Below are 57,671 nucleotides of genomic sequence, written 5' to 3' on the forward strand. Positions count from 1 at the left end.
CCCCAAGACGGTCGCCGGGATCGCGCTGGCCGTGGCGTTCGCGACGGTGCTGGCCGACGGGCTCGCCCCCGGCCTGCTCTCGCCGGTGGACCCGGCCAGCCCGCTGATCCTGCCGCGCGTCACGTCGGTCATCGTGATCTTCCTGGTCCGCCTCGAGAGCCCGCGGGTCGCGTTCCCGCTCATCGGTGCGCTCGCGATCGTCGGCAGCGAGCCGTGGGCGCCGAGCTGGACCATCACCCCGGTCGGCCTGCTCAGCACGATCGGCCCCGCGGCGGTCGTGCTGTACCTGGACGCGCGCAAGCAACTGCTGCAGGAGCTGCGCGACCGCGCCGAGCGGGCCGAACGCGAGCAGCACCTGATGGCCGAGCAGGCAAGAGCCGAGGAACGCCGCCGCCTCGCCGCGGAGATGCACGACGTGCTCACCCACGGGCTCAGCCTGATGGTCCTGCACGCCGGCGCGCTCGGGATCAGCTCGACCGAGCCCGAGGTCCGCAAGGCCGCCGAGGAGATCCGCGCCCGCGGCGCGATGGCGCTCGACGAACTGCGCGACCTGGTCGGCGTGCTGAACACGAGCACGGCGGACCTGTCCGAGCGGATGGCGGGCCCGAGCCCGCGGCACGGCTCGGCCGGCGGCTCGAAGGAGCCGCCACCGCCGCCGGACCCGGCCACGCTCGTCGCCGAATCGGTCGCGGCCGGGATCCCGGTGGAGCTGGACGTCGAGGGCGAACGCTCCCAGATGTCGCCGACGATCGCGCGCACGGTCCACCGGATCGTCCAGGAAGCACTGACCAACGCGCGCAAGCACGCGGCGGGCGCGGAGATCCGCGTCGCGCTGCGGTACCGGCCCGACGGCGTCGGCGTCCACGTCGTCAACACCCCGCCGCGGCGCAAACCGGACGCGGTGCTGGCCGGCAGCGGGTCCGGGCTCGGCCTGTCGAGCCTGCACCACCGCGTCGAGCTGGTCGGCGGCACCCTGCAGGCGGGGCCGACGCCGGACGGCGGGTTCCGGATCGCCGCGGACCTGCCCGCGTACGTGCCGACGACCGAGACCCGGCAGAAGGCACCACGCTGATCCGGAACCCCGGGCCAGGACTGGAGATTCTCCTACTACTCCCGCGCTTAGGGTCGGGCCCACGCCATCCTTCCCGACCGAGAACGTGGGGCCCCATGAAAGGCATCATCCTGGCCGGCGGCAGCGGCTCCCGGCTGCACCCGGTCACGCTCGGCGTCTCCAAGCAGCTCGTCCCGGTCTACAACAAGCCGATGATCTACTACCCGCTCTCGGTGCTGATGCTCGCCGGCATCACCGAGATCCTGCTCATCTCGACCCCGCACGACCTGCCCGCGTTCAAGCGGCTCCTCGGCGACGGGTCCGAGCTCGGCCTGCGGCTGGACTACGCCGAACAGGCCCACCCGAACGGCCTGGCGGAGGCCTTCATCATCGGCGAGGAGCACGTCGGCGACGACAACTCGGCGCTCATCCTCGGCGACAACATCTTCCACGGGCAGGGGTTCTCGGACGTCCTGCGCGCCGCGACCCACGACCTCAAGGGCTGCGTCCTGTTCGGCTACGAGGTCTCCGACCCGCACCGCCACGGCATCGGCGAGGTCGACGCCGACGGCAACCTGATCTCCATCGAGGAGAAGCCGGCCCACCCGAAGTCGAACCGGGCGCTGACCGGCCTGTACTTCTACGACAACGACGTCGTCGAGATCGCCAAGGGGCTCAAGCCGTCGGCGCGCGGCGAGCTGGAGATCTCCGACCTCAACAACGTCTACCTCGACCGCGGCCGCGCCACCTGCGTCGACCTCGGCCGAGGCTTCGCCTGGCTGGACACCGGCACGCACAAGTCGCTGCTCGACGCCGGCCAGTACGTGCAGACGATGGAGGCGCGCCAGGGCGTGCAGATCGCCTGCCTCGAAGAGATCGCGCTGCGCATGGGCTTCATCGACGCCGACCGGTGCTACGCGCTGGGCGAGCGGATCGGCAGCTCCGGCTACGGCAAGTACGTCATGGACTTCGCGCGCCGCGCGCGGCCGCTCGCGACCGTCTGAACCGGAGGAACGTTCCCATGCGCATGCTGGTCACCGGCGGTGCCGGCTTCATCGGCTCGGCCTACGTCCGCCACGTGCTTTCCGGCCGGTACCCCGGCTTCGAGCCCGAAGAGCTCGTCGTGCTCGACAAGTTCACCTACGCCGGCAACCGCGCGAACCTGGCGCCGGTCGCCCGCGACGAACGCCTGCGCGTGGTCACCGGAGACATCTGTGACCCGGACGTCGTCAAGCGGGAGCTGCCGGGCAAGGACCTCGTCGTCCACTTCGCGGCCGAGTCCCATGTGGACCGTTCGATCGCCGGTGCGGCGGAGTTCGTGCGCACCAACGTGCTCGGCACCCAGACCCTGCTGCAGGGCGCGCTCGACGGCGGCGTGGGCAAGTTTGTGCACGTGTCCACCGACGAGGTCTACGGCTCCATCGACGAGGGCTCCTGGCCCGAAGACCACCCGGTCGCGCCCAATTCGCCGTACTCGGCCTCCAAGGCGGCTTCGGACCTGCTGGTCCGCGCGTTCTTCATCACCCACGGGCTCAACGCGTCGATCACGCGGTGCTCCAACAACTACGGGCCCTACCAGTACCCCGAGAAGGTCATCCCGCTCTTCGTCACCAACCTGGCCGACGGCCTCCAGGTGCCGCTCTACGGCGACGGCCTCAACGTCCGCGACTGGCTCCACGTCGACGACCACTGCCGCGGCATCCAGCTCGTCGCCGAGCGCGGCCGCGCGGGCGAGGTCTACAACATCGGCGGCGGCACCGAGCTCACCAACCTCGAGCTCACCGAGCGGCTGCTCGAGATCACCGGCCGCGACCGCACCGCGATCCGGCCGGTCGAAGACCGCAAGGGCCACGACCGCCGCTACTCGGTGGACATCACGAAGATCTCCACCGAGCTCGGCTACGTCCCGCAGGTCGACATCGACTCCGGCCTGCGCGACACCGTCGACTGGTACAAGAACAACCGCGACTGGTGGGAGCCGCTGCGGGGGTGAGGGCTACTGGGTGCGCAGCTTCGGCCACAGGGCGTCCCACGCCGTGTTCCGCCCGGTGAAGACGGTCATCAGCTGCGGCACGACGTCCTGCCGGTGGGCGAACGCCCCGGCCACGGCCGGACTCGGGTCGCCGACGAACAGAACGCTGTCGTAGCGCTCGTCCGGGTGCCCGAAGTAGTAGTACCCGCGGTGCGCGCTGTACACCTCGGACAGGCCGCGGTCGCGGCCGAAGAGCTGGAGGTCGGCGGCGAACGCGTAGCTGTCGGTCAGGATCGCCGTCCGCGCGCGCTGCTCGGGCGGCAGCGACCGGTAGACCTCGACGACGGCGTCGGACAGCCGGCCGAGCTGACCGTCGGACTGCACGAAGACCTTCGCGGTCAAGGGAAGCAGCGGCACGTCCGGGATGCGCTCGGCCCACGACCGCGGGTAGATCGGCAGCGCGACGAGCGCCTGCAGGACCGACGCGGCGACCAGCAACCAGCCGAACGCCTTGGCGAGCGTGGGCCACTTGACGTCCTGCAGGCCCACCGCACCGGCCGCGAACAGCAGCGCGAAGAGGCTGTAGACGTAGTAGGACCGGCCGGAGGTCAGCAGGTAGGCCACGATGAGCAGCAGGAACGCGACGCCGAGGAAGCGGTACGGCCGCACGTCGCGGGCGAAGAGCAGCCGGCCGAAGCCGAACAGCGCGAGCGGCACGCCGATCACCAGGCCGGGCCCGGAAAGCAGTTCGAGCAGGAACGCGCCGACGCCGGGGAACTCGGCCGCGACGACCTCGGACATCTTCGTGTACGGCCAGCCGTTGGCGGCCTGCCACAGCAGCGTCGGCACGGTGGTCAGCACCGCGATCACCGCCCCCAGCCACAGCAGCGGGCGGCGCAGGAGGTCGCGCGGGCCGAAGACCAGCGCGCCGGCGGCGATCGCCGCCCACAGCGCCGGGACCAGGAACTTCGTCTGCAGCGAAACGGCCGTGACGAGCCCGGCGGCGAGCAGCAGCCGGTCGTCGCGGACCCGGGTCCAGCGCACGACCAGCCACACGATGAGCGACCAGAAGAACGGGTCGATCGAGTAGGTGGCGAGGTAGTGCGCGATCAGGGTGGCACCCGACATCGCGTACGCCGCCGCGGCCACGGCTTGCGCGACCCGGCGGCCGCCCAGTTCCCGCGTGATCAGCCCGGTCAGCACGATGCCGCCGACCGCCGCGAGCGTCGCGGGCAGCCGCAAGGCCACCAGCGAACCGGGGAACAGGTGGTCCAGCCCCGCGGCGAGGAACGGCAGCAGCGGCGGCTGGTCGAAGTACCCCCACGCCGGGTGGTCACGGCCGGCCACGACGAAGTAGGCCTCGTCGAACGAGAACCCGTAGTTGCGGCTGGCGACGAAGAGCAGGACGCCCGTGACTCCCGCGATCAGGAGAACCGGGGTCCGCGCGAACGCCGGGCGCGTCCCGCGGCCCGGCCGGGTGTCGGTGGTCTCACTGGTAAGGGTCATACCTTCAGTAGACCGAGCCCGGCCCCGGGCGCGAAGCGGCCAGGAGTCCCCATTCGGAGCAACGAAAGTCGATCTCCGCGGAGGAATCCGCAACCTTCTAGGTCACTCTGAAGTGAGGTTTGCGGTACGGAAAGTGAGGGTAGGGGAACCCCTAGACTTCACCGCGAAACCACCGCTGAGCTGGGTTTTCCCGCGATACTCGTGGCATGGTGCAGGGTCGGCACGTCGTGTTTTTCAGCTTTCCCGGCTTCGGGCACATCACCCCGATGCTCGGACCGGTCGAAGCGCTCGCCGGGCGGGGCCACCGGGTCACGTTCGTCGTCGCCGAGCGGTTCGCCGGACTCCTGCGCGACAGTCCCGCCGACGTCGTGCCCTACCACTCCGACTTCCCCGCCGCGGTCGCGAAGGTCGACAGCGCCGACGACGCCGTCACGATGATCATCGACCTCATGCGCGAGGGGTTCGCCCCGCTCGAGCCGGCCCTGGAGAAGCTCGCCGGCGACCGGCCGGACCTCATCGTCCACGACACGATCAGCGGCAACGCGGCCCGCGTGCTCGGCCGTGCCTGGGACGTCCCGCTGGTGGAGAGCTGCCCGGTCTTCGTCGAGAACGACGACGACGAGCTGCCGGGCGCACCCAAGCCGCCCGCCGACCACCCGGCCGCCACCGGCTTCGACCAGCAGGACCCGCGCCTGGCCCGGTTCGGCGAAGAGTTCGGCGGCGGTGTCTCGGCGTTGCTCACGCGGCACGGGCTGGACCCGGAGCTGGCGATGACGAGCCTGGCGCCCGCCGGTGACGAGCCGCGCCTGGTGTACATCCCCAAGGCGTTCCACTACGGGAGTGAGACGTTCGGCGAGCGGTACCACTTCGTCGGCCCGACCGTGGACTGCCGGGCGCTCGAAGGCCACTGGACACCGCCCGGCGACGACCTGCCGGTGGTGCTGATCTCGCTCGGCACGTCGATGAGCAAGGACCTCGGGTTCTTCACCGGGTGCATCGACGCCTTCCGCGGCAAGCCGTGGCACGTCGTGCTGACCCTGGGCCGCGGCGCCGACCTGGCCGCGCTCGGCGAGCTGCCGCCCAACGTCGAGGCGCACAACTGGATGCCGCACCCGTCGGTGCTGCGGCACGCGTCGGCGCTGGTCTGCCAGGCCGGGATCGGCAGCCTGATGGAGGCGCTGCGCTACGAGGTCCCGATCGTGGCCGTCTCCCACAGCGGCGAGACCCTGGCCAACGCCCACCGCGTCGCGGAGCTGGGCCTGGGCCGCCACGTCCCGGCGACCGAGGCGACGGGCCAGGCGATCCTCGAAGCGGTGCGGTCGATGGCGGCGGACGACTCGCTGGCCGCCCGGCTCGCGGTGATGGCCAAGGAGATCGAGCAGGCCGGCGGCGCCGAGGCCGCGGCCGACACCCTGGAAGCCTTGCTGTCGTGAGTGGCCGGGGCGGTTCCCACCGCCCCGACCACTCACGACAGGCGCAGCTCAGGCGGAGCGGCGGAAGCCTCGCGTGGCGACGATCGCGCCCGTCAGGCCGATCAGCCCGGCCGCGCCGATCGCCGCCAGTCCCCCGACGCCGACCGGGTTGCCCAGCGCCAGGTTGCGGGACGCGTCCACCGAGTAGGTCAGCGGGTTGACCGTCGCCACCGCGCGCAGCCACGCGGGCAGCGACGACAGCGGGACGTACGCCGAGGACGCGAACATCAGCGGGAACATCACCATGGACGTGACGCCCTGCATGACCTCGACGTTGGTGATCCAGACGCCGATCGCCATGAACATCCACGACAGCGACCAGCCCACCGCGATGCACATCAGCCAGGCCAGCAGCACGCCGCCGAACCCGCCGCCCGGCGAGAAGCCGAACAGCGTCGCGGCCAGCACGAGCATGATCGCCAGCTGCAGCGCGTGCCGGACGACGTCGGCGAGGCTGCGGGCCACCAGCACCGACGCCGACGCGATCGGCAGGGTGCGGAACCGGGCCACGACGCCGTTGCGCATGTCGTCGAGCAGGCCGACGCCCGACTGCAGTGCCACCGACAGCGAGCCCATCACCAGCACCGCGGGCATCAGGTAGTCGATGTAGGACACGCCGGCGGGGAACGAGCTGGTGCTCGCCAGGCTCGCGAACACCTGGCTGAACAGGATCAGCACGATGAGCGGCTGCAGCAGGCCCAGCAGCACGAGCGCCCGCGACGACACGACCGCGCGCAGCGAGCGGCCGGTCAGGATGAGGATCTGCATCGGCACGCTGGTGCCGCGCCAGGGGCCACCGCCGCCGGGCGGACGGGACACAGTGGACTGGTCCGAAGAGGACAGTGCGGTCGGTGCGCTCATGGGTCAGGGCCTCTCGGTGCCGGTGGGGCCGTCGGGGCCGGAGCCGCCGGACAGCGCGAGGTAGACGTCGTCGAGCCGCGGGTCGACCAGGGCGAGCTCGACCGGCTCGACCGCGGCCTCGTCGAGCACCCGGACCACGCGGGCGAGGTCGGTGGACTTCTCGACCGGCACCGTCAGCACGAGCCCGGCCAGGTCGTCCACTCCGGACACCCGCGGCAGCAGCCCGGCGCGGCGCACCGCCTCCGCGGCCCGGTCGGCGTCGCCCTGGCCGGCCAGCGTCACGGTGACCGTGCGCTTGCCGACCTGCGCCTTGAGCGACGCGGCGGTGCCGGCGGCGATCACCTTCCCGTGCGCCAGCACGACGATCTTGTCGGCGAGCCGGTCGGCTTCGTCGAGCATCTGGGTGGTGAGCAGCACGGTCGAGCCGTCGCGCACGAGCTGCTCGACGATCTCCCACATGGCGATCCGGGCGGCCGGGTCGAGGCCCGTCGTCGGCTCGTCGAGGAAGATCACGTCGGGGTAGCCGACGAGGCTGGCGGCCAGGTCGAGGCGCCGCCGCATGCCGCCGGAGTACGTCTTGGCCGGGCGGGCGGCCGCGTCGCGCAGGCCGAACGCGGTCAGCAGCTCGTCCGCGCGCTCCTTCGCCGCCTTGCTCGACGCGCCGAGCAGGCGCGCGATGAGGATCAGGTTGCGGAAGCCGGAAAGCTGCTCGTCCACCGACGCGAACTGGCCGGTGAGCCCAATGCGGCTGCGCAGCTCGACGGCGTCGCGCTGGACGTCCAGCCCGGCGACGCGCGCCCGCCCGGAGGTCGGCGTCACGAGCGTGGTGAGCACGTTGACCAAAGTGGTCTTGCCGGCACCGTTGTGGCCCAGCAGCCCGCACACGGTGCCGCGCGGCACCTGGAGGCTGACGTCGTCCAGCGCGCGGACCTTGCCGAAGTTCTTGGTGATCCCCTCGGCCTCGACCATCACGTCGGCGGTCGCGGGGCGGGTGGCGGCCGGCGGCACCACGGGCAGCGTGCCGGTCACGATCCGGCCCCGCCGGGGAGCGGGCGCACGAAGAGGGTCACGGCCGGGTCCTTCCACTTCGCCGAATCGGGCACAGCTACAGGTAGCACACGGGGATTCCCCTTTTCCCGCACCGAAGCGCGACCCGAGGGGTTCGCCTAGACATGGTTGACTGGCCGCCGCGCGTGACTAGCTTTCGAAGCATGTCTCCCCAGGCGGGAAGGCACATCGCCTTCCTCAACTACCCGGCCCACGGGCACGTCAACCCGACGCTGCCCGTGGCGGCCGAGCTCGTGCGCCGCGGTCACCGGGTCAGCTACGTGGTCGCCGACCAGTTCGCCGAAACCGTGCGCGGCACCGGCGCCACCGTGCTGCCCTACGCCTCGCACGTGCCGAAGTCCTGGGACACCGTGGCGATCCCGGAGGAGATCACCGGCGACGTCGTCGCGGAGGCGGGGCTCGCCCAGGCGCTGGAGGGCTTCGCGCCGCTGACGGCCGCGCTCGGCGCTTTCGACAACGACCGGCCCGATCTCTTCCTGTACGACGCTTTCGGCTATCCGACGGGACGTCTGCTGGCGCGCAAGTGGGACCGCCCGGCCGTCCTGCTCTGCTCGACGTTCGTCGCGAACGAACACTTTTCGCCCTACGCCTCGATGGCGGGCAAGGTCCCCGCGCCCGACCCGGACCACCCCGCGCTGGCCAAGGCCGCGTCGGTGGTCGGCGACGCGCTCGCCGAGCACCTGCCCGGCACGTCCGCCGCGGAGTTCGCGGAAGCGCGGGAGGACACCAAGCTCGTGTTCCTGCCCCGGGAGTTCCAGCCGGGCGGCGACACCTTCGACGACGGCTTCGCGTTCGTGGGGCCGTGCCTCGGAAACCGGGCCGGTGGCTGGACGCCGCCGGACGACCGGCCGGTGCTGCTGATCGCCATGGGCAGCTTCGGCTACCACCGGCAGCGCGAGTTCTTCGCGTCGTGCCTGGCAGCGTTCGCCGGCTCGCCGTGGCACGTCGTCATGACCATCGGGCGGCTCGTGCGGCCGTCGGAGCTCGGCCCGGTTGCGTCGAACTTCGAGCTGCACCCGTGGGTCCCGCAGCTCGACGTCCTGCGCCGGGCGAGCGGGTTCGTCTCGCACGCGGGGATGGGCAGCACCATGGAAGCGCTCGCCATGGGCGTGCCGTCGGTGGTCGTGCCCCGCACGCTGGAGCAGGAAATCGTCGCCGGCCGGCTGACCGAGCTCGGACTCGGCGTCCGGGTGGACCCGGCGGCGGTGACCGCGGAGTCGCTGCGCGCCGCCGTCACCGGCCTGGCCGCCGACTCCGCCGCCCGCGAGCGCGTGACCCGGATGCGCGAGCACATCACCGACGCCGGGGGCGCCGCGGCGGCCGCGGACCGCGTCGAGGCCCGACTGACCGCCTGACCTGGGAGTGAATCCGACGTGGACACCACCGAGCCGACCGCTGCCCCCGAAATCGCGCCGGACGGCGGCGAGGCGCTCCTCGCCTGGCTGGAAAAGATGCGGACGGACACGCCGGTGTGGCAGGACGAGGCCGGCGCGTGGCACGTGTTCCGCGCCGCCGACGTCCGCCGCGTCAGCACCGACGCGCAGCTGTTCTCTTCGGACACGACGCGCCTGACGTCGCCGGGCGACCAGGCGCCGCCGGGCACCCTGCTGGTCATCGACCCGCCCGAGCACCGCAAGCTGCGGCGGCTGGTCAGCCAGGCGTTCACGCCGAAGGTCGTCGCCGACCTCGCCCCGCGGATCACCGAGGTCACCCGGGAGCTGCTGGCCGGAGTCGAACCGGACGCCGAGGCGTTCGACCTGGTCGACGTGCTGGCCTACCCGCTGCCGGTGATCGTCATCGCCGAGCTGCTCGGCGTCCCGGCCGGGGACCGCGCGCTGTTCCGGCGCTGGGCCGAGGCGCTGATGGCCCTGCAGGTCGACGACCCCAGCACCGGGGAGAAACTGGCCGTCGCGATCGAGGAGATGGAGGCGTACCTCAACGCCCAGATCCTCGACCGGCGCGCCCGGCCCCGCGACGACCTGCTGACCCGGCTCGTCGAGGCCACGATCGACGGTGAGCGGCTGACCGACGAGGAGGTCGGGAACTTCACCGCGCTGCTGCTGCTCGCCGGGCACGTCACCACCACCATGCTGCTCGGCAACGTGCTGCTCTGCCTCGAGGACGCCCCCGGCGTGTACGAGCGGGTGCGGGCCGACCGGTCCCTGGTGGAGCCGCTGCTGGAGGAGGTGCTGCGGCTGCGGCCGCCGTTCCCCCGGGTGGTCCGGGTGACCACCGCCGACGTCGAGGTGGCCGGGACCGTGATCCCGGCCGACTCGATCGTCTGGGCGTGGGTGGTGTCGGCGAACTACGACGAGCGCGAGTTCGGGGACCCGGACCGGTTCGACCTCGACCGCACGCCGAACGCGCACGCCGCCTTCGGGCACGGCATCCACTTCTGCCTGGGCGCGCCGCTGGCGCGCCTCGAGGGGCGAATCGCGCTGGACCTGCTGTTCGAGCGGTTCGAGCACCTGCGGGTCGCTCCGGGTGCGGACGTCCCGTTCCACGCCGGCGGTGTCTTCGGGGTCCAGCAGCTGCCCGTGACGACCACCGCTCGATGACCCCCGCCTGAGCTGAGGGTGAACGCCCGCCGACGCGGTGGGGGCGCCCTACCGAAGGTCGGGCCGGGGGTGCCGTACCTGCGGTCGGGCGGACCACAGTGTTAGCCCCCAACCCCCCGGCCGGCATTGACGGGTCATACCCCGTTGGCTAGCGTACGAGACGTCATTTGGTTTGTTTCCAACGAAACGAGCCGAAGCGGGACCGGACGGATGGACTCGAGGACTGTTCTGGGGAAGAGCTCGAGGGTTTTCCGCTGGGGTGGTGTGAAGGATCATCCGGCCGGGCACCGCGGGCCCTTTTGTGGGTGAGCAAAAGGGTTGCCGACGTTCAACGCTGCGTCAAACACGTAGAACTAATCTGGGGGTTAGATCTCGATGAACACGCGTGTCGATTCCGTGGTCGATCGGCCGATGCCGGTGCAGCAAGGCCTGCCCGCCGTCGCCGAAAGACCGAACCAGAACCTCCCCTCCTTCGACATGTCCGACGTCTGCATCGCGAACCTGGGTCCCGATCTCCGGGTGACCGAAGCCAATGGCGACTTTCTCCGTCAGCTAGGCCGCACCGCGTCCGATGTTTTTGGACAGAGCTTTGTGGACTTCGTGCACCCGAGCGCCAAACAGTTCACGCTCCAGCAGCTGGCGCGGCTGAACGAAGGCCGGCGCGACCGCTTCAGCGCGCGCCTGGTGGGCGTGCGGCCGGCCCAGCCGGTGCTCTCGGGCGGCCTGACCGGCATCGCCGTCCGCAGCCAGTCCGGCCAGGTCACCACGATCGTCGTGCTGATCAAGCCGGACCGCGCCGCGGAGACCCCGCGGCCGGCGATCGAGAAGAACAAGCTCCTCAGCGAGCTCGACGCCAAGGTGCTCGAAGGCGTCGCCGCCGGCATCTCCACCGTGCAGCTCGCTTCGAAGCTGTACCTGAGCAGGCAGGGGATCGAATACCACGTCGGCGCGATGCTGCGGCAGTTCAAGTCGCCGAACCGCTCGGCGCTGGTCTCCAAGGCGTACTCGCAGGGCATCCTCTGCATCGGCCAGTGGCCGCCGAAGGTGACCCCGCAGTACATCCGCTGACCGCACTCCCCCGAGGGCCGGCTGGGCTCGTCGAGCGGGGCCGGCACCGGTGCGAACCGGACATCGGCCCCAACCCGGACGAGCCCCGCCGGCCCTTTCCCGTGCACCGGGAATCCCGGCCGGGAAGACTGGGGAAACCCGTCGAATACGCGGTCGCGGCGGGTGCACCCGAAGGCACTCTGCGCTATCCTGCGAGGGCCAGGGATCGATTTTCACGATGCCGCAACCGGCACCGTTCGGCATCAAGAAAGGATGAGGGACGTGGGCATTTTCGGTAAAAAGGAAGACGATTCCAAGAAGAAGCCGGCGGACTCGAAGGCGGACAACGCCAAGGCCGACGACGAAAAGAACCGCAAGCGCCGCAGCCGCCTTTTGGGCGGCGCCTACGGCGGCGGCAGCGGCGGCTGAGCGGCAACACCGCCGAACGAACGGATCGGGTGGCCCGGGAGAGGATCCCGGGCCACCCGATTCGCGTTTTCCGGCTTTTGACGGCAGCCTCACAACCGGTTGGTAAGTTTCCGCCTGCGCGGACGATCAGCTACTCTGCGCCGAACCGTACGCCACCCGGAGTAGTCGGCCAGGGGTTCGGTGGCCCGGCTTGTCAGCGGGAGCCGGGCAGCACCGGTCCGGCCCAGGCGGGGACGTCGAGGATCTCCACCACGGCACCCGCGACGCTCACCCCCGGCGCGATGCCCACCATCAGGACGTGGTCGCCGGGGGCCAGCTGGCCGGTGCCCAGCATGTTCGCCAGCGACGCCACCTGGTCGCTGGCGCCGAGGTGACCCAGGCCGCGGCCGAAGTCCCAGTTCGACTTCTCCAGCGGGATGCCCAGCATCGCCAGCAGGCCCTCTTCGACGTACTTGCGCGAGCCGTGGTTGTAGGCGATGCGGCTGACGCCGTCGAGCCCGATGCCGGCCTCGGCCAGCACGCGGTCGATCAGCTCGGAGCGCGTCTTGAGCAGGTTGAGGCCGCTGTGCAGCATCGTGTCGCGGTTCTCGAAGCCGAAGAAGTCGATGCGCTCGGCGAAGTCCATGAACCGGCCGATCGTGGCGCCCGGCGGGAACATCGGCTCGTCGCCGCGGTGCATGCCCTCCAGCTCGGGCACGGTGATCGAGCTGGCCGACTTGAGCCGCGCGAACGACGGCGTGCTGCTCAGCACCACCGCGGTCGCGCCGTCGCCGATGACGAAGTCCGGGCGCAGGCAGCGCCAGCGGTTGACCAGCGGGGACGTCGAGTTGTCCGACGCGACCGTCATCGCGGTCCCGCCGCCCCGCGCCATCAGGTACGTCGAGGCCAGTTCCAGGGCGCCGAACATGCCGTTGCAGCCCTGGCGCAGCTGCGCGGCGAGCAGGTCCCCGCCCACGAGGTGGCGCTGGACCCAGAACTGCGGGAACCAGCCGTCCGGGCCCGAGTGGTAGTTGTCGGCGTAGAGCAGCACGTCCAGCGACTCCGGGTCGACGCCCGCGCGGGCCACCGCCTGCTGCCCGGCCCAGAGCGCCATGTCCGGGGCCGGGGTCTCCCCCGCGCAGGCCGCGCCGGTCAGCCCGGTCGTCTCGGCGTCCTCGGCGGTCAGCCACCCCTGCTCGACCGCGAACCCGATGCCGGTCGTCTCCGGCACGTAGGTCCCGATCCCGCTGAGGTAGACGTCCTCGAGCTTCACTGCGCCTCCACTTTCGCTCCGAGCCACGCCTCGACGGCGTCGGCCGCACGGCGTTCGCCGCCGGCCCGCGCGACCTGCTCGCTCATCCACCGGACCCGCTCGGCCACGACGGGATCGGACGCGGTCTCCGTGACGGCGTCCAGCAGTTCCTCTTCGGTGACCCCGGTCCGGGACACGACGCGGCCCAGCCGCAGCTCTTCGATCCGCTCGGCGGTCACGACCTGGTCGGTCTGCGACGGTGTCACCACCATCGGGACGCCGTAGTGCAGCCCTTCCATCGCGCTGCCCATCCCGCCGTGGGTGACGAAGACCTTCGCGTGCGGCAGCAGCGCCGCGTGCGCGACGAACGGGTGCGCCTCGACGTTGTCCGGCAGCGGCCCCAGCTCGGCCGGGTCGACCCAGCGGCCGAGCGTCAGCACGACGTGCCACGGCTGCCCGGTGAAGGCGCGCACGCACTTGCGGAAGAAGCCGACCTGTTCCTTGCTGCGCGAAGTGCCCAGCGAGATCAGCACGACCGGCAGGCCGTCCGCGGGCCGCGTCCACTCGCCCGGCGCGACCGTCCGGTCGAAGCAGGGTCCGATGAACGCGAAGCGGTCGTCGAAGGTTTCACCGCGGACCTGGAACGCCTTCGGCATGTACACGAGGTTGTAGCCGAATTCGCCGCCGAAGCCGTCGATGTCCACATCGGACAGGCCGTGTTCGGCGAGCAGGTTCTTGGCCTGTTCCACGAACGCCAGCAGGTCGGGGTCCGTGAGGTCCGGCGGCGCGCCGGGGGCCGCGGCGGCGTCTTGGGCGGCGTTCATCCGGAAGTGCTCGTTGGAGGCGAACTCCGGGCAGCTCTGCACCGTGGGCACGCCCCACTTGCGCGCCAGCAGCCGCGCCGTCTCGGACGCCGCGAGGTCGTGCACGACCAGGTCCGGCGGGTCGTCGGCGAACCGGCGCGCGGCCGCCGCGAGCGGGGCCAGGCCCTCCCCCATGAACGCCAGCATGGCGCGCAGCGCGTAACCGTCGGAAGCGGGGTCGCCCAGTCCGGTGGACCACGGGAACGTCGAGGTGTAGGGCAGCACTTCGGCGCCGGTCGCGGCGACCTTCCCGGCGAACTCGCCGACCACGGCGAAGGTGACCCGGTGGCCGCGGCGCACCAGCTCGGCGACGATCGGGAGGACCGGCGCGACGTGTGCGTAAGCGGGGAAGCTGAAGACCGCGATGTGCCTGCTCACGACGGCATCGTCCGGTACCGGCGAGGGCCGGGTGAACCGGCTACCACGCAAGTTCTGGCCATTTCCCCCAAAGCCGGGTTGGAACGTTTCGCCGCGGCGACGACTAGGGGCTTCCACAGATTTCTCCGGCGCGACCGGCCCGCGGCGCACGTGCTCCCTATCCTGCAGACGACCGCAACGAGGGGATCTCAGGAAGTCGTTGGAAAGCAACGAAAACGGCGTTGCCGAAGGAAATAGTTCCGGTCGACGTGCGACCTCTGGGGAAGGACCTTCATGAAGACCAGCGTTGACGACCTCGCCCTGTTCGGTGGCCCGATGGCCTTCGAGAAGACCCTGGTGGTGGGCAAGCCGAGCACCGGCGACCGGGCCAGGTTCTACGAGCGGCTCGAGGTGGCCCTCGACAGCGGCCGGCTCACCAGCGGCGGCCCGCTGGTCAAGGAGTTCGAGGCCCGGATCGCCGAGCACACCGGTGCCCGGCACTGCGTCGCGACCTGCAACGGCACGCTCGCCCTCGAGGTGATGGCCCAGGCGGCCGGGCTCACCGGCGAGGTCATCATGCCGTCGATGACCTACGTCGCGACCGCGCACGCGATGCGCTACCTCGGTCTGACGCCGGTCTTCTGCGACCTGGACCCGGCCACCGGCTGCATCGACCCGGAGCAGGTCGAGTCGTTGATCACCGACCGCACGACCGGGCTGATCGGCGTGCACCTGTGGGGACAGCCGGCGGCCGTCCAGGAGCTGGAGAAGATCGCCGAGCTGCACGACCTCACCCTCTTCTTCGACGCCGCGCACGGCATCGGCTGCACCTCGGGCACCCAGCCCCTCGGCGGCTTCGGCCAGGCCGAGATGTTCAGCTTCCACGCGGCCAAGGTCGTCACCACCTTCGAAGGCGGCGCCATCGTCACCAACGACGACGAGTTCGCCCAGCGCGCCCGCTACACCCACAACTTCGGCTGGGGCGAAGAGCACGTCACGGAGTTCGCCGGCACCAACGCCAAGATGAGCGAGGCGTCCGCGGCCATGGGCCTGACGTCGCTCGACGCGCTCCCGGCCACGATCGCCGCCAACCGCGCCCACTACGAGCAGTACGCCGCGGAGCTGGCCGGGATCCCGGGCCTGGAGATGCACCGCTACGACGAAGAGAACCGCAACAGCTACCAGTACAACGTCGTCAAGGTCGACGAGGAGGAGTGCGGCCTCGCGCGCGACACGATCCTCGAGCTGCTGCGCGCGGACAACGTGCTGGCGCAGCGCTACTTCTCGCCGTGCGTGCACGAGTGCGAGCCATACCGGACCGAGCGCCCGGTCTCGCTGCCGGCCACCGACGCCTTCTCCCGGCGGGTGCTGACGCTGCCGACGGGCCCGTCGGTGACCAGCGAGCAGGTGGGCGAGGTCGCGGCCCTGGTGAAGTTCGCCGTCGAGCACGCTCCGGAGATCCGCCGCCGCCTGGCCTGAACGCCGTCGTGGGTGAGAAACAGCGTGCTAACCCTGTTTCTCACCCACGACGAGCTTTTCCAGGTCCGCCACCAGCTCGTGCGGGGCCGGCAGGGCGGTGGCCAGCTCGCGCAGGCGTTCGGCGCCGGCCCGGAACCCCGGCTCGCCGACCAGCCGCGCCACCGCGGTCCGCAGCTCTTCGGCCGTGAAGCCGTCGTGGGTGAACAACAGTCCCGCACCCTCCTCGACCAGGCGCCGGGCGCGCAGGAGGTGGTCGGCGATCGGGGTGGTCACGGTCAGCTGGGGTACGCCCGCCACCAAAGCCGCGCCGTAGCTGCCGAAGCCGCCGTGGTGGACGATCGCCGCGCAGCTCGGGAGCACCGTGTGCAGGGCCACCGACTCGACGACCCGGACGTTCTCCGGGACCTCGTCCAATGCCTTCCGTTGCGCGGGCACGAGGGCCGCCACCACTTCGATGTCCAAAGAGGACAGTGCGGCCAGGATCTCCGGGATCGAGACGTAGTCGCCGCCGAACGCGTCCGTGTTGGACGAACCGAGCGTCAGGCACACCCGGGGCCGCGACGGCGGCTCGCGCAGCCAGTCCCAGACCACCGCCCGGCCGTTGTACGGTATGTGCCGCACCGGCAGCCGCCGGACGCCGGACCGCGCGCCCAGGGACTCCGGCAGCGGGTCGATCGTCGCCTGGCCCGTGACGAGCTCCTCGTCGAACTCGACGCCGTACGGCCGGGCCGTCAGCTCCAGCCAGTCGTACAACGGGTCTTCCTGCTCCTCGACGGGCTGCCGCGCCATCACGTCCAGGAACGTCCGCCGCATCGCGCACCAGACGTCGGCCCAGCACAGCTGCCGGACGTGCGCGGCGCCGCAGGCCTTCGCCGCGATCGCGCCGGCGTAGGTCAGCGCGTCCCAGACGACCAGGTCCGGCTGCCACGACACCGCGTGCGCGACCAGGTCGCCGACCATCTCGTCGTTGTAGATGGCGAACCCCGCCCACACCGTGAAGGTGTAGCGCTGGTGGAGGGCCTCCCAGGTGTGCGACGCCGGGTCGGTGTCGTTCCAGTTCGCGATCTCGGCTTCCTGGGCGTCGCGGTTCTGCTTCATCCCCTCGTGCATCGTGTTGTCCACGCCGACCGGGACGGCGGTCAGCCCGGTGCCGGTGATGACGTCGGTGAACGCGGGCGAGCTCGCCACGCGGACCTCGTGCCCGGCCGCGACGAGCGCCCAGGCCGTGGGGACCATGCAGTACAGGTGCGACTTCTCGTCCAGCGTCACGAACAACACGCGCACGGGGGTGCCTTTCAGTGCCGTGGGGAAAGCCGGCCCGCGAGCCGCGAGGAGATCAGCTGCAGGACCTCGGGCTGGTGGTCGGCGAGGAAGAAGTGCCCGCCGCGGTAGACCTGCAGCTCGAACTCGCCGTCGGTGAGCTCCTGCCAGGCCCGCGCCTCCTCGAGCGTGGTCTTCGGGTCGGCGTCCCCGGTGAGCACGGTGATCGGCGTGCTCAGCTTCGGACCGGGCTGCCGGACGTAGGTCTCGGCGGCCTTGTAGTCGTTGCGGATGGCCGGCAGCGCCATCCGCAGGATCTCCTCGTCGCCGAGGACGGCCGCGTTCGTGCCGCCGAGCTTGCGGACCTCGGCGATGACGCCGTCGTCGTCGAGCAGGTGCACGGACTCGTCGCGACGGCAGGACGGCGCCCGCCGCCCGGAGGCGAACAGGTGCAGCGGCACCAGCCCGGCCCGCTCCAGCCGGGTGGCGACCTCGAACGACAGCGTCGCGCCCATGCTGTGGCCGAACAGCGCGAACGGCCGCCGGGCCCGGTCGGCCAGCACCTCGGCGAGCCGGTCCGCGAGCACCGGCAGGCTGTCGATCCCCGGTTCCAGCCGCCGATCCTGCCGACCGGGGTACTGCACGGCGAAGACCTCGACCGACCGGCCGAGCCCCGCGGACACCGGGAAGTAGAAGCTGGCCGAGCCGCCCGCGTGCGGCAGGCAGAACAGCTGCACGGCGCCGCTCTCCGCCTCGTGGTAGCGCCGCAGCCACAGTTCCGGGTCAGTCATGCGTGAGCTCCGTCCTCAGCGTGGTGCCGAGCCAGCCGCGCACCGTCTCCGCGGTGGTGGCGGCGTGGTCCTCGACCATGGTGAAGTGGTTGCCGGGCACGTCGACGACGGTGTCGGCCGTGTCCCAGTGCGTCTGCCATTCCTCGGGGGCCAGCGACCCGTCGGCGACCGGCGGCTCGGACGAGCGGACCAGCAGCACGGGCGCGGAGAGCTTCGCGGGCGACCAGCCGCCCATCAGCCGGAAGTACCAGCTCATCGCGGACAGCCGGGCGACGTCCATCGGCGCGAACAGCTCCTCGCGGTCGAACATGCCGCCCAGCAGCTCGTCGCGGAACCGCTCCAGCGGCGAGTCCTCGCGCGGCAGATAGCTGTCGAGCAGCACGACGGCCAGCGGCGGCGTGCCCCGCTCTTCGAGGAGTTCGGCGGCGGCGTGCGCGAGCATCCCGCCCGAGGACGACCCGAGCAGCACGAACGGCTCGCCGCCGGCGGCGTCCAGCACCGAGGCCGCCTGCACTTCGGCGACCGCGCGGACGGACGTCGGCAGCGCCTCGCCCTTGACGAACCCGGGCGTCGGCAGGGCGTACACGTCCCGCTCGCCGCGGAACGGCGAAGCGAACCGCGCGTACTGGTGCACCCCGGCCAGCGCGACGTACGAGCTGAAGCAGATCAGCTTCGGCGTGTGCTCCCCCGCCGCCAGCTTCACCGAACCCGGCCGCTCGGCCAGGTCGGCGGCCGAGTCGAAGGTGGGCCGCAGCAGGGCCGCGTTCTGCAGCAGCTCGAAGCCCTCCTTCATCTTTCCCAGTTCGCAAGCCGTCCGGAACAACGCACCCAGCGTCTCGCCGGAGTCCACAGTGGACTTCTGCGGCACCGCCTCGGTGACGGCCAGCTCCGCTCGCAGGTGCGCGGCGAGATCGGCGGGTGCCGGGAAGTCGAAGACGAGCGTCGGCGGCAGCCGCAGGCCGGTGCTCGCGCCGAGGGCGTTGCGCAGCTCGACCGCGGTCAGCGAGTCGAACCCGGCGACGAGGAAGCCGACGTCCGGGCGCACGGCGTCGGGGCCGGTGTGGCCCAGCACCGCCGCCGCGGTCGAGCGGACGAGCTCCAGCAGCACCGATTCCTGCTCCGGCCCGGACTTCCCGGCCAGCGCCCGGCGCACGGCGTCCACACCGGACCCGGCTTCGGCGGCCGTCGAAGCCCGCCTGGCCGGCGCCCGGACCAGTCCCTTGAGGACGGACGCGACCTGGTCGCCGACGCCGGCGAGGTCCAGCTTCGCCGGGACCAGCGCGGGCTCGGCGAGGGCGGTGGCGGCGTCGAACAGGGCCAGCCCCTGCTCGACCGGCAGCGCCCGGACGCCGCCGCGCGACATCCGCTTCCGGTCGGCGGAATCCAGCGACGCGCTCATCCCGGTGTCCCACAGCCCCCAGGCCAGCGCCTGGGCGGGCAGGCCGCGGGCGGCCCGGTGGGCGGCGAGCGCGTCGAGGAAGGCGTTCGCCGCGGCGTAGTTGCCCTGCCCCGGCGCGCCGAAGGTGGCCGACACCGAGGAGAAGAGCACGAACGCCGAGAGGTTCCGGCCGGCGGTCAGCTCGTGCAGGTGCCAGGCGGCGTCGACCTTGGGCCGCAGCACGGTGTCGAGCCGGTCCGGGGTGAGCGAAGAGAGGACGCCGTCGTCGAGGACGCCCGCCGCGTGCACGACGGCGGCGAGGTCGGGGACGCCGGCCAGCAGCTCGGCGAGCGCGGCCCGGTCCGCGGTGTCGCACGCGGCGAGCCGGACGTCGGCGCCGAGGGCGGTCAGCTCGTCCCGCAGCCCGGTCGCCCCGGCCGCGGACCGGCTGGCCAGCACGAGCCGCCGCACGTCGTGCGCGGTGACCAGGTGCCGGGCCAGCACGCGGCCCAGGCTGCCGGTGGCGCCGGTGAGCAGCACGGTGCCGTCCGGCCCGAACGGCCGTTTGCCCGTGGCGGACGCCGTCGTGGCACGGGTCAGCCGGGCGGCGAGCAGGGCACCTTCCCGGACGGCGAGCTGCGGCTCGTCGGTCCCGGCGGCGGCGAGCAGCGCGGCGGCGGACTCTTCGTGGTCGTCGACGTCGACCAGGACGACCCGGCCGGGGTTCTCCGACTGCGCCGAGCGGACCAGGCCCCAGACCGGCGCGCAGGCCAGGTCGGTGACCTCGTCGCCGGGGGCGGCGGCCACCGCGCCACGGGTCAGCACGACCAGGCGCGTCGCGGCGAACCGCTCGTCGGCGAGCCAGGCGTGCAGCAGGGCCAGCGCGTCGTGGGCGGCCGCCCGGGCGGCGTCCGGACCGGGACCCGCCGTGCACACGGCCAGTACCGCTTCGGGCACGGCCATGCCGAGGCCGACCGCGCCGCCGAGCGCATCGAGGTCCACATAGGACTCCAGGGTGACGCCCGCCGCGTCGAGCACCGGCCCGACCTTGAGCTCGTCTTCCCCGACGACGGCCCACCGCCGGGGTCCGGCCTCGACCGGCGACGGCGTGACCGGCTGCCAGTCGAGCCGGAACAGCGAGTCGTGCGCCTTGCGGACGGGCCGCGCCGCCTCCGCGGTGAGGGGGCGCAGTACCAGCCCGTCGACCGACGCCACCGGGCGTCCGGCCGGGTCGGCGAGGCGCACCCGCACCGTGTCGTGGCCGTTCGGGGTCACCGTGACCCGGACCGCGGTGGCGCCGCTCGCGTGCAGCGTCACCCCGCTCCAGGAGAACGGCAGGTAGTTCCGGCCCGCCCATTCGGCGGCGGTGCCGAGCACGTGCAGCGACGCGTCCAGCAGCGCCGGGTGCAGGCCGAACCGGGCCGCGTCGGCGTGCTCCCCGGGGCGCAGCGCCACCTCGGCGTGCACCTCGTCGCCGAGCCGCCAGGCGGCACGCAGGCCCTGGAACGCCGGGCCGTAGCCGAACCCGGTCTCCGGGCCGCCGTCGTAGAGGCCGTCGAGGGCCAGGGGTTCGGCGCCGGCGGGCGGCCATTCCGGCACGTCTTCGGGGACCGCGGCACCGGCGGTCAGGCGGCCGCCGGCGTGCCGCGTCCAGGGTTCGTCCGCTTCGAGTCGCGAGTGGACAGTCACCGGGTACGTGCCCCGCTCGTCCGGCGCACCGACGGCGACCTGCAGGTCGACGCCTTCGCGGGGCAGCGGCAGCGGGGTCTCGATGACCAGCTCCTCGATGCCGCCCGCGCCGACGTGCTCCCCCGCGCGCAGGACCAGCTCGACGAACCCCGTGCCGGGGAACAGCGTGCGGCCGGCGACGACGTGGTCGGCGAGCCAGGGGTGGGTGCGCGGCGAGATCCGGCCGGTGCACACGACGGCGCCGAGCCCGGCCACCGTCACCGACGCGCCCAGCAGCGGGTGGTCCGGGCGGTCGAGGCCCGCCATCGTGACGTCACCCGCGGCCGCCAGGGAGTACTCGGGCCAGAACCGCTCGTGCTGGAAAGCGTAGGTCGGCAGGGCTGCCGGGTCGCCGGTGCCGCCGAGGACCGCGCGCCAGTCCACTGTGGATCCACGCACGTGCAGGTTCGCGAGTGCGGTCAGCAGCTCCCGTGGCTCGTCGCGGTCCTTCCGCATCAGGGCGGTGACGAGCGCGTCGCCGTCGAGGCAGGTCGCGGCCATCGCGGTGAGCACGCCGTCCGGGCCCAGCTCGGCGAACCGGGTCACGCCCAGCCCGGCGAGGGTGGTGACGGCGTCGGCGAACCGGACCGTGCCGCGGGCCTGGCGCAGCCAGTACTCCGGCGAGGTCAGGTCGGTCGCGAGCTCGCCGGTGAGCGTCGAGACGACCGGGATCGTCGGCGGGGCGAAGGTGACGCCGTGCAGGACGCGGCCGAACTCCGCGAGCATCCCGTCCATCTCCGGCGAGTGGAAGGCGTGCGAGACGCGCAGCCGCCGGGTCCTGCGGGCCGTCCAGTGCCGCTCGACTTCGAGGACACCGTCCTCGGGACCGGAGACCACGACGGACGCGGGCCCGTTGACCGCGGCCAGCTCGACCCCGGCCGGCAGGGTCGGGAGGACCTCGGCCTCGGTGGCTTCGACGGCGAGCATGGCACCACCGGCGGGCAGGGCCTGCATCAACCGGCCCCGCGCGGCGACGACCGTGCAGGCGTCGGGCAGCGACCAGACGCCCGCGACGTGCGCGGCGGCCAGTTCGCCGATGGAGTGCCCGGCCAGCCGGTCGGGGCGGACGCCCCAGGAGTCCAGGAGCCGGGCCAGCGCCACTTCGACCGCGAACAGCGCGGGCTGGGTGTACTCGGTCCGGTCGAGCAGCCCGGGTTCGGTGTCGACGACCTCGAGGAGCGGCCGGCCGAGGTGCCTGTCGAACTCCGCGCACACTTCGGCGAAGGCGTCGGCGAACACCGGGAACTCGCGGCGCAGCCCGGCGCCCATGGCGAGCCGCTGCGCGCCCTGGCCGGTGAATAGGAACGCGGTCGCGCCCTCGGCACGCACGCCGGTGGTGACGCCGGGCGCGGGCTGATCGGCGGCCACGGCGGCGAGTCCGCGCACCAGTTCCTCGCGGTCCTCGCCGACCACGACCGCGCGGTGGGCGAACGCCGTGCGGGTGGCCAGCGCCGTGCCGATCTCGGCGGGCTCGCGGTCCGCGGCGTGGCTCAGCAGCCGTTCCGCCTGCGCCCGCACCGCTTCCGGCGTGTGCCCCGACACGGTCCAGGCCGTCAGTGCACTGCCACTTTCACGGGAAAGCGGCGCTTCGGGGGCGGCCTCGATGATGACGTGGGCGTTGGTTCCGCTCACGCCGAACGACGAGACCCCGGCGCGGCGCACCCGGTCGTCCGGCCACGGCACGGGCTCGGACAGCAGCCGCACGGCCCCCTCGGACCAGTCCACATGGGACGAAGGAGTACCGGCGTGGAGCGTCCGGGGCAGCAGGCCGTTCCGGAGGGCCAGCACCATCTTCATGACCCCGGCGACGCCCGCCGCGGCCTGGGTGTGGCCCACGTTCGACTTGATCGAGCCCAGCCACAGGGGCCGCTCGCGGTCCTGGCCGTAGGTGGCGATCAGCGCCTGGGCCTCGATCGGGTCGCCCAGCGTCGTGCCGGTCCCGTGCGCCTCGACGGCGTCCACATCGGACGGTGCGAGGCCCGCGTTCGCCAGGGCCGCCCGGATCACCCGCTGCTGGGACGGGCCGTTCGGGGCGGTGAGGCCGTTCGATGCGCCGTCCTGGTTGACCGCGGAACCCCGCACGATCGCGAGCACCGGGTGCCCGAGGCGGCGCGCGTCGGACAGCCGTTCCAGGACGAGCATCCCGGAGCCTTCGCCCCAGCCGGTGCCGTCGGCGTCGTCGGAGAAGGCGCGGCACCGGCCGTCGGGGGACAGCCCGCGCTGCCGGCTGAACTCGACGAACGAGCCAGGCGTCGAAAGCACCGTGACGCCGCCGGCGAGGACGAGCGAGCACTCCCCCGCGCGCAGGGACTGGATCGCCCAGTGCATCGCGACCAAAGAGGACGAACACGCGGTGTCCACGGTGACCGCCGGGCCCTCGAACCCGAGCGCGTAGGAGATCCGGCCCGAGAGCACGGAAGCGGCGTTGCCGGTGCCGAGATAGCCTTCCGCGCTCTTCGGCGACAGCGCGAGCAGCGCGGAGTAGTCCTGGCCGTTGGTCCCGGCGAACACGCCGACCGGCTCGCCGCGCAGCGTCTCCGGGTCGATCCCGGCGCGTTCCAAAGCCTCCCAGGACGTCTCGAGCAGCAGCCGCTGCTGCGGGTCCATGGCGAGGGCCTCGCGGGGTGAGATCCCGAAGAAGGCGGGGTCGAACAGCGCGGCGTCGTCGAGGAAACCGCCTTCGCGGGCGTAGGACGTGCCTTCGCTGTCCGGGTCCGGGTCGTAGAGCGCGTCGAGGTCCCAGCCACGATCAGCCGGGAAGCCACCGATCGCGTCGCGGCCTTCGGCGAGCAGCGCCCACAGTTCGTCCGGGCTGTGGACGCCGCCGGGGAACCGGCAGGCCATCGAGACGATCGCGATCGGCTCGTCGTCGGTCCGGGCCGCGACGCGCACCGACGCCGGACCCGCGTCGCCGGTCAGGTGCGCGGCCAGGGCCTTCGGTGTCGCGTAGTCGTAGATGAGCGTGGCGGGCAACCGCTGCCCGGTCGCCGCGGCCACCCGGTTGCGCAGTTCCACGGCGGTCAGCGAATCGAAGCCGAGGTCCTTGAACGCCCGGTCCGGGTCGACGGCGGCCGCGTTCGCGTAACCGAGGACCTGGGCCACGGCGGTGCGGACGACGTCGAGCGGGTCGGCCGGCCGCTCGGCGACCGGCGCGGCGGCGGGCCGCGGCGGGACGAGCCCGGCGAACACGGGCGGCAGGGCCGGGGCCGCGCGGAGCACGTCGAAGTCGAACCGGATCGGCAGCACCGCGGGCTCTCCCGCGCGGCAGGCCACGTCGAACAGCCGCAGAGCCTCCGCAGTGGACAGCGGGATCATGCCCGTGGCGCCCATCCGGCGGCGATCGCGGTCGGCGAGGGCCCCGGTCATCCCGCTGGCCTGTTCCCACAGTCCCCAGCCGAGCGCGAGCGCCGGCCGGCCGTGGTCGCGGCGGTGGCGGGCGAGCGCGTCGAGCCAGACGTTGGCCGCGGCGTAGTTCGCCTGCCCGGCCGGGCCGAGCGTGCCGGAGATCGAGGAGAACACGACGAACGCGGTCAGGTCGGCCCCGGCGGTCAGCTCGTGCAGGTTCGTGACGGCGTCGACCTTCGGCCGCAGCACGACGTCCAGGCGCTCGGGGGTCAGCGCGGAGACGACACCGTCGTCGAGGACGCCGGCCGCGTGGACGACGCCGGTCAGCGGCCGGTCGGCGGGGATGCTCGCCAGCAGTGCGGCCAGCGCGTCGCGGTCGGCGGCGTCGCAGGCCGCGACGACCGGTTCCGCGCCGAGCTCGGCCAGCTCCGCGCACAGCTCGGCGGCACCGTCGGCGTCCGGGCCGCGACGGCCGGCCAGGAGCAGGTGGCGCACGCCGTGCCGGGCCACGAGGTGGCGGGCGACCTGCGCGCCGAGGGTCCCGGTGCCGCCGGTGACCAGCACGGTCCCGGCCGGGCCGAAGGTCGCCGAAGGGCCCGGCGCCGGAGCGGGTTTCACCAGGCGCGCCGCGCGGATCTCGCCGTCGCGCAGCAGGAACTGGGGTTCGCCGGTGGCGAGGGCGGCGGGCAGCAGCCGCGCCGCGGCCGGGTCGTCGACGTCGGCGAGCACGAACCGGCCGGGGTTCTCCGCCGCGGCCGAGCGCAGCAGCCCCCACACCGGGGCCTGCGCGAGGTCCGAAACGCCCTCGGCGACGGCGGCATCGCAGGTCAGCACCACCAGGGTGCGCCCGGCGAACCGCTCGTCGGCGAGCCAGAAGCGGACGAGCCGCAGCGCGCGGCGCGTCGCTTCGCCCGGGGTGTCGGCCTCGGAGCGGGAGACGAACGGGGCGACCAGGACGTCCGGCAGCGCGCCCGCTTCGGCGAGGGCGTCGAGGTCGGGGTGGCAGGCGAGCGCGCGCAGCTCGCCGAGCAGGGCCGAAGCGAACTCGCGGTGCCCGGAGCCGAGCACGGCCCAGGACGCCGGCCCGGGTTCCCCGGCCGGGACCGGCACCCAGTCGAGCTTGAGCAGCGCGTCCCGGGTCGCACCGCCCACCGGCTGGGGCAGCTCGGGCCAGTACGTCTCGCGCTGGAAGGCGTAGGTCGGCAGCTCGCACGCCCGCACGCCGGTGCCGGCGAACACCTTGCCCCAGTCGGCCCGGGCACCGTGGACGTACCCGCTCGCGACGGCGGTCAGTGCGGTCCGGACGTCGTCGCGGTCCTTGCGCAGCAGTGCGGAGACCACCGCGCCGGGCAGGCACTCCTCGGTCATCGCGGCGAGCACGCCGTGCGGGCCCAGCTCCAGGAACCGGCCGGTCCCGAGGTCGGCGAGCGCGGCGACGGCGGTGGCGAACCGGACCGGCTCCCGGACCTGGCGCACCCAGTGGCCCGGCGTGGCCAGTTCGTCGGTGCCGGGCTTCCCGGTCACCGTCGACACGATCGGCAGCCGCGGCCGGGCGTAGGTGATCCGCGCCGCGACCTGCGCGAACGCGTCGAGCATCGGGTCCATCAGCGGGGAGTGGAAGGCGTGGGACACGGTGAGCTGCCGGGTCCGGCGGCCGAGTGCGGCGAAGTGCCGCTCGATCTCCCGCGCGTCCTTTTCGCCGCCGGACACGACGACCGAGTCCGGGCCGTTGACCGCGGCCAGGGAGACGGCGTCGGAGAGCAGCGGCGTCACCTCGTCCTCGGTGGCCTGGATCGCGACCATCGCCCCGCCGCGCGGGAGGTCCTGCATCAACCGCCCGCGAGCGGCGACCAGCTCGGCGGCGTCGGCGAGGGAGAAGACGCCCGCGACGTGCGCGGCGGCCAGTTCGCCGATCGAGTGCCCGGCGAGGTGGTCGGGCGTCACGCCCCAGGACTCCAGCAGCCGGAACAGGGCGACCTCGACCGCGAACAACGCGGGCTGGGTGTACGCCGTCTCGTCGAGGTCCTCGCCGGACCGGATGACCGTCGCCAGTGGACGGTCGAGGTGCCGGTCGAACTCCGCGCAGATCTCGTCGAAAGCCTGGGCGTACGCCGGGAAACGCTCGTACAGCCCGAGGCCCATGCCGGCCCGCTGCGCGCCCTGGCCGGTGAACAGGAACGCGGTCAGCCCCTCGGTGACCACGCCGCGGACGAGGCCGGGCGCTTCGCCGCCGTTCGCGAGTGCGCGGACGCCGTCGGCCAGCTCGGCCGCGTCGCCGACCACGACGGCGCGGTGCTCGAACGCCGAGCGGGTCGTCGCGAGCGCAAGCCCGATCGCGGCCGGATCACCGTGAACCAGCCGTGCGGCCTGCGCGCGCAGAGCCGCCTCCGACCGTCCCGAAAGGACCCACGGCACGACGGCCGGCGAAGCCGGTTCCGGCGCGGTTTCTTCGGCGGGAGGTGCGGCCAGGAGCACGTGCGCGTTGGTGCCGCTGACCCCGAACGCCGAGACCCCCGCGTGGCGCACGCGTCCTTCGTCCGGCCACGGGACGGGCTCGGTCAGCACGCGGACGTCGCCGGCCGACCAGTCCACCTTGGCCGACGGCCGGTCGACGTGCAGAGTCTTGGGCAGGACGCCGTTGCGCAGCGCGAGGGCCATCTTGATCACCCCGGCCACCCCGGCGGCGGCCTGGGTGTGCCCGAGGTTGGACTTGACCGAGCCGAGCCACAGCGGCCGTCCGGCCGGCCGGTGCTCGCCGTAGGTGGCCAGGAGCGCCTGGGCTTCGATCGGGTCACCGAGCGAGGTGCCGGTGCCGTGCGCCTCGACGGCGTCCACATCGGACGGAGACAGTCCGGCGTCGGCGAGCGCGGCCCGGATGACCCGTTGCTGCGAAGGGCCGTTCGGGGCGGTGAGGCCGTTCGACGCGCCGTCGGAGTTGATCGCCGAGCCCGCGACGATGGCGAGCACCGGGTGCCCGTGGCGCCGGGCGTCGGCCAGCCGTTCCAGCAGCACGACACCGGCGCCTTCGCCCCAGCCGGTGCCGTCGGCGCCGTCGGCGAACGCCTTGCACCGGCCGTCCGCGGCCAGCCCCTGCTGGCGGCTGAAGCCGATGAACGCGCCGGGCGTCGTCATGACCGTGACGCCACCGGCGAGCGCGAGGTCGCACTCCCCCTCGCGCAGGGCGTGCGCCGCCCAGTGCAGGGCGACCAGCGAGGACGAGCAGGCGGTGTCGACGGTGACGGCCGGACCCTCCAGCCCGAGCGCGTAGGAGATCCGTCCGGAAAGGACACTCGCCGCGTTGCCCGTGCTTTCGTAGCCGTCGCCGACGCCGGGCGCGAGGCTGAGCAACCCCGGGTAGTCCTGGCCGTTGGTCCCGGCGAACACGCCGACCGGCTCGCCGCGCAGGGAAAGCGGGTCGATCCCGGCCCGTTCCAGGGCTTCCCACGACGTCTCCAGCAGCAGCCGCTGTTGCGGGTCCATCGCCAGGGCTTCACGCGGCGAGATGCCGAAGAAGGTCGCGTCGAACGCACCGGCGTCGCGGACGAACCCGCCCTGGCGGACGTAGCTCGTGCCCGGGTGTGCCGGGTCGGGGTGGTAGACGGCGTCGACGTCCCAGCCGCGGTCTTCGGGGAAGTCGGTCATCGTGTCGGTGCCCGTTTCGAGGACCCGCCACAGGTCTTCGGGCGTCTCGACGCCGCCGGGGAACCGGCAGGCCATCGCCACGATCGCGACCGGCTCGGGCGCGGCCGATTCGGCCACGCGCAGCCGTTCCCGGGTCTCGTGCAGGTCGGCGGTGACCTTGCGCAGGTAGCCGAGCAGCTTCTCTTCGTTCACTTCGCACCCCCTCCGCGCGTCACGCGAGGCCCAGCTCGTTGTCGATGAAGTCGAAGATCTCGCTGGAACTGGCCGTCTCGAGCTTCTGCCGCGCGCCCGTGCCGGACGCGGGCGCCTCGAGCCGGCTCAGGAGCGCCTGCAGCCGCGCGGTGATCCGGGTGCCGGCGAGCTGCTCGGCCGTCAGCGCCGCGAAGGCCGCCTCGATGCGGTCCAGCTCGGCCTCGGCCGCGCCGGCCGGATCGGCCGGGCCGAGCTCCCGGCCGAGGTACTGGGCGAGCGCGGCCGGGTTCGCGTAGTCGAAGCCGAGCGTCGCGGGCAGGGGCAGCCCGGTGACGGCGGCGAGCCCGTTGCGCAGCTCGACCGCGGTGAGCGAGTCGAGGCCCAGTTCCTTGAACGCCAGCGCGGGGTCCACTGTGGACGGCTCGGCGTACCCGAGCACGGCGGCGACCTCGGCACGCACCAGATCGAGCAGCGCGCGGTCCCGCTCGGGCCCGGTCAGGGTGTCGAGCTTCGCCCGGAAGTCCTGCTCCGGCTTCGCCGCGGCGGTGCGCACCCGGCGCGCCTCGGGCAGGTCGTCGAGCAACGGCGCCGGCCGGAGCGCCGTGAACGCGGGCGCGAAGAGCTCCCAGTCGATGTCGGCGACCGCGACGACGGTCTCGCCGCCGCCGAGCGCGCGGTGCAGGGCGGCGGTGGCCCGTTCCGGGGCCATCGGGCGGATCCCGCCGCGCCCGGCGCGCGAGGCACCGGCGGCCATGCCCGCGCCGGCCCACGGGCCCCAGGCGATCGAGGTCGCGGGCAGGCCGAGCCCGGCCCGGTGCTCGGCGAGCGCGTCCAGCACGGCGTTGGCCGCGACGTAGTTGCCCTGCCCGGCCGCGCCGAGCGTGGCCGCCAGCGACGAGAACAGGACGAACGCGGACAGCTCGCGGCCGGCCGTCAGTTCGTGCAGGTGCCACGCGGAGTCCACTTTGGACCGCAGGACGGTGGCGAGCCGGTCCGGCGTCAGGGCGTCCAGTACCCCGTCGTCCAGCACCCCGGCCGCGTGGACGACGGCGTCGAGGTCGGGCACCGAGTCCAGGAGCTCGGCGACGGCCGTGCGGTCGGCGAGGTCGCAGGCGACCAGCGTCACCTTGGCGCCCAGCGCGCTGAGCTCGGCCTCCAGCTCGGCCGCTCCCGGCGCGGCGGGCCCGCGCCGGCCGGCCAGCACGACGTGCGGCGCGCCGGTGCGGGCCAGCCACCGGGCGACCTCGGCGCCCAGCGCACCCGTGCCGCCGGTGACGAGCACCGGCCCGGTCGGCGTCCAGGGTTCGGCGTCGTCGCCCGGCGCGTGGACGAGCCGCCGCGCGAAGACCCCCTCCGGCCGGATCGCGAGCTGGTCCTCGCCGGCGGTGAACGCGGCGACGAGCCGGGTCAGCTCCGCTTCGCCGGGCTCGGCGGGCAGGTCGGCCAGGCCGCCCCAGCGGTCCGGGTGCTCCAGCGCCGCGACGCGGCCGAGGCCCCAGATCCCGGCCGCGAACGGCTGCTCGAGCGTCTTGGCACCGACGGCGACGGCTCCGGTGGTGACCGACCACAGCGGCGCGCCGACCCCGGCGTCGCCGAGGGCCTGGAGCAGCACGGTGGTCAGCGCCAGCCCGAGCGGCACGGACGCCCGGACCTCGACGGCCAGCCCCAGCAGCGAGACGACGCCGTCGACCGGGCCGAGGCCGAGCAGTTCGGCGGCGAGCGCGTCACGGCTGGTCTCCCCCAGCGTGACCGGCACCGGCTCGGTGCCCGCGTCGGCGAGGGCCGTGAGGACGGCCTTGACCAGCGGGGCGTCGTCGTACCCGGCGGGGACGACCACGGCCCAGCGGCCGGCCAGGCTCGCGCGGGGCCGGTCCGCGACCGGTCGCCACGAGACGCGGTACTGCCAGGCGTCGGCGGCCGGCGGCACCGGGACCAGGGGTTCGGGCCAGAAGGCCTGGCGGTCGAAGGGGTAGGTGGGCAGCGCGACGTGCCGGGCGCCCGGCGACCACGGTGCCCAGTCGATCGGGTGCCCGCTGACGTGCAGGTTCGCCAAGGCCAAGAGCGCGGTCTTGGTCTCCGGCCGGTCCTTGCGCAACGCCGGAACCGCCCGCAGTCCGGGGGCCAGCGCGGTCAGCGTCCCGTCCGGCCCCAGCTCGACGGCCCGGGTCACCCCGGCCTCGCGCAGCGTCTCGACGGCCTGCGCGAACCGCACCGGCTCGCGTACCTGCCGCACCCAGTACTCCGGGTCCGTCAGGTCGGCGTCGCCGGTCACCGTGGACACGACGGGGATGCGCGGCCCGGCGTAGCCGATCCCGCGCGCCACCTCGGCGAACTCCGCCAGCATCGCGTCCATATGAGCCGAGTGAAACGCATGCGAGACCCGCAAATCCCTAGACTTCACGCCGCGCTCGGTCAGCTCCGCGGCGATCCCGGCGAGCGCGGCGGCGTCGCCGGAGAGCACGGTGGCCAGGGGTCCGTTGACCGCGGCCAAGTCGGCCCGGCCCGCGGCGAGGTCGAGAACGTCCTGCTCGGCGGCCTGCACGGCGAGCATCGCGCCCCCGCCCGGCAGCGCCTGCATCAGGCTCGCGCGGGCGGCCACCAGCGTGCACGCGTCTTCGAGCGAAAACACCCCGGCGACGTGCGCGGCGGCCAGCTCACCGATCGAATGCCCGACGAGGTAGTCCGGCTTGACACCCCACGCCTCCAGCAGGCGGAACAGCGCGACTTCGAGCGCGAACAGCGCGGGCTGCGTGGTCCCCGTCCGGTCCAGCGCCACGGCGTCCGCGAAGACCGCCCGGTCCACATCGAGGTGCGCGCACACCGCGTCGAACGCGTCCGCGAACACCGGGAACCGCTCGTACAGCTCGGCGCCCATGCCGACCCGCTGCGAGCCCTGCCCCGCGAACAGCAGCGCGGTCTTGCCGTCGTTCGCCTGTCCGGCGACCACGCCCGCGTGTTTGGTGCCCGCGGCGACCGCGTTCAGTCCGGCGACCAGGTCGGGGCCGGTCACGACCGCGCGGTGGTCGAACACCGCCCGCGCGGCCAGCGAACGGGCGACCTCGGCCGGGGTGACGTCCGAGGTCCCGGCGAACTCCGCGAGCCGCCGGGCCTGCTCGCGCAGCACCGCTTCCGACCGGCCCGACAACGGCCAGACGACGTCCGTGGCGGGAGCGTCCGAGGCCTCGACAACGGGCGGTTGTTCGAGGATGACGTGGGCATTGGTGCCGCTGAAGCCGAACGACGACACACCCGCGCGCCGCGGCCGCTCCCCCGCCGGCCACGGTGTCGTCTCGGTCAGCAACGCGACGCCGTCCCACTTGACGTGCCGCGACGGCGTGTCGACGTGCAGGGTCTTCGGCAGCAGTCCCTTTTGGAGGGCCAGCACCATCTTGATGACGCCCGCGATGCCCGCGGCCGCCTGCGTGTGCCCGATGTTGGACTTCAGCGAGCCGAGCCACAGCGGGCGCTCGCGGTCGCGGCCGTAGGTCGCCAGCAGAGCCTGCGCTTCGATCGGGTCGCCCAGCGCGGTCCCGGTGCCGTGCGCTTCGACTGCGTCCACATCGGACGGTGTCAGCCCGGCGTTCGCCAGTGCCGCCCGGATGACGCGCTGCTGCGACGGTCCGTTCGGGGCGGTGAGGCCGTTCGACGCGCCGTCCTGGTTCACCGCCGAGCCACGCAGGACCGCGAGCACCGGGTGCCCGAGCCGGCGCGCGTCCGAGAGCCGCTCGACCAGCACGACACCGGCGCCTTCGCCCCAGCCCGTGCCGTCCGCGCCGTCGGCGAAGGCCTTGCAGCGGCCGTCCGCCGCGAGCCCGCCCTGGCGTGAGAACTCGACGAACGCGCCGGGTGTCGCCATCACCGTCACGCCGCCGGCCAGCGCCATCGCGCACTCGCCCGCGCGCACCGACTGGGCGGCCAGGTGCAAGGCGACCAGCGAAGCCGAGCACGCCGTGTCCACGGTGACGGCCGGGCCACCGAGGCCCAGCACGTACGAAACCCGGCCCGACACGACCGAAGCCGCGTTCCCGGTGCCGACGAACCCGCCGAAGTCCTCGCCCGAACCGGCGAGCACCGCCGGGTAGTCCTGGCCGTTGGTGCCGAGGAACACGCCGACGTCCGCGCCCCGGCCCGGGTCGACGCCGGCGCGTTCGAGCGTCTCCCACGCCGTCTCGAGGACGAGCCGCTGCTGCGGATCCATCGCCAGGGCTTCCCGCGGCGAGATGCCGAAGAAGCCCGGATCGAACTCCGTGACCCCCTCGACGAACGCGCCGCCGCTCGTGACGACACCGGCCGCCGCCAGGCCCGCGAGGTCCCAGTGCCGGTCGGCGGGGAAGCCGGAAACCGCGTCCCCGCCCGAGATCAGCAGGTCCCACAGGTCGTCCGGGGTCCGGACGCCGCCGGGGAACCGGCAGCCCATCCCCACGACGACGATCGGGTCCTCGGGGGACATCGCGGCCCGCTCGACGGCCGGCTCTTCGCTCGCCGTGCCCGCGAGGTGCTTGGCCAGGTGGGCGGCGGTCGGGTAGTCGTAGACCAGCGTCGCGGGCAGTTCGGTGCCGGTGGCCAGGCCGAGCCGGTTGCGCAGTTCGACCGCGGTCAGCGAATCGAAGCCGAGGTCGGCGAACGACCTGTCCGCGGCGACCTCCTCGGCGTAGCCGAGGACGGCCGAGACCTGACGGCGCACGAGCGTCAGCAGGTCCTCTTCGGACAGTCCGGACAGCTCGACCCGCGGCGCTTCGCCTGCCGCCTCGGGGAGTTCGTCGAGCAACCGGCTCGGCCGGACGGCGGTGAGCCCCGGGCCGTAGACCGGCCAGTCGACGTCGGCGAGCGCGATCGCGACGTCGCCGGCGCCCAGGGCCCGGTCGAGCGCGGCCAGGGCGAGGGCGGGGTCGAGGGGCGTGAGCCCGCCGCGGCGGAGCCGGTCGCGGACGGCTTCGTCCGCGGCCATGCCGGCGTCGGCCCACGGTCCCCAGGCGAGCGACGTCGCCGGGAGCCCGCGCGCCCGCCGGTACGCGGCCAGGGCGTCGAGGTAGGCGTTCGCCGCCGCGTAGTTGCCCTGCCCGGCCGAGCCGACCGTGCCCGCCAAGGACGAGAACAGCACGAACGCCGAGAGTTCACGGCCGGCGGTGGCCTCGTGCAGGTGCCGGGCGGTGGTCGCCTTGGCGCGCAGCACGCGGTCGAGCTTTTCGGGGGTGAGGCCGTCGAGGACGCCGTCGTCGAGAACCCCGGCGGCGTGGATGACGACGCTCAGGTCCGGCAGGGAGTCCACGAGCGCGGTGACCGCGTCCCGGTCGGTGCAGTCGCAGGCCACGACGGTGATCTCGGGCGCGGCCGGCTCGGCCGCACCTGGGCCGCGCCGGCTCGCCAGCACCACGCGCGACGCGCCGCGCTCGACGGCCCAGCGGGCCAGGTGGCCGCCGAGTGCCCCGGTCCCGCCGGTGATCAGCACCGTGCCGCGGACTGTCCACTCGGGACATTCGGTGGTCAGCGGCGCTCGCACGAGCCGCCGGGCGAAGACGCCGGACGGCCGGAGGGCGACCTCGTCCTCGGTGCCGTCGGCGAGCACGCCGCACAGCCGGTCGAGGGCCCGTTCGTCGAGGTGCCCGGGCAAGTCGATCAGACCGCCCCACCGGCGCGGGTGTTCCACCGCGGCGGCCCGGCCCAGGCCCCACACCTGCGCCTGGTCCGGGTGCGCGAGGGGGTCGGACCGGCCGGTGGAGACCGCACCCCGGGTGGCGCACCACAGCGGCGCGGACCAGCCGTGCCTGCCGAGGGCCTGCACGAGCGCGAGCGTCTCGTCCACGGCCAGCAGGGAAAGGATCCCGTCGGGCTCGGTCAGCCCAGGGGGAAGCCCGGCGCCGGCCACCTCCACGTCGGCGCCCCGGGCGCGCAGTCCCGCCACCAGGTCGTCAGTGGCTTCGCGGGCGACCACGAGCCAGCGGCCGGACAGCCGCGCGGTGGTGGTCGTGCCGGTGACCGGGCGCCAGCCGATCCGGTAGCGCCAGTTGTCCACAGTGGACTCTTCGTGGTGACGGCGGCGCCAGGACGCCAGCGCGGGCAGGACGTCGCTCAGCGGTGTCTCCGACGGGACGTCCAGGGTGCTGGTCAGCGCGTCGAGGTCCTGCCGGTCGACCGCCGACCAGAAGTCGTCCGCGCCGACGTCGCCGACGGCGGCCGACTCCGGTGCGGTGAGCCAGAACCGCTCCCGCTGGAAGGCATACGTCGGCAGGTCGACGCGGTGGGCGCCGTCGAGCAGTGCGGTCCAGCCGGGCGCCCCGCCGCGGACGTGCAGTTCGGCGAGCGCGGCCAGCACCGACTCCCGCTCGTCGCGCGACGCGCGCAGCATCGCCACGACGGGCACGCCCGCCATCCCGGCCAGGGTCCGGTCCGGGCCCACCTCGACGAACCGGGCGGCACCCCGGTCTTCCAGGGCCGTCATCCGGTCGGCGAACCGGACCGGTTCACGCACGTGCCGCACCCAGTACTCCGGGTCGGTCAGGTCGGCGGGCCCGCCGGTGACGACCGGGATCTTCGGCGCCGAGAACGTCAGCCCGGACACGACCTCGCGGAACTCGGCCAGCATCGGTTCCATCCGCACCGAGTGGAAGGCGTGCGACACGGCGAGCCGTTTGGTCTTACGCCCCCGGGACCCCAGTTCGGCCGCGGCCGCGAGCACCGCGTCTTCGTCGCCGGAGAGCACGACCGAGTCGGGCGCGTTGACGGCGGCCAGGTCGACGCGCTCGCCGAGCAGGGGCGTGACTTCGGCTTCGCCGGCCTGGACGGCGACCATCGCGCCGCCGACCGGGAGGGCCGCCATCAGCCGCGCCCGCGCGGCGACCAGCGTGCAGGCGTCGGCCAGCGAGAGGACCCCGGCGACGTGCGCGGCCGCCAGCTCGCCGATCGAATGCCCGGCGAGGAAGTCCGGCTTCACGCCCCAGGACTCCAGCAGCCGGAACAACGCCACCTCGACGGCGAACAGCGCGGGCTGGGTGAAGCCCGTGTCGTGCAGGGACTCGCCCGAGATCGCTTCGGCCACGGGGAGGTCGAATTCCGCGCACACCGCGTCGAAGGCCTCGGCGAACACCGGGAACGCCGCCCGCAGCCCCGCGCCCATGCCGATCCGCTGGGAACCCTGGCCGGAGAACAGGAACGCCGTCCTGCCGGACTTGCCCGCCACACCCTCCACAAGGGACGGTGACGGCTCGCCGCCGGCGAGGGCTTCCAGCGCGGTCATTGCCCCGGCCGCGTCGGCGGCCAGCACGACGGCGCGGTGCTCGAACGCGGACCGCCCGGTGACGAGCGACCACGCCGTGTCCGCGAGCGACGCACCCGTCGCCAGGTGGTCCCGCAGCCGGACGGCCTGCTCCCGCAGGGCCTCGCGTGAACGCGCCGAGAGCGCGAGCGGGACCGGCCCGTCGACGGTGGTCGCCGGGGCGGGGGGCTCGTCGTAGCTCTCCAGGATCACGTGCGCGTTGGTGCCGCTGATGCCGAAGGACGAGACGCCCGCCCGGCGGGGAGTCCCGCCCGCGGGCCACTCGACGTTCTCGGTGAGCAGCTCGACGGACCCGGCCGCCCAGTCGATGTGCGGCGACGGCGCGTCGACGTGCACCGTGCGCGGCAGCAACCCGTTGCGCAGGGCGAGGACCATCTTGATCACCCCGGCGACGCCCGCGGCGGCCTGGGTGTGGCCGATGTTCGACTTCACCGAGCCGAGCCGCAGCGGCCGCTCGCGGTCCTGGCCGTAGGTCGCCAGCAGCGCGTGCGCCTCGATCGGGTCGCCGAGCGTGGTGCCGGTGCCGTGCGCTTCCACGGCGTCCACCTCGGACGGGGTGAGCCCGCCACTGGCCAGCGCGGCCCGGATGACCTGCTGCTGCGCCGGTCCGTTGGGCGCGGTGAGGCCGTTGGACGCGCCGTCGGAGTTGACCGCGGAGCCGCGGACCACGGCCAGCACCGGGTGGCCGTTGGCCAGCGCGTCGGACAGCTTCTCGACCAGGACCAGGCCGACGCCTTCGGACCAGCCGGTGCCGTCGGCCGCGGCCGCGAACGGTTTGCACCGCCCGTCCGGCGCGAGGCCGCGCTGGCGGCTGAACTCGAGGAACATGCCGGGGGTCGACATCACGGTGACGCCGCCGACCAGCGCCAGCGAACACTCGCCGCGGCGCAGGGCCTGGGCGGCCCAGTGCAGCGCGACCAGCGAAGACGAGCACGCGGTGTCCACGGTGACCGCGGGGCCGCGGAGGCCGAGCTGGTAGGCGACGCGGCCGGAGATGACCGCCGTCGAGTTGCCCGTGAGCAGGTGGCCTTCGACGCCTTCGGGCAGTGCGGTCAGGCCGGAGCCGTAGCCGGTCGACGTGCCGCCGACGAACACGCCGCCGCGCGTGCCGCGCAGGGACAGCGGGTCGATCCCGGCGCGCTCGAACGTCTCCCACGCCGTTTCGAGCAGCAGCCGCTGCTGCGGGTCCATGGCGAGGGCCTCGCGGGGGCTCATCCCGAAGAAGCCGGGGTCGAACTCGGCCGCGTCGTAGACGAAACCGCCCTCCCGGACGTAGCTGGTGCCCGTCTGGCCGGCGTCGCCGGAGTACAGCGCCGCGGGCCAGCCGCGGTCGGCCGGGAAGCCGGCCATCCCGTCGCCGCCGTCGACCAGGAGCTGCCACAGCTGCTCGGGCGTCCGGACACCGCCGGGGAACCGGCAGCCCATGCCGATCACCGCGACCGGTTCGGCGTCCCGGTCCTCGACCTCGCGCAGCCGCTGGTTCGCCGCCCGCAGGTCGCTGGTGACCTTCTTGAGGTAGTCGAGCAGCTTCTTCTCGTTGTCGGCGGTCACGCCCCGAACTCCTTGTCGATCAGGTCGAACAGCTCGTCGGCGGAGGCCGCCGCGACTTCGTCGTCCCACTGCGGTTCCGCGGTGCCGGTCCACCAGGCGAGCAGGCTCTGCAGCCGTTCGGTGATCTCCTCGCGGCCCTCGTAGCCCTCGGGCAGGGAGGCGAGCGAACCACGCAGGTCGTCGACCAGGCCGGTGGCGGACGGCGCCGCCGGGGCGATGTCGTCGAGCAGGTAGCCCGCCAGCTCGAGCACCGTCGGGTAGTCGAAGACGAGCGTCGCGGGCAGCCGCTTCCCGGCGACCGCGCCGAGCCGGTTGCGCAGCTCGACCGCGGTGAGCGAGTCGAAGCCCAGCTCGGTGAACGCCTTCGCCGGGTCGATGTCCACTGTGGACGCGTGCCCGAGCACGGCGGCGACCTGCCCGGTGACCACCTCGACGACCAGGTCCTCGCGGTCGGCGGCCGGCGTCGCGGCGAGCCGCTCGGCCAGGCCCGCGGGCCCGGCCTTCGCGGCGGCCGCGACCGCGCGCCGCGCCGGGGCGGTGACGAGCCCCCGGAACAGCGGGGCCACCGCACCCGACGACGCAAGCGCGGCCGTGTCGACCCGCATCGGCACCACGGCCGCCTCGCCGGCCGCGACGCCCGCGTCGAGCAGGGCGAGGCCGAGCTCCGCCGACAGCGGCAGCAGCCCGGCACGGGCCATCCGGCTCAGATCCGTCTCGGTCAGGCCGCTGGTCATGCCGGCCGACGCCGACCACGGCCCCCACGCCAGCGCCACGGCGGGCAGCCCGAGGGCGTGCCGGTGGGTGGCGAAGGCGTCGACGAAAGCGTTTGCGGCCGCGTAGTTCGCCTGGCCCGCGCCGCCGAACAGCCCGGCCGCACCGGAGAACAGCACGAACGCGGTGAGGTCGGCGTGCCGGGTCAGCTCGTCGAGGTGGACCGCGGCGTCGACCTTCGGCCGCAGCACCTTGTCCAGGCGGGCCGCGTCCAGCGAGCCGACGACGCCGTCGTCGAGCACCCCGGCCGTGTGCATGACCGCCCGCAGCGGGTGCTCGGCGGGGATGCCGCCGAGCAACGCGGCCAGGGCGTCGCGGTCGGCGGCGTCGCAGGCCGCGACGGTGACGGTCGCGCCCAGCCCGGTCAGCTCGTCGCGCAGTTCGGCCGCCCCCTCGGCGGCGAGGCCGCGCCGGCTGGTGAGCAGCAGGTGCCGAGCGCCGTGCTCGGTGACCAGGTGCCGGGCCAGCAACCCGCCCAGGCCGCCGGTGCCGCCGGTGATCAGGACCGTGCCCTCGGGGTCGAGCGGCGCGGGCACGGTCAGCACGACCTTGCCGACGTGCTTGGCCTGCTGGAGGTGCTTGAACGCCGCGGGGGCACGGTGGACGTCCCACGCGGTGACCGGGATCGGCCGGAGCACGCCCCGGCCGAGCAGGCCGAGGACCTCGCGCAGCAGTTCGGCGATCCGGTCGGGCCCGGCTTCGATGAGGTCGAACGCCCGGTAGGCGACGCCCGGGTGGTTTTCCGCGACCTCGGCGGGGACCCGGACGTCGGTCTTGCCCATCTCCAGGAACCGCCCGCCGCGCGGTAGCAGCCGCAGCGAGGCGTCGACGAACTCCCCGGCCAGGGAGTCGAGCACGACGTCGACACCCCGGCCCCCGGTGGTCGCGCGGAAGCGGTCCTCGAAGTCCAAGGTCCGCGAGGAGGCGATCCGGTCGTCGGCGAGGCCGTGCTCGCGCAGCGCGGCCCACTTGCCGGCGCCCGCGGTGCCGAACACGTCGGCGCCGAGGTGCTTCGCCAGCTGGACCGCCGCCATGCCGACGCCGCCGGCGGCCGCGTGGACCAGCACGGTCTCCCCCGGCTGCACCCGGCCGAGGTCGACCAGCGCGTAGTACGCGGTGAGGAAGACGATCGGCACGGACGCGGCCTCGGCGAACGACCAGCCGTCCGGGACCCGGGCGACCAGCCGCTGGTCGGCGACCGCGACCGGGCCGAACGCGCCGGGGAACATGCCGAGCACCCGGTCGCCTGCCTTCAGGTCCGTGACGCCCGGGCCGACTTCGGTGACGACGCCCGCGCCTTCCAGGCCCAGCTGCCCGGCCTCGCCGGGGTACATGCCGAGCGCGGTGAGGACGTCGCGGAAGTTGACGCCCGCCGCGCGCACGGCGATCCGCACGTGCCCGTCCGGCAGCGGGCCGGCGACCTCCGGGCACGGCAGCAGGGTGAGGTTCTCCAGCGTGCCCTTGTCCACGATGCCGAGCCGCCAGTGCCCGTCCTCGGGCGCGCTGAGCACGCCGCCGGCCGCTTCGGCGCGGACCAGCCGGGCCGCGTGCGGCTCACCGTCGCGAAGGGACAGTTGCGGCTCGCCGGTGGCCAGTGCGGCCGGAACGGCGCCGTAGGAAGCTTCCGTGCCGTCGACGTCCACCAGCAGGAACCGGTCCGGGTTCTCGGCCTGGGCCGAGCGGACCAGGCCCCAGACCGCGGCGTTGGCCAGGTCCGTCACCTCGCCGCGGTGGGCCACGGCGCCGGAGGTGACGAACACGAGTTTCGCGCCTTCCAGGGCGTCCTCGGCGAGCCAGCGCTGCACAGTGGCCAGGACCAGCCCGGTCGCGGCCCGCACCGAGCCCGGCAGGTCCGCCGTCCGCCCGGGCACGAGCGGCGCGAACACCACCTCGGGTGGCGTGCCGCCCTCGGCGAGGAGCGCGTCTATGTCCACATAGGACCTCAACGGGCCCGACGTGCCGAGCTGGACGCCGAGCTTGTGCTGGTCCGGGCCGAGCACGGCCCACGAACTCGTGTCCGGTTCGGCCCCGGCGCCCAGCGGCGTCCAGTCCACTTGGAACAGCGAGTCGCGCAGGCGGCCGGCATCGGTCAGCATCTCGGCCGAGACCTGGCGCATCGCGAGCGAGCCCACGGTGGCGACCGGGTGGCCCGCGGTGTCGGCGATGGTCAACGCGAGGGCGTCCGGTCCGGCCTGGCTCAGCTTGACGCGCAGGGCGTCGGCGCCGGACGCGTGCAGTGTGACACCCGACCAGGAGAACGGGAGCCGGCTCTGCCCGGACCCTTCCAACGGCAGGTAGAGCAGGGCCTGCAGGGCCGCGTCGAGCAGCGCAGGGTGCAGGCCGAAGCGGCGGGCGTCGTCCCGGGCCGAGTCGGGCAGCGCGATCTCGGCGAACACGTCGTCGCCCGAACGCCAGGCCGCGGTGAGGCCGCGGAAGGCGTCCCCGTAGGCGAAGCCGCCGGCCGCGTAGGTGTCGTAGAAGTCTTCCACGGAAAGGGGTTCCGCCTTCGCGGGCGGCCACTCGGTCAGCGGTTCGCCGGGGCTTCCGGCTTCGACGGCGAGCACGCCGGTCGCGTGCAGGACCCAGTCGTCGGCGCCTTCGACCCGCGAGTGCGCGGTGAAGGCCCGCGTCCCGTCTTCGCCGGGCGCGGCCACCGAGCACTGCAGCTGGACGCCGCCGCGCGCGGGCAGCACCAGCGGCGCGGCCAGCGTCAGCTCCTCGACACGGGCGCAGCCGGCCTGGTCCGCGGCCCGGACGGCCAGCTCCAGGAACGCCGTGCCCGGCAGCAGCACCTGACCCATGACCTCGTGCCCAGCCAGCCACGGGTGCGTCGACAGCGCGAGCCGGCTGGTGAACAGCAGTTCGCCGGCCCCGGCGACGGACACCGCCGCCCCCAGGAGCGGGTGGTCGACGGCCGTGAGACCGGCCGCGGTGACGTCGCCGACCGGCAGCCCGGTCAGGTGCGGCCAGAACCGCTGGTACTGGAACGCGTACGTCGGCAGGTCGACCCGGCGCGCGCCCGTCCCGGCGAACACGGCCGTCCAATCAGGACTCTGCCCGTGGACGTGCAGCTCCCCGACGGCGGCCAGGAGGGTGGTCCGCTCGTCCCGGCCCTTGCGCAGCGCCGGGATCGCCGTTTCGACCATCGGCGCGAGGACGGCGTCCGGCCCGATCTCGACGAACCTGGTGACGCCCAGGCCGTGCAGCGTCGTGACGGCGTCGGCGAACCGCACGGCCGCACGCACCTGGCCGGCCCAGTACTCCGGCGTGGTCACCGGCGTGACCGCACCGGTCACCGTGGACACGACCGGCAGGCTCGGCTCGGCGTAGGTGATCCGCTCGGCCACCTTCGCGAACGCGGCCAGCATCGGGTCCATCAGCGGCGAGTGGAACGCGTGGGACACCGTGAGCCGCTTGGTCTTGCGGCCCAGGGCCGTGAAGTGCTGCTCGATCCCGTCGAGGTCGTCGCCGGAGACCACGATCGACGTCGGCCCGTTGATCGCGGCGATGCTCACGGTGCCGGTCAGCAGCGGGGTGACCTCGTCCTCCGAGGCCGACACGGCCAGCATGCCGCCACCCCGCGGCAGTTCCTGCATCAGCCGGCCGCGCGCGGCGACCAGGCGGCACGCGTCCGCCAGGTTGAACACGCCGGCGACGTGCGCGGCCGCCAGTTCGCCGATGGAGTGCCCGGCCAGGTAGTCCGGCCGCACGCCCCACGACTCCAGCAGCCGGAACAGCGCCACCTCGACCGCGAACAGGGCGGGCTGGGTGTAGCCGGTCTCGTTCAGGAGGTCTTCGTCCCCGAAGACGACGTCCCGCAGCGGCCGGTCCAGCTCGGTGTCGAAGTGCGCGCACACCGCGTCGAACGCCTCGGCGTACACCGGGTATTCGGCGTACAGCTCTCGGCCCATGCCGAGCCGTTGCGCGCCCTGCCCGGTGAACAGGAACCCGGTCCGGCCCTCGCCGGCCGGGCCGGGGAGAGGTCCGTCGACCAGGGCACGCAGACCCCGCACCAGCTCGCCGGTTTCGGTGCCGATCACCACGGCGCGGTGCTCGAAGGCCGAGCGGCCGGTGGCGAGGGACCAGCCGACGTCGGCCGGGCGCTCGCTGTCGACGTGGTCGGCGAGTTGCGCGGCCTGGGCCCGCAGCGCGGCTTCGGACCGTCCCGAAAGGACCCATGGCACCGGGCCGGACCACGCCGGTTCCGGCACCGGGGCCGCTTCGGGAGCCTGCTCGACGATCACGTGCGCGTTGGTGCCGCTCACGCCGAACGACGAGATCCCGGCCCGGCGCGGGTGCCCGTTCGGCGCCCACTCGACGGCGTCGGACAGCAGCCGCACGTCGCCGGCGCTCCAGTCCACGTGGGACGACGGCACGTCGGCGTGCAACGTCTTCGGCAGCAGGCCGTGGCGCAGCGACAGGACCATCTTCATGATCCCGGCGGCACCGGCCGCGGCCTGCGTGTGCCCGATGTTGGACTTCACCGAACCGAGCCACAGCGGCCGCTCGCGGCCCTGCCCGTAGGTGGCCAGGACGGCTTGCGCCTCGATCGGGTCGCCCAGCACCGTGCCGGTGCCGTGCGCTTCCACGGCGTCCACTTCGGACGGCCGCAGGCCCGCGTCGGCCAGCGCGGCACGGATGACCCGTTGCTGCGACGGCCCGTTCGGCGCGGTCAGGCCGTTCGACGCGCCGTCCTGGTTGACCGCACTGCCGCGCACCAGCGCGAGCACGGGGTGGCCGTTGCGGCGGGCGTCGGACAGCCGCTCCAGGAGCACCATCCCGGCGCCCTCGCCCCAGCCGGTGCCGTCGGCGTCGTCGGAGAACGCCTTGCAGCGGCCGTCGAGCGCGAGGCCGCGCTGGCGGCTGAACTGGATGAACCCGGACGGCGTCGACATGATCGTCACGCCGCCGGCCAGTGCCAGCGAGCACTCCCCCGCCCGCAGTGCCCGCGTCGCGAGGTGCACCGCGACCAGCGACGACGAGCAGGCCGTGTCGACCGTGACCGCGGGGCCTTCGAGGCCGAGCGCGTAGGAAATCCGGCCGGACACCACGGATCCCGCGTTGCCGGTCATGGTGTAGCCCTCGACGCCCTCGTCGTCGCCGAGCGCGAGCAGCGGGGTGTAGTCCTGGCCGTTCGAACCGGCGAAGACACCGACCGGGCCGCCACGCAGCGACGCGGCATCGATCCCGGCGCGTTCGACGGCCTCCCAGGCGGTTTCGAGCAGCAGGCGCTGCTGCGGATCCATGGCCAGGGCCTCGCGCGGGTTGATGCCGAAGAACGCGGCGTCGAACCGGCTGGCGCCGTCGAGGAACCCGCCGCGGCGGGTGTAGGACGTGCCCTGGTGGTCGGGGTCCGGGTCGTAGAGCGCGTCGAGGTCCCAGCCGCGGTCGTCGGGGAAGTCGGTGATCGCGTCCGCGCCACCGGACAGCAGTGCCCACAGGTCCTCCGGCGAGCGCACGCCGCCGGGGAACCGGCACGCCATCGAGACGATGGCGATCGGGTCGTCCTCGACGGCCTTCGGCGTGACGTCCACTGTGGACGGCGCGTCGGCCGGTTCGCCCAGCTCGCCCTTGAGGTGCGCCACCAGGGCCGTCGTCGTCGGGTAGTCGAAGATCAGCGTCGCGGGCAGCTTGAGCCCGGTGGCGACGCTGAGCCGGTTGCGCAGGTCGACCGCGGTCAGCGAGTCGAACCCGAGGTCGGTGAACGCCCGGTTCGGCTCGACGTCGCCCGGCCCGGCGTACCCGAGCACCCCGGCGACCTGGGTGCGGACGAACTCGAGCACGTCGCGCTCGCTCAGCGCGGGCCCCTCCGGCGCCGACTCCATCGCCGCCCGCGCCTCGGGGATGCCGCGCAGCAGCGGGCTCGGCCGGACCGCGGTGAACGACGGCACGTACCGCGCCCAGTCGACGCCCGCCACGGTCAGCGTGGTCTCGCCGTGGTCGAGGGCCTGCTGCAGTGCCGCGATCGCCAGTTCCGGGTCGAGTGCGTGGATGCCGCCGAGACGTTGCCGCTCGGCGACGGCGGCCGCGTCGGCCATCCCAGTGTCGGCCCACGGGCCCCAGGAGATCGACGTCGCGGCCAGCCCGAGCGAGCGCCGGTGCTCGGCGAGCGCGTCGAGGTAGGCGTTGGCGGCAGCGTAGTTGCCCTGGCCGGGCCCGCCCCAGACGCCGGCCGTCGAGGCGAAGGAGACGAACGCCGACAGGTTCAGGTCCCGGGTCAGCTCGTGCAGGTGGAACGCCGCCAGGGCCTTGGGCTTCAGCACGTTCGCCAGGCGCTCGGGGGTGAGCGAGGACAGGACGCCGTCGTCGAGCACCCCGGCGGCGTGGACGACCGCGGTCGGCGGGTACTCGGCGATGACCGCGGCCAGGGCGTCGCGGTCGGCGACGTCGCAGGCCACGACGGTCGCCTCGGCACCGAGCCCGGCGAGTTCTTCGCGCAGTTCCGCCGCGCCCGGGGCGTCCGCGCCGCGACGGCTGGTGAGCACCAGCCGCTCGGCGCCGCGGCCGGCCAGCCAGCGGGCGACCTTCGCGCCCAGGCCACCGGTACCGCCGGTGACCAGCACGGTTCCTTCGGGCGTCCACGCGTGGTCCGGGGTCGCCGAGCCGAGCGGCGACCGCGTGAGCCGGCGGGCGAAGACACCGGACGCGCGGACCGCGACCTGATCTTCCGCTCCGGTGATCGCGGCGACGACGCGGGCGAACGCGCGGTCGTCGAGGTCGGCCGGCAGGTCGAGCAGGCCACCCCAGCGGCCGGGGAGCTCGAGCGCGGCGACGCGGCCGAGGCCCCACACGGGGGCCTGCGCCGGGTTGCGGAGCGCGTCGGCCTTGCCGGTCGAGACGGCGCCGCGGGTGAACGTCCACAAGGGAGCTTCGAGGTCGCCGAGGGCCTGGATCAGGGTGAGCGTGTCGACGAGCCCGCGGTAGGACTCGTCCGTGCCCAGGAGGGACACGATCCCCGCCGGTTCGACATCGCCGATCCGCCCGGCCAGCACGTCCCGGTCGACGCCGGCCTCGGCCTCGACCGTGACGATCTCGGCGCCGAAGCGGTCCAGCGGCAAGGGGGTCTCGTCGTCCGGACGGCGGACCACGAGCCAGGTGCCGCGGAGCCGCGGCGAGGCGCCGGCGGGGACCGGCTGCCAGCCGACGCGGTAGCGCCAGTTGTCCACCGTGGACTCTTCCCGGCGCTGCCTGCGGTAGGCGGCCAGCGCGGGCAGCAGGTCTTCGACGGCGGGTGCGTCGAGCCCCAGGGTGCGGGCCAGCTCACCGGCGTCGTCGCGTTCGACGGCCGACCAGAACCCGGCGTCGGCGGCGTCCGACGCCGCGGCGACGTCGCCCGGGCCGGGCAGCGTCGGCCAGTACCGCGCCCGCTGGAACGGATAAGTCGGCAAGTCCACCGGGGATCCGGTCAACGCGAAGTCCACGTCGACCCCGCGCGCCCACAGCTCGCCGGCCGACGTCAGGAAGCGGGCGAGCCCGCCCTCGTCCCGGCGCAGCGATCCGGTGACGACCGCGTCTTCGAGGGTTCCGGCGATCGCGGTGCCCAGCACGGGGTGTGCGCTGGACTCGACGAACACGCCGTACCCCTGCTCGCCGAGCGCCACCGTCGCGGGCGCGAACAGCACGCGCTGCCGCAGGTTGCGGTACCAGTAGGCGGCGGTCAGCTCGGTGGTGTCGAGCCAGTCGCCGGTGACGGTCGAGTAGAACGGGATCGTCGCTTCACGGGGGGCGACCGGGGCCAGCACGTCCAGGAGTTCGGCTTCGATCGCCTCGACGTGCTCGGAGTGCGACGCGTAGTCCACGGCGACCTTGCGGGCCCGGACGCCGTCGGCCGTGTAGCGGGCCACCAGCGCGTCGACCTGGTCCGGGTCGCCGGAGACGGTGACCGCGGCGGTGCCGTTCAGCGCGGCCACGGAAACGCCCGGCGGCAGCTCGATGTCCTCGGCCGGGAGAGCCACGGAAGCCATCGCGCCCCGGCCCGCCAGCGACGCCCGGATCACTTTGCTCCGCAACGCCACGACGCGAGCACCGTCCTCGAGGGACAGTCCACCGGAGACACAGGCCGCGGCGATCTCCCCTTGTGAGTGCCCGATGACAGCGTCCGGCCGGACGCCGTAGGACTCCCACAGCGCGGCCAGCGACACCATGACGGCCCAGCAGGCCGGCTGCACGACGTCGACCCGCTGCAGCATCTCGGCGTCACCCAGGACGTCGGCCAGCCGCCAGTCCACGAACGGTGCGAGGGCGGCGCCGCACTCGGCGAGCCGCTCGGCGAACACCGGCGTGGTTTCGGCGAGGTCCAGGGCCATCCCGGCCCACTGCGAGCCCTGGCCGGGGAAGACGAACACGGTCTTGCCGGGCGTCCCGGCGACCCCGCGCACGGCGGGCTCGGTCAGGCCGGTCAGGAGCGCGTCCCGGCCGGCGCCGACGACGACGGCCCGGTGTTCGAACGCGGACCGCGTGGTGGCCAGCGACGCCGCGACATCGTGCACGTCCTCGGTGGACACGACCTCGGCGAGCCGTTCGGCCTGCCCCTGCAGGGCATCGGCGGTCCGGGCGGACAGCAGCAGCGGCACGACGGACTCCGGGCGCTCCGGCCGTTCCGCCGCGTCCGAAGCGAACTCCTCCAGGATCAGGTGTGCGTTGGTGCCGCTCATCCCGAACGACGACACGCCCGCGCGGCGCGGTCCTTCGGAGAGCCACGGCCGGGTCTCGGTGAGCAGGCTGACGTCGCCCGCGTCCCAGTCGACGTGCGGCGACGGGACTTCGGCGTGCAGGGTCTTCGGCAGCAGGCCGTGCCGGATCGCCTGGACCATCTTGATCACGCCGCCGACGCCGGAGGCCGCCTGCGCGTGCCCGACGTTCGACTTGAACGACCCCAGGTACACCGGCCGGTCCGCGGGCCGCTCGCGCCCGTAGGTGGCGATGATGGCCTGCGCTTCGATCGGGTCGCCGAGCTTCGTGCCGGTGCCGTGCGCCTCGACGACGTCCACATCGGACGGTTCCAGGTGCGCGTTGGCCAGTGCCCGCCGGATCACCCGCTGCTGCGACGGGCCGTTCGGCGCGGTGAGGCCGTTCGACGCGCCGTCGGAGTTGATCGCCGAGCCCTTGATCACCGCGAGCACGCGGTGGCCGTTGCGTTCGGCGTCGGACAGCCGTTCCAGCATCAGCATCCCGGCACCCTCGGCCCAGCTGGCACCGTCGGCGCCGGCCGAGAACGGCTTGCTGCGCCCGTCCGCGGCCAGCGCCCGCTGACGGCTGAACTCGACCAGCGAGACCGGCGTCGACATGACCGTCACGCCGCCGGCGAGGGCGAGCGTGCAGTCGCCGTCCCGCAGGGACTGGCACGCCCAGTGGATCGCGACCAGTGACGACGAGCAGGCGGTGTCGATCGAAACCGCGGGGCCTTCCAGGCCGAAGGTGTAGGCGACCCGGCCGGAGAGCACGCTCGGCGAGTTGCCGGTGCCGAGGAAGCCCTCGAAGCTGTCGGTCGCGGCGCCGAGCAGGCCGCCGTAGTCCTGGTAGGTGATGCCGGCGAAGACGCCGGTGCGGCTGCCGCGCAGCGTGGCCGGGTCGATCCCGGCGCGTTCCATCGACTCCCACGACACTTCCAGCAGCAGGCGGTGCTGCGGGTCCATCGCGACGGCCTCACGCGGGCTGATCCCGAAGAAGCCGGGGTCGAACGCGCCGGCGTCGTGCAGGAACCCGCCCTCGCGGGCGTAGCAGGTGCCGGGCGCGTCCGGGTCGGTGTCGTAGAGCGCTTCGAGGTCCCAGCCGCGGTCGGTGGGGAACGGCGAGATCGCGTCGCCACCCGCGGCGACCAGGCGCCAGAGGTCTTCGGGGTCGGCGATGCCGCCCGGGTAGCGGCACGCCATGCCGACGATCGCGATCGGCTCGTCGACCCGCGTGACGACCTCGGTGTTCTCTTCTTCCTCGCCGAACAGCTCCGCGTGCAGGGCCTTCGCCAGCGCGCCCGGGTTCGGGTGGTCGAAGACCGAGGTCGCGGGCAGCCGCAGGCCGGTCGCGGTGTTCAGCGCGTTGCGCAGCTGGACGGCGGTCAGGGAGTCGACGCCCAGTTCCTTGAATGCGCGGTCGGCGCCGACCGCGTCCGGCCCGGCGTGGCCGAGCACGAGCGCGGCCTCGGTGCGGACGATCTCGAGGAGGGCCCGGTGCCGGTCGGCCTCGGGCAGGCGGGCGAGCTTCTGGTGCAGCGCGTTGCCCGCGTCGGCCACCCGGGCGACCACCCGGCGGGTCTTGACCGGCTCCTTCGCCGGGGCGGTTTCCGCGACGCGCAGCGCTCCGCGGGTTCCCAGCAGGGCGAACGTCTCGCCGGGGCGGCAAGCGAGCGCGCTGTGCGCGACGGCTTCGAGCACGGCGGTCTGCGCCGCGACCAGGCCTTCGCCGCCCGCCGAAGTCAGGACGACGAGCTCGATGCCCAGCTCGGCGAGGTTGAACGCGATGTCGGCGCGGTCGCGCAGATCCGCCGCGCCCTCGGCGAGTCCGATGTGGACCGCCGCGGTCACGTCCGGGACGTCCCGGAGCGCCCGGGCGAGTTCGTACCGGTCGGCGGGGTCGCAGACGACGACGTCGGCTCCCGGCACGGGCGCCGCGCCGAGCACGACGAGCCGCCGGACGCCCCGCTCTTCGGCGAGGTATCGCGCGACGGCGGCCCCCAGCTCGCCGGACGCGCCGGTGAGCAGCACGGTCCCCCCGGGCTTCCAGGCGTCCGGCGTGACCGCCGTGGTCCGCGGCTCGTAGGCGACGTCACCGCGCATCGCGAGCCGGTCCACGCCCGGCTCGACGGCGGCCCCGTCGACGAGCGCGAACCGGCCGGGGTACCGCGCCAGCAGCGGTTCCACGGCACCCCAGACGGCGGCCTCCACGACGTCCGGCACCTCGCCGGGGGTCACCGCGACCGCGCCGCGGGTCGCGAACACCAGCCGCGAGCCGGCGCACCGCGGGTCGGCCAGCCAGGCCGTGACCAGCGCCAGCGCCCGCTGCGCGGAAGCCCAGACGGCCCACGTGACGTCGTCGGTGTCCTCGGGCCGGCAGGACGCGAACACGACCTCGGGCACCGCACCGGCGGCGATCAGCTCGGCCGGCTCCCGGTAGGCGGGCAGCTCTTCGAGGCCGGGCAGACTCCCCAGCACCGCGGCCTGCCGGGCGACCGGGGCAGTGCTGTCACTCACGACCCACTCGACGCGGTGGTGCGTGGTGGCCGCGCGCCGGGTGGCGGGCCGCAGGACGACGGCGTCCGCCGTGGCCACGACCTGGCCCGTCGCGTCGGCCAGCGTCAGCTGAACCGCGGTGCCCGTCACGTGCAGGCGGACTCGCAGCTCGGTCGCGCCCGTCGCGTGCAGGCTGACGCCCGCCCACGAGAACGGCAGCAGGTCCGGCAGGTCGGCGAAGGTCAGCGCGTGCAGCGCCGCGTCCAGCAGGGCCGGGTGCAGGCCCCACTCGCCGGTCGTCGTCCCGGTCGGCAGGGCGACCTCGGCGTACACGTCGTCGCCCGCGCGGTACGCGGCGCGCAGGCCCTGGAACGTCGGGCCGTAGGCGAACCCGGCTGCCGCGCGACGCGCGTAGAAGTCGTCGACCGGCAGCGCGCCCGGGGGCGGCCACTGCGTCAGAGCTTCCGCTTTGGACAGTCCGAGGGCGAGGGTGCCGCCCGCGTGCCGGGTCCAGCCGTCGCCGCGGGTGTAGATGCCGAAGGCGCGGCGCCCGGCGCCGTCCGGCGCCTCGACGCGGACCTGCACCGGCACCCCGCCGCGCTCGGGCAGCACCAGCGGCGCTTCCAGGACCAGCTCCTCGACCTGGTCGCAGCCGGCCTCGTCGGCCGCGCGCAGCGCCAGCTCCACGAAACCCGCGCCGGGGAACAGGATCTCGCCGTCGACGCGGTGTTCGGCCAGCCACGGTACCGCGTCCGCCGAGAGCAGCCCGGTGAGCACGACACCGTCTCCGCCGGCCAGGTCGACGGCCGCCGACAGCAGGCCGTGTCCCGCGCCGCTCTGGCCGAGCGACGCCGGATCGCCGTCGACGTCCGGCACCTCCAGCCAGAACCGCTCGCGCTGGAAGGCGTAGGTGGGCAGGTCGACCCGCGCCCCTTCGCGCAGGACCCGCGCCCACTCCACGCCCCCGCCGTCGACCTGCAGCGCGGCGAGCGCGGCCAGGAGCGTGCGAGCTTCGGGACGGCCGGCCCGCAACGCCGGCACGGCCACCGGTTCGCCGTCGGCGGTCTCGGCGACCATCGCCGAGAGCACCCCGGCCGGGCCCAGCTCCAGGAACCGGGTCACCCCGCGGCCGGCGAGCGTGCGGACGCCGTCGGCGAACCGGACCGTCGCGCGGACCTGCCGGACCCAGTACTCCGGGTCGCCCAGGCCGGTCGCCACTTCGCCGGTGACGGTGGAGACCACCGGCACGGCCGGTTCGTGGTAGGTCAGCCCGGCCGCGACCTCGCGGAACCCGGCGAGCATGCCGTCCATCCGCGCCGAGTGGAAGGCGTGGCTCACCCGCAGGCGCCTGGTCTTCTCGAACCGCGCGGCGACGGCCAGCACGGCCTCCTCGTCGCCCGACACCACGACCGACGCCGGCCCGTTGACCGCGGCCAGCGACACGCCGTCGGTCAGCAGCGGCGTGACCTCGGCTTCGGTGGCCGCGACGGTGACCATCGCCCCGCCTTCGGGCAGGGCCTGCATCAGACGCGCACGGGCGGCGACGAGCGTGCACGCGTCCTCGATGGACAGCACGCCCGCGACGTGCGCGGCCGCCAGTTCGCCGATGGAGTGGCCGCCGACGAAGTCCGGGCGCACGCCCCAGTCTTCGACCAACCGGAACAGGGCCACTTCGACCGCGAACAGGGCGGGCTGGGTGTATTCGGTCCGGTCCAACAGGTCTCCGTCGCCGAACACGACGTCGCGGAGCGGCAGGTCGAGGTGCGCGCACACCGCGTCGAAGGCGTCGGCGAACACCGGGAACTCGCGGTAGAGCTCCCGGCCCATGCCGGGCCGCTGGGCGCCCTGGCCGGTGAAGAGGAACGCCGTGCGGCCGGGCGCGGCCGTCCCGCGCACCACCCCGGCGGACTTGACGCCCTCGGCGAGCGCCGTGAGCCCGGCCCGCAACTCGGCGTCGTCCTCGGCCAGCACGACCGCGCGGTGCTCGAACGCCGAGCGGGTGGTGGCCAGCGACCAGGCCAGGTCGGCCGGGTCGGTGCCGACGTGGCCGAGCAGGCTCGCGGCCTGCGCCCGCAGCGCCGCCTCCGACCGGCCGGACAGCGCCAGCGGGACGAGCCCGGTGTGCCGCGGCCGGGGCAGCTCCGGCTCGGCGGCCGGGGCTTCTTCGAGAATGACGTGCGCGTTCGTGCCGCTGACCCCGAACGCGGACACCCCGGCGCGGCGCCGGTGCCCGTTCGCCTCCCACGGTGTCGCCTCGGTGAGCAGGGCGACGCGACCCGTCGTCCAGTCCACTTCGGACGACGGCTGCGCGGCGTGCAGGGTCTTCGGGAGCAGTCCGTTCCGGACGGCCAGGACCATCTTGATCACCCCGGCGACCCCGGCCGCGGCCTGGGTGTGCCCGAGGTTGGACTTCAGGGAGCCGAGCCACAGCGGGCGTTCGCGGTCCCGGCCGTAGGTGGCCAGGAGGGCCTGCGCCTCGATCGGGTCGCCCAGCTTCGTTCCCGTGCCGTGCCCTTCGACAGCGTCCACATCGGACGGAGTCAGACCCGAGTCGGCGAGCGCGGCCTGGATCACCCGCTGCTGCGACGGGCCGTTGGGCGCGGTGAGGCCGTTGGACGCGCCGTCGGAGTTCACGGCGGAGCCGCGGACCACCGCGAGCACGGTGTGCCCCAGGCGTTGCGCGTCGGAAAGCCGCTCCAGCACGAGCATGCCGACGCCTTCGGACCAGCCGGTGCCGTCGGCGCCGTCGGAGAAGGCCTTGCAGCGGCCGTCCGGCGCGAGGCCTCGCTGGCGGCTGAACTCGACGAACGCACCGGGGTTGGCCATCACCGCGACGCCGCCGGCCAGCGCCAGCGAGCACTCCCCCGAGCGCAGGGACCGGGTGGCCAGGTGCAGCGCGACCAGCGAGGACGAGCACGCCGTGTCCAGCGTGACGGCCGGGCCCTCGACGCCGAGGTGGTAGGCGATCCGTCCGGAAAGGACACTGCCCGCGTTGCCGGTGAGCAGGTGCCCGCCGAGCCCTTCGGGAGCTTCGCGCAGGCCTGCGGCGTAACCCGAGACGCCCGCGCCGATGAACACCCCCGAGGGGCTGCCCGCCAGGGACCGCGGGTCGATCCCCGCGCGTTCCAGGGCTTCCCACGCGCCCTCGAGCAGCAGCCGCTGCTGCGGGTCGGTGGCCAGCGCCTCGCGCGGGCTCATCTCGAAGAACGCGGCATCGAACTCGCCGGCGCCGGTCAGGAAGCCGCCGTCTCGGGAGTAGCTCTTGCCTTCGGCGTCCGGGTCCGGGTCGTAGAGGCCCTCGACGTCCCAGCCGCGGTCCTCGGGCCAGGCCGAAATGGCGTCACCGCCGTCGGCCAGCAGCTGCCACAGCTCCTCCGGCGAGGTGATCCCGCCGGGCAGGCGGCAGCTCATGCCGACGATCGCGATCGGCTCGTCGGCCTCCGCGGCGCGTTTCGGAGCGACGAGAGCGGAGTCGGTGCCGAACAGCTCACCGGCCAGGAAGCCGGCGAGGACGGTGACCGACGGGTGGTCGAAGACGAGCGTCGACGGCAGCTTCAGACCCGTCGCCGCGCTCAGGCGGTTGCGCAGTTCGACCGCCGTCAGCGAGTCGAAGCCCAGGTCGCGGAACGGCCGGTCGACCGCGACGGACCCCGGGTCGGGGTGCCCGAGTGCCACCGCGGCTTCCCGCTGGACGAGGTCGAGCAGGTCACCGGCGGACAGTTCGGGCCGGACCGCGTCGACCGGGACGTCGAGGGCGTCCCGGACCTCCGGCAGGTCGCCGAGCAGCGCGCTGGCCCGGACGGCGGTGAAGCCCGGTGCGAACCGGGCCCAGTCGACGTCGGCCACGGTGACCGCGGTGTCGCCCGCGTCCAGGGCCCGGCGCAACGCGGTGATCGCCAGGTCCGGCGGCACCGGCCGGAGCCCGCGGCGGCGCAGGTGGTCTTCGGCGCCCTCGTCGGCCAGCATGCCGCCGCCCGCCCAGGGACCCCAGGCGACCGACGTCGCGGCGAGCCCCGCCGCGCGGCGCTGGTGAGCGAGCCCGTCGAGGAAGGCGTTCGCGGCGGCGTAAGCGCTCTGGCCGCCGCTGCCCCAGACACCCGCGATGGAGGAGAACAGCACGAACGCGTCGAGTTCGCGGTCCCCGAGGACGGCGTGCAGGTTCGCCGCCCCCGCGAGCTTGGCCGCGGTGAACCCGGCGAACTCGGCCACGCCGAGCCCGGCGAGCGGCGCGGCCTGCGCGACCCCGGCGGCGTGCACGACGGCCCGCAGCCCGTCGATGCCCGCGACCAGCGCCGCGACGGCGTCGCGATCGGTGACGTCGCAGGCGGCGACGGTCACGGTGACGCCGAGCGCGGTCAGCTCGTCACGCAGGTCCGGCGCCCCGGCGGCGTCGAGGCCCCGGCGGCCGGCCAGGACGAGGTGCTCGGCGCCGGTGCGGGCGAGCCAGCGGGCGACCTCGGCGCCCAGGGCCCCGGTGCCGCCGGTGACCAGCACGGTCCCGCGCGGCCGCCACGACGGGCCGGACGTGGTCGCGGGGGCGCGTTCGAGGCGCGCAGCGAAGACGGCGGAGTCGCGGACGGCGACCTGGTCCTCGGTCCCCGCGAGGACGCCCGCCAGCCGGGCGACCGCGCGGTCGTCGAGGACGGCGGGCAGGTCGACGAGACCGCCCCAGCGCTCCGCGTGTTCGAGGGCGGCGGTGCGGCCGAAGCCCCAGAACGCCGCCTGCGTCGCGCTGCGGACCGGGTCGGCCCGGCCGGCCGAGACCGCGCCCGAGGTCACGCACCACAGCGGCGCGGTGGGCGTCTGCGCGAGACGCAGGGTCTCGGCGAGCCCGATCGAAATCGCCGGGTCGTCCGGCGCGGGCCGTTCGTCGAAGGCGAGCAGCGACAGCACCCCCGCGAAGTCACCGTGCTGTTCGGCCAGCTCGGCCAAGCGGACCGGCACGCAGTCGAGCCCCGCGGTCAGCGTCTCCACGAGACCCGGCTCGACGCCCTCCTCCGGCAGCACCAGCAGCCAGGTGCCCGGCTTCGCCTCGGTCTTGCCGGTCAGCGGGCGCCAGTTCACCGCGTACCGCCAGTTGTCCACAGTAGACAAGTTCGTGCGGTCGCCGTGCCACCGCGCGAGCAGCGGAAGGGCGCGGTCGAGGCCGTCCAACGCGGACTCGGCGACGTCCAGGGTCGCGGCGAGCGCGGGCAGGTCCGCGTTCTCGACGGCCGACCAGAACTCGCCGTCGACCGTGGGCGCCACGGTGGTCTTCTCGGGGACGCGCGGCCAGTACCGCTCGCGCTGGAACGGGTAGGTGGGCAGCACGACGAACCGCCCCGGCCGCAGCACCGCCTTCCAGTCCGGCGTGTGCCCGCCGACGTGCAGGTGGGCCAGTGCCGCCAGCAGTGTCCGCTCCTCGGGCCGGCCCTTCCGCAGGGTGGCCGTCGCGGGCAGGGTCTCCTGCGCCAGCGCGGCGAGCACGCCGTCCGGACCGAGCTCGACGCACCCGGTGACGCCCAGCGCGGCCAGCGCGCCGACGGCGTCGGCGAACCGCACGGGTTCGCGGACCTGACGCACCCAGTACACCGGGTTCAGGATCTCGTCCCCGGCGAGCCGTCCGGACACAGTGGACACCAGAGGGATCTTCGGCGGGTTCAGGGTCAGGCCGTCGGCGACCGCCGCGAAGGCGTCCAGCATCGGGTCCATCAGGGCCGAGTGGAACGCGTGCGACACGGTCAGGCGCCGGACCTTCCGGCCCAGCCCGGCGAAGTGCCGCTCGACCGCTTCCACCGCGTCGGCTTCACCCGACACGACTGTCGCTTGAGGACCGTTGATCGCCGCGAAGCCGACGCCATCACCCAGCACGGCGGCGACCTCGTCTTCGGTCGCCTCCACGGCCAGCATCGCGCCGCCGCCCGGCAGCGCCTGCATCAGGCCCGCGCGAGCGGCCACCAGCGTGCACGCGTCTTCGAGCGAAAACACCCCCGCGACGTGCGCGGCGGCCAGCTCACCGATCGAATGCCCGGCAACGTAGTCCGGCCGGACACCCCACGCCTCCAGCAGCCGGAACAGCGCCACCTCGACCGCGAACAGCGCGGGCTGGGTGTACCCCGTCCGGTTCAGCCGCTCGGCGTCGGCGAAGACGGTCCGGTCCAGGTCGAGGTGCGCGCACACCGCGTCGAACGCGTCCGCGAACACGGGGAACCGCTCGTACAGCTCCGCCCCCATGCCGACCCGCTGCGATCCCTGACCCGAGAACAGGAACGCCGGCTTCCCGGCGAGCTGCGTCCCCTGGACCAGGTTCGCGGCCGAGCCGCCGGACGCCAGCGCGCTCAGGCCGCTCGCCAGCTCGGCGAAGCCGTCGCCGAGCACGACGGCCCGGTGCTCGAACGCGGTCCGCGCGGCCAGGCCGGCCGCCACGTCCGCGACGTCGGTCTCGCCCAGCTCCAGCAGGTTCCTCGCCGCGTCCCGCAGTGCGGCTTCGGACCGGCCGGACAGGACCCACGGCACCAGGCCGCGCTCGGTGGCCGGCGCGTCGACCGCAGGCACGCCCTCGAGGATGACGTGGGCGTTCGTGCCGCTCACGCCGAACGACGACACGCCCGCGCGCCGCGGCCGCTCCCCCTCCGGCCAGTCCCGGGGCTCGGTCAGCACCGCGACGCCCGCCCAGTCGACGTGCCGCGAAGGCGTGTCGACGTGCAGGGTCTTCGGCAGCAGTCCGTTTTGGAGGGACAGCACCATCTTGATGATCCCGGCGACGCCCGCCGCGGCCTGCGTGTGCCCGATGTTCGACTTCAGCGAGCCGAGCCACAACGGCGTTTCCCGGTCCCGGCCGTAGGTCGCCGCCAAGGCCTGCGCCTCGATCGGATCGCCCAGCGTCGTGCCGGTCCCGTGCGCCTCGACAGCGTCCACATCGGACGGTTCCAGACCCGCGTTCGCCAGCGCCGCGCGGATCACCCGCTGCTGCGACGGCCCGTTCGGAGCGGTCAGGCCGTTCGAAGCGCCGTCCTGGTTCACGGCCGAGCCACGCACCACCGCGAGCACCGGGTGCCCGTGGCGCCGCGCGTCCGACAGCCGCTCCACGAGGATCAGGCCGACGCCTTCACCCCAGCCCGTGCCGTCGGCGCCGTCCGCGAACGCTTTGCAGCGGCCGTCTTCGGCGAGCCCGCCCTGCTTGCTGAACTCCAGGAACGCGCCGGGCGTCGTCATCACCGTCACGCCGCCGACCAGCGCCATCGACGACTCGCCCGAGCGCAGCGACTGCGCCGCCCAGTGCAGCGCGACCAGCGACGACGAGCACGCGGTGTCGACCGTGACGGCCGGTCCTTCCAGGCCGAGCACGTACGAGATCCGGCCGGAGACGACCGACCCGGCGTTCCCGGTGCCGGTGTGCCCGTCGGCCCCGGTCTCGCCGACCTCGCGCAGCAGCGCCGCGTAGTCCTGCCCGTTCGTTCCGATGTAGACACCGACCTGCGCGCCGCGCACCGACTGCGGGTCGATGCCCGCCCGCTCGAACGTCTCCCACGCCGTCTCCAGCAGCAGCCGCTGCTGCGGGTCCATCGCCAGGGCTTCACGCGGTGAGATCCCGAAGAAGCCGGGGTCGAAGTCCGTGACGCCGTCGAGGAAACCGCCGTGGCGCGTGTAGCTGGTGCCCTCGTGGTCGCGATCCGGGTGGTACAGCTCGGCCAGCGGCCAGCCGCGGTCCTCGGGGAACGTCGTGATCGCGTCCCGGCCGCCGGCCAGCAGCTCCCACAGGTCCTCGGGCGACCGCACGCCGCCGGGCAGGCGGCAGGCCATCGAGACGATGGCGAGCGGCTCGTCTTCGACGGCTGCAGCGGCGCGCGAGACGACCGGGGCCGCGACGGACCCGGCCAGCTCCTCCCGCAGGAACGTGGCGACCGCGGCCGGCGTCGGGTAGTCGAACACCAGCGTCGCGGGCAGCGCGCGCCCGGTCGCGGCGCCGAGGCCGTTGCGCAGTTCGACGGCGGTCAGCGAGTCGACGCCGAGGTCCTTGAACGCCCGCTCCGGGTCGACCGACTCCGGCCCGGGGTAGCCGAGCACGGCCGCGGCCTGCGCGCGGACGACGTCGAGCAGCAGCGCGTGCTGGTCGTCGGTGGACAGTCCGGGCAGCCGCCCGGCCAGCGGCCGCTCCTCGGTGGCCGGCATCGCGTCCCGCGCCTCGGGCAGCTCGCCGAGCAGCGGGCTCGTCCGCGTGGTCGTGAAGCCGGGGACGAACTTCGCCCAGTCGACGTCGGCGATGAGGGGGTTGGCTTCGCCGCCGGCGATCGCGCGGCGCAGTGCGGCGACGGCCGGCCGCGGGGCCATCGGCGGCACGCCACCCCGGCGCATCCGGTCGGCGACCAGGTCGTCGGCCGCCATGCCGCTGCCGCCCCACGGGCCCCAGGCCACGGACGTGGCGGGCAGCCCGGTGGCGCGGCGCTGTTCGGCGAGCGCGTCGAGCCCGGCGTTGGCGGCCGCGTAGGCCGCCTGGCCGATCGCGCCGAGGCTGCCCGCGAAGGAGGAGAACAGGACGAACGCGGACAGGTCGCGGTCGCGGGTCAGCTCGTCGAGGTGCCGGGCGGCCTCGAACTTGGGCCGGAACACGGTGTCCAGCTGCCCGGCGGTGACCCCGTCCAGTACGGCGTCGTCGAGGACGCCGGCGGTGTGCAGCACGGCGTCGAGGCCGGGCAGCGACT

18 protein-coding genes and 1 pseudogene (2 of these 19 cut by a window edge) are annotated in these 57,671 nt (G+C 74.0%); 9 read left to right on the forward strand and 10 right to left on the reverse strand.

What is annotated here, in order from left to right; translation table 11 throughout:
* The 3 genes from ACWEN0_RS36510 to rfbB all read left to right on the forward strand — a co-directional run.
* On the forward strand, nucleotides 1-1,072 hold the 3' portion of the coding sequence (locus tag ACWEN0_RS36510) for a sensor histidine kinase (protein WP_451984104.1). It extends 215 nt beyond the left edge of the window; the window shows 1,072 of its 1,287 coding nt (coding positions 216-1,287); its start codon lies off the left edge, out of view; it ends in the stop codon at nucleotides 1,070-1,072.
* Between the two features lie 95 nt (nucleotides 1,073-1,167).
* Entirely contained in the window at nucleotides 1,168-2,055 is an 888-nt protein-coding gene (gene rfbA, locus ACWEN0_RS36515) for a glucose-1-phosphate thymidylyltransferase RfbA (protein ID WP_451984106.1), read from the forward strand.
* Between the two features lie 17 nt (nucleotides 2,056-2,072).
* On the forward strand, nucleotides 2,073-3,044 hold the full coding sequence (rfbB, locus tag ACWEN0_RS36520) for a dTDP-glucose 4,6-dehydratase (RefSeq protein ID WP_451984108.1): 972 nt from the start codon (nucleotides 2,073-2,075) through the stop codon (nucleotides 3,042-3,044).
* A 3-nt stretch (nucleotides 3,045-3,047) separates the two neighbouring features.
* Here the strand turns inward: rfbB and ACWEN0_RS36525 are convergent, their stop codons facing one another.
* The gene (locus ACWEN0_RS36525) at nucleotides 3,048-4,529 is read right to left on the reverse strand and encodes an ArnT family glycosyltransferase (protein ID WP_451984110.1); all 1,482 of its coding nucleotides are present in this window, start codon (nucleotides 4,527-4,529) and stop codon (nucleotides 3,048-3,050) included.
* 206 nt (nucleotides 4,530-4,735) lie between these two features.
* Here ACWEN0_RS36525 and ACWEN0_RS36530 point away from each other — a divergent pair, with 206 nt between their 5' ends.
* The gene (locus tag ACWEN0_RS36530; protein ID WP_451984112.1) at nucleotides 4,736-5,962 is read left to right on the forward strand and encodes a macrolide family glycosyltransferase; all 1,227 of its coding nucleotides are present in this window, start codon (nucleotides 4,736-4,738) and stop codon (nucleotides 5,960-5,962) included.
* A 48-nt stretch (nucleotides 5,963-6,010) separates the two neighbouring features.
* Here the strand turns inward: ACWEN0_RS36530 and ACWEN0_RS36535 are convergent, their stop codons facing one another.
* Both ACWEN0_RS36535 and ACWEN0_RS36540 read right to left on the reverse strand, forming a co-directional pair.
* Nucleotides 6,011-6,862: an ABC transporter permease gene (locus ACWEN0_RS36535; protein WP_451984114.1), complete on the reverse strand. Its 852-nt coding sequence runs from the start codon at nucleotides 6,860-6,862 to the stop codon at nucleotides 6,011-6,013.
* Between the two features lie 3 nt (nucleotides 6,863-6,865).
* Nucleotides 6,866-7,891, reverse strand: a complete 1,026-nt coding sequence (locus ACWEN0_RS36540) for an ATP-binding cassette domain-containing protein (RefSeq protein WP_451984116.1) — start codon at nucleotides 7,889-7,891, stop codon at nucleotides 6,866-6,868.
* A gap of 182 nt (nucleotides 7,892-8,073) precedes the next feature.
* Here ACWEN0_RS36540 and ACWEN0_RS36545 point away from each other — a divergent pair, with 182 nt between their 5' ends.
* The 4 genes from ACWEN0_RS36545 (at nucleotide 8,074) to ACWEN0_RS36560 (ending at nucleotide 11,964) form a co-directional block, all read left to right on the forward strand.
* On the forward strand, nucleotides 8,074-9,285 hold the full coding sequence (locus ACWEN0_RS36545; protein WP_451984118.1) for a macrolide family glycosyltransferase: 1,212 nt from the start codon (nucleotides 8,074-8,076) through the stop codon (nucleotides 9,283-9,285).
* Between the two features lie 96 nt (nucleotides 9,286-9,381).
* Nucleotides 9,382-10,488, forward strand: coding sequence for a cytochrome P450 (locus tag ACWEN0_RS36550; protein WP_451984170.1), 1,107 nt, complete (start codon nucleotides 9,382-9,384; stop codon nucleotides 10,486-10,488).
* Between the two features lie 375 nt (nucleotides 10,489-10,863).
* Nucleotides 10,864-11,556, forward strand: a complete 693-nt coding sequence (locus tag ACWEN0_RS36555) for a helix-turn-helix transcriptional regulator (RefSeq protein WP_451984120.1) — start codon at nucleotides 10,864-10,866, stop codon at nucleotides 11,554-11,556.
* A 261-nt stretch (nucleotides 11,557-11,817) separates the two neighbouring features.
* A complete protein-coding gene (locus ACWEN0_RS36560; protein ID WP_451984122.1) occupies nucleotides 11,818-11,964 on the forward strand; it encodes a hypothetical protein in 147 nt (48 codons plus the stop codon).
* Nucleotides 11,965-12,157: 193 nt separating this feature from the next.
* On the opposite strand, the gene ACWEN0_RS36565 is transcribed toward ACWEN0_RS36560, so the two are convergent.
* Both ACWEN0_RS36565 and ACWEN0_RS36570 read right to left on the reverse strand, forming a co-directional pair.
* On the reverse strand, nucleotides 12,158-13,216 hold the full coding sequence (locus ACWEN0_RS36565; RefSeq protein WP_451984124.1) for a ketoacyl-ACP synthase III family protein: 1,059 nt from the start codon (nucleotides 13,214-13,216) through the stop codon (nucleotides 12,158-12,160).
* Nucleotides 13,213-14,436: a macrolide family glycosyltransferase gene (locus ACWEN0_RS36570; RefSeq protein WP_451984126.1), complete on the reverse strand. Its 1,224-nt coding sequence runs from the start codon at nucleotides 14,434-14,436 to the stop codon at nucleotides 13,213-13,215. The genes ACWEN0_RS36565 and ACWEN0_RS36570 overlap by 4 nt, the downstream gene beginning before the upstream one ends.
* Before the next feature lie 273 nt (nucleotides 14,437-14,709).
* On the opposite strand from ACWEN0_RS36570, the gene ACWEN0_RS36575 reads away from it, so the two are divergent.
* On the forward strand, nucleotides 14,710-15,894 hold the full coding sequence (locus ACWEN0_RS36575; protein ID WP_451984128.1) for an aminotransferase class I/II-fold pyridoxal phosphate-dependent enzyme: 1,185 nt from the start codon (nucleotides 14,710-14,712) through the stop codon (nucleotides 15,892-15,894).
* Nucleotides 15,895-15,921: 27 nt separating this feature from the next.
* Here ACWEN0_RS36575 and ACWEN0_RS36580 read toward each other — a convergent pair whose 3' ends face one another.
* The 5 genes and pseudogenes from ACWEN0_RS36580 to ACWEN0_RS36600 all read right to left on the reverse strand — a co-directional run.
* Nucleotides 15,922-17,178 (reverse strand): activator-dependent family glycosyltransferase, encoded by a 1,257-nt coding sequence (locus tag ACWEN0_RS36580; RefSeq protein WP_451984130.1) that lies wholly within the window; start codon nucleotides 17,176-17,178, stop codon nucleotides 15,922-15,924.
* A gap of 11 nt (nucleotides 17,179-17,189) precedes the next feature.
* Nucleotides 17,190-17,945 carry a thioesterase II family protein gene (locus tag ACWEN0_RS36585; protein WP_451984132.1) on the reverse strand — a complete coding sequence of 252 codons (756 nt, stop codon included), beginning with the start codon at nucleotides 17,943-17,945 and terminating at the stop codon, nucleotides 17,190-17,192.
* Nucleotides 17,938-28,224, reverse strand: a pseudogene (locus ACWEN0_RS36590) (type I polyketide synthase); the annotation flags it as partial. The gene ACWEN0_RS36585 and the pseudogene ACWEN0_RS36590, both read right to left, overlap by 8 nt.
* A gap of 25 nt (nucleotides 28,225-28,249) precedes the next feature.
* Nucleotides 28,250-37,054, reverse strand: coding sequence for a type I polyketide synthase (locus ACWEN0_RS36595; protein WP_451984134.1), 8,805 nt, complete (start codon nucleotides 37,052-37,054; stop codon nucleotides 28,250-28,252).
* On the reverse strand, nucleotides 37,051-57,671 hold the 3' portion of the coding sequence (locus ACWEN0_RS36600; protein ID WP_451984136.1) for a type I polyketide synthase. Its footprint extends 3,556 nt past the window's final position; the window shows 20,621 of its 24,177 coding nt (coding positions 3,557-24,177); its start codon lies beyond the right edge, outside the window; it ends in the stop codon at nucleotides 37,051-37,053. Before ACWEN0_RS36600 ends, ACWEN0_RS36595 begins: the two co-directional genes overlap by 4 nt.

It is taken from the genome of Amycolatopsis sp. NPDC004378, from assembly GCF_053602455.1.

What these genes read in the sequence shown, in the direction of transcription:
- rfbA (WP_451984106.1), top strand. Translation starts at nt 1,168, where the DNA reads ATGAAAGGCATCATCCTGGCCGGCGGCAGCGGCTCCCGGCTGCACCCG.
- rfbB (WP_451984108.1), top strand. Translation starts at nt 2,073, where the DNA reads ATGCGCATGCTGGTCACCGGCGGTGCCGGCTTCATCGGCTCGGCCTAC.
- ACWEN0_RS36525 (WP_451984110.1), bottom strand. Translation starts at nt 4,529, where the DNA reads ATGACCCTTACCAGTGAGACCACCGACACCCGGCCGGGCCGCGGGACG.
- ACWEN0_RS36530 (WP_451984112.1), top strand. Translation starts at nt 4,736, where the DNA reads ATGGTGCAGGGTCGGCACGTCGTGTTTTTCAGCTTTCCCGGCTTCGGG.
- ACWEN0_RS36535 (WP_451984114.1), bottom strand. Translation starts at nt 6,862, where the DNA reads ATGAGCGCACCGACCGCACTGTCCTCTTCGGACCAGTCCACTGTGTCC.
- ACWEN0_RS36545 (WP_451984118.1), top strand. Translation starts at nt 8,074, where the DNA reads ATGTCTCCCCAGGCGGGAAGGCACATCGCCTTCCTCAACTACCCGGCC.
- ACWEN0_RS36550 (WP_451984170.1), top strand. Translation starts at nt 9,382, where the DNA reads ATGCGGACGGACACGCCGGTGTGGCAGGACGAGGCCGGCGCGTGGCAC.
- ACWEN0_RS36555 (WP_451984120.1), top strand. Translation starts at nt 10,864, where the DNA reads ATGAACACGCGTGTCGATTCCGTGGTCGATCGGCCGATGCCGGTGCAG.
- ACWEN0_RS36575 (WP_451984128.1), top strand. Translation starts at nt 14,710, where the DNA reads ATGAAGACCAGCGTTGACGACCTCGCCCTGTTCGGTGGCCCGATGGCC.
- ACWEN0_RS36585 (WP_451984132.1), bottom strand. Translation starts at nt 17,945, where the DNA reads ATGACTGACCCGGAACTGTGGCTGCGGCGCTACCACGAGGCGGAGAGC.